The following is a 48,581-nucleotide window of genomic DNA, read 5'->3' on the forward strand; positions in this document are numbered from 1 at the left end:
GCCCCCCAACCCGGGGTGTTGTTGGTCGATACCCCTGGGGTTCCCCCCACCCACGCCGTCGTTCAGCGATGTTAGAACGGGGGCTGCGCCCCCGCCCCGCCGAGCGAAGCTCGTCGGGGCCCCACCCCTGCTCGCCGGGTCCCGTGCGCCGCCGCGAGCGGCTTCGCCGCTTCCGCTGCGTCGCCCCGGCGGGCTCGCTTTGCTCGCCTGTTCGCGAATCATGATCGGCCGTTCAGAGCTCCTCGATCTTCTCGATGCCGCCCTCGAGGATGCGCGCGGCCTCGCGGATGTTGGGGTGGTTCCGGGCGGCTTCACGGACGCTCGCGCTGCGCGCCTGGCGCTCGGCGGCCTCGGCCGCGGCGATCGACGCGGGGGGCGGCGCCGGGGCGCGCGCGTCCGGCGCGGCCTGCGGCGCGTCGGCGGGCACCGCGCCGACCGAGATCGCGAGCCGCGCGGGGCCGCCGAGGAAGCGCGCCAGCACCTCCTCCACCTCGGCGCGGCGACGCTCGACGCTCTTCGCGAGGAAGTCCGTCGGCATGACGATGGCGACCTCGCCGTCGCGGATGCCGCGGAGCGCCGCCTGCTTCAGCATCGGCGCGGCGACCGGGCTCACCTTCTCCACCTCGTCCACCGCCGCGCGCCAGCGCTCCGCGTCGGAGCCGTAGGCGGCCGAGGCTGCGGCCGGGCTCGCGGGGGCGGTCGCCGCCGGGGTGGGGGCCTCGGCGGGCGCCGTGACCGGGCCCGGCAAGGGCCGCCAGGCGGCGGGCTCGGACCCGGCGGCGCAGCCCGGCGTGCCGAAGCTCGCGAGCTCCCGCGGAGCGGCGCCGCCCGCACTTCCGGCCGCCGGCGGCGGCGGGAGCGGCGCGGGGCCGGCGCGCGGTGGCGGCGGCGCGCCGCGGGCGAGGGCCTCGAGCCGCGCCACGAGCTCCGACACCTGCGCGCCCGGGGCGAGGAACACGCCCGCGAGGAGGGCCACCTCGAGCGCGTAGCGCGGCTGCTCGGCGAGCTTCACGTCCACGACGGCGCGCTGGGCGAGATCGAACAGCCGCGTGAGCTGCGCCGCGTCCACGGCCGCGCCCTGGGCGCGGATCTCCGCGAGCTCGCCGTCCGGGAGGTCCATCGGCGCCGACGGGACGAGCTTCGCGACCACCACGTTCCGCAGGTGCCGCACGATCTCCTCGGCGACGCGCTTCATCTCGAGGCCGCGCGCGTGGAGCGCCTCGAGCTCGACGAGCATCGCGCCGCCGTCGCGCCGGACGAGCGCGCCGCAGATCCGAGAGACGGCCGCCGCGTCGACGGCGCCGAGCGCCTCGGCGACGGCTGCCTCGTCCGGCGTGTCGCCCGCCGCGGCGCGGACCTGGTCGAGCAGCGAGAGCGCGTCGCGCATCCCGCCCTCGGCCTGCCGCGCAACGAGCGCGAGCGCCGCGGGCGAGAGGCGCATCCCCTCCGCCTCGGCGACCTTCGCGAGCTGGTCGGCGATCTGCTGGAGCGTGAGCCGGCGGAAGTCGAACCGCTGGCAGCGGGAGAGGATCGTCTCCGGGACCTTGTGGACGTCGGTCGTGGCGAGCACGAACTTCACGTGCTCCGGCGGCTCCTCGAGCGTCTTCAGGAGCGCGTTGAACGCGCCCGTGGAGAGCATGTGGACCTCGTCCACCACGAAGACCTTGTAGCGGTCGCGCGCGGGCCGGTACTTCACCGCCTCGACGATGTCGCGGACGTTGTCGACGCCGTTGTTCGAGGCGGCGTCGATCTCCACCACGTCGACGGCGCGCCCCTCGGCGATCTCGACGCACGGCGTGCAGACGCCGCACGGATCGGCGGTCGGGCCCTTCTCGCAGTTGAGCGCCTTCGCGACCAGGCGGGCGGTCGTCGTCTTGCCCACGCCGCGCGGACCGGTGAACAGGAAGGCGTGCGCGAGCTGGCCGGTCTTGAGCGCGTTGGAGAGCGTCCGGACCACGTGCTGCTGGCCGGACATCTCCCCGAACTGCTGCGGGCGGTACTTGCGGGCGAGGACGAGGTAGTTCATTCGACCGCCGATCGAAACAAACGAGCCGGCCCACAATCCCCGGGCGCACGGAGGACCACCTACCGTTGCTCCCTTCCGGGCCTGGCGGGGTTTGGCAACCCCCACGTCGCCCGAGGATTCTGGGCCGGCTCAGCCGGCCTTGCCGCCGGTGCGGCCCCTTCATCTAACGAGAAGGGAGCTGCAGCGCTGGCGGAGAGGGTGGGATTTGAACCCACGGTACCGTTCCCGGTACACACGATTTCCAGTCGTGCACCTTCAGCCGCTCGGTCACCTCTCCGGATCTACTGGGGGATACTCGGTTCCCCCTTTGGCTTCGCCAGGGGGAACCTGCGCTCCCCCAGACCCCCTGCTCGCTCCGGTGCAGCCTCAGCCGGCTGCACCTGCGCTCGCTCAGGGGCTTCAATCTTCGCGTTACTCCGCGAGGAGGGAACCTGGAGTCCGTTCCTCGCTTGAACGACTCGCCTGCCGACGTCCGCCGTTCCCGGTGCGTGCTTCGACCGGTAACTGCATAGCCTGCGGGCAAAAGTGCGGAGAGCGAGGGATTCGAACCCCCGGTACCGTTGCCGGTACACCTGATTTCGAGTCAGGCGCCTTCGACCAGCTCGGCCAGCTCTCCGCCGGCGGATGTAACCGATCTCCGGCCGCGTGCCAAGCGGCAACCTACGTGGTCTGCCCGTTTCCGTTCGAGCGCCTGGCGCGGAAGAAGGTACGCAGGAGTTCGCCGGCCTCCTCGGCCATGAGGCCACGCTCCACCGGGAAGCGGTGGTTCAGGCGCGGATCGGCCGAGAGGTCCATCAAGGACCCGACGGCGCCGGCCTTGGGATCGCTCGCCCCGTAGACGAGCCGCTCGATGCGGCCGAGGACCATGGCACCCGCGCACATCGCGCAGGGCTCGAGGGTCACGTAGAGCGTGACGCCGGTCAGGCGCCAGCGCCCGAGGGTGCGGGCCGCCTCCTGGATGGCGAGGAGCTCCGCGTGCGCGGTCGGGTCGTGGGCCGCCTCGCGCGCGTTCGCGCCCCGGCCGACGATCCGCCCGTCGAGCACCGCGACCGCGCCGACCGGCACCTCGCCGCGCTCCGCCGCAGCGCGGGCGAGCGCGAGCGCCTCCTGCATGGCTTCCTCGGGCGTCACCCGCGGGAGGGTAACCCGGAGCGGCCGCGGGCGCGCGAACTACGGCGTGACCGGCGCGGCGCAGACGTGTCCGGCGCCGCAGAGCGCAGGCGCGGTGCAGTCGGCGTCCACCGCGCAGTGGCCCGCCGCGGTCGCGCACGTGTTCGTCGCCAGGTCGCAGCGCTGCCAGGTGATGTCGCAGTCCGCGTCGGCCCCGCACATGCCGGCGTCCGGCACGCACGCGTTCAGCGTCGGCGAGCCCGACGCCAGATCGCAGTGCTGCCACGTCGCGCAGTCCGCGTCGCCCCCGCACATGCCGGCGTCCGGCAGGCACAGGTTCAGCGTCGCCGACCCCGAGGCGAGGTCGCAGTGCTGCCACGTCGGGCAGTCCAGGTCGGAGCCGCAGGCGCCGAACCGGATCCCGCAGGTGTTCGTCGCGAGGTCGCAGGCCTGCCACAGCTTGCAGTCGAGGTCCTGCCCGCAGCGCCCCGGATCCGGGATGCACCGGTTCACGCCCGCGGGGCACCGCTGCCACGACGCGCAGTCCCCCTCGCCGCTGCAGCGCCCGGGGAGCGGCACGCACGCGTGCTCGGTGCAGCTGTTCCAGGAGCCACAGTCGGCGTTGCCCAGGCAGGCGCCGGCCGCGAGGGCGCACCGGCCGCTCGAGCAGGAGGCCCACGCCGCGCAGTCGCGCTCCACCCTGCAGAGGGCCCCCACGTCGCCGGCGTTCAGGTCCGCGACGCAGAGGTCGCCGGAGCAGTGCTGGCCGGCGAGGCAGTCGGGGTCGCGGCTGCAGCGGCCTCCCGGCTCGAGCTGGCAGGCGGCGAGGAGCAGGAGGGGGACGAGCGCGAGGAGTCGGCGGTTCATAGGGGCGATCTTCCTCGCTAGAACCGGCCCGACACGCCGACGCTGGCGCCGCCGTGCTCGGGGGAGAGCGTGGGCGCGAAGGTCCACATCGCGGTGCCGGTCGCCGCCGCGACGCCCCCCGCGACGAGCAGCACCTTCGTGGCGGCTCCGAGCCGATCGACGCGGTCGTATGCCGCCTGGTCGGACCAGCCGAGGGCCGCGCTGCGGTACTTCTCGTCGAGCACGTCCGCCTCTCGCTTGCCGAAGTAGGCGGTCACGGCGCTGGCCGCGACGAGCACCGCGGCAGTGCCGACGAGGCCCTTGCCCGCGGGCCGCATCCACGCGCCCGGCGGCGGGCCGGCCTCGGGCTTGAGCGCGAGCTGCGCGGTGGCCGCCGCCGAGGCCTTCATGGGCTTGGCGCGCGCCGGGGTCGGGCCGGCGGCGATGGCAGGCGCGCCGGAGAGGACGAGCGCCTCGAGGTCCAGGAGCGCCTTGGCGACCGGCTCGGCGTTGGAGACGAACGCGTCCACGCCGACACGGACCGGGCCGAAGGCCCTCCCCGTCCCGTCCACCGCCTGGAGCGAGAAGACGAGCACGCCGCCGGACTCGCGCGCGCTGCCGGTCACCACGACGCCCTCGCCCGCGAGACGGCCGAGACACTCGGGCGCGGGGCGGAGGCCGCAGATGCGGCCGACCGTGAGCTTCTTGGCCGCGACGAACGCGCGGGTCCGCCCGGGGAGGCGCAGGAAGGCGGACTCGACGAGCGCGCGCGCGTCGGCGGAGCCGTCGACGGGGTAAAGCTGCACGGGGACGCTCTGCGCCGCCGCGGGGACGCCGCAGACGAGCGCCAGCGCCGCCACGGCGGCGCGCACGCGCACCCGGTCTCGCTCCCGCATCGTGACCCCTCCCGTCCGCGAGCCGCACGGACGCGGGGACTGTACCAAACGGGCAGGCGGGCGAGCGACTTGCCGGCCGCTGGGACGGCGCGCCGCACCGCCCTTCTCCGCCGATGTGCGCGGGAGTGGTCCCCGGCGCCGGGCCGGCGTCAGCCGACGACCGGCAGCGCCCCCGGCTTCAGCTCGGGGTGGTCCGCGCAGGCGAGGCCGCAGGCGCGGCAGGTCTCCACCGCGCACTTGGGCGTGAGCCTCGAGCCCACGCCGCGGCGGAGCTCGCGGGCGAGGAAGGTCTTCGTGAGCCCCTGGTCGAGGAAGTCCCACGGCAGCCGCTCGTCCACGCCCGCCTCGCGGAGCACGAAGAAGTCGGGATCGTGCGGCCAGCGGCGGAGGGCCTTGCGCAGGTCGCCGCCCTCCTCGCGGTGGGCGAGCTCGAGGAGGTCCGCGCAGCGCCGGTCGCCGCGCGACATGAGCGTCTGGACGTAGGCCTCGCGCGGGCTGAAGAACTCGACGTCGATCCCCTTCGGCCGGAGCGTCTTCTCGAGCAGGCGCCGCTTCTCCTCCAGGCAGCCGCGCTCGTGCATGGGGAGCCACTGGAACGGCGTCCACGGCTTCGGCACGAACGGGTTCACCGAGAGCGAGATGCGCCCCATGCGCCCGCGCTTGCGGGCCCAGGGGAGCATCACCTCCTCGCGGATCCGGACCGCGATGCGCGCCATGCCGAGGACGTCGTCGTCCGTCTCGGTCGGCAGGCCGCACATGAAGTACATCTTCACGTGCTGCATGCCCTGCCCGAGGGCGTGCTCGGCGGCCTGCACGATCTGGTCGTCGGTGAAGTCCTTGTTGATGACGCGCCGCATCCGCTCGGTGCCCGCCTCGGGCGCGATCGTGATCGACCGCTCGCCGCCCGCCGCCATCCGCCCGGACAGCTCCGGCGTGATCGCGTCCACGCGGAGGGACGAGGGGCTGAAGGTCCCGCCGAGCTCGCCGATGTAGCAGGTGAGCGGGTCGAGCCCGGTGTAGTCGGACGTGTCGGGGCCGACGAGGCCGAGCCGGAGCCCGCGCTCGACGCCCTTGCGCGCCTCGGCGCGCAAGGTCTCGAAGTCCACCTCGCGGTAGGGGCGCTGGACGAACCCCGCCGCGCAGAAGCGGCAGCCCCACAGGCAGCCGCGCGCGACCTCGGTGAGGAACAGGTCGCCGAACTGCGCGTCGGGCGAGTCCACGACGCGCGAGGTGGGCTTGCCGCGCAGGTCCGGGACGTAGGCGCGCAGGACGCGCTCGGGGGCGCCGCCGCTCGGGGCGAAGCGCGTCACCCACGCACCCTGCGGAGCGCGGGTGTCGGAGTACGCCACGTCGTAGAGCGCCGGGACGTACGACCCGGCGAGCGCGGCGAGGCGCCGGAGCAGCGCGTCGCGCGGCAGACCGGCGGCGACCGCCTCGCGGGCGAGCGCGAGGAACGGCGGGACGAGCTCCTCGCCCTCACCGACGAGGAAGGCGTCGAAGAACGGCGCGACCGGCTCGGGGTTGATCTGGACGGCGATGCCCCCCGCGACCACCAGCGGGAACCCCTCCCCGCGGTCCTCGCTCCGCAGCGGCAGGCCGGATCGGTCGAGGATCTCGAGGACGTGGCCGTAGTCCTCCTCGAACGAGAGCGAGAAGGCCACGACGTCGAAGTCGCGGAGCGGCCGCCCGGACTCGACCGTGCGCGGCTCCTCCCCCGCCGCGTCCGGCAGGAACGCGCGCTCGCAGAGGGTCCGCGGATCGTCGTTCAGGAGGCGGTAGACGGCGTGGAGCCCGAGGTTCGCCATCCCGAGCCGGTAGGCGTTCGGGTAGACGAGGGCCACGCCGAGCTTCCCGCCCGGCTCCTTGCGGATCGCTCCCCGCTCCATCGGCGCGTGCACGTGTTCCAAGGCCGTCCTCTGTAAGGAGAGCACGGACGGGCCGCACCCTCAAACGGCCCAGGATCCCCCGCGAGCGGGCGAGCGCCGCCCCGGCGTGGGTCCGCGGCGCGGGCGCGAGGCGGGCGCCTTCGCGCGAGCTCGGCGGCTCTAGGGCACGGTCTTTCACGCTGCGTCATGGCGCGCAGGTGCCCCGGCGCCCGCTTGCCGGGCCGGGCGGCGCGGGGTACAGAGATCCGGTCCTCACCTCCCGCGGGAGCTCCGATGCGCGCTCGACCGATCCCCCTCCTCGCCGCGCTCGCGGCCGCCGCCGCGATCTCCGCCTGCGCCGCCCGCTCCCAGAGCCGCCCCGGCGCGGCCGCAGCCGGGGCGCCCGCCACGTCCACGGCGCCCGCCAACGCCGACGATCCGAAGGCCGTCCTGCCCGGCGTCGATCTGGAGGGGCTCTCGCCCGAGCAGCAGCGGGCGGTGGCCGAGTTCGCGCTCGACGAGTTCTGCTACTGCGGCTGCCCGCACACCGTGTCGAGCTGCCTCCACGAGCACGAGAGCTGCGCCCACGCGCCGCGGATGGCGAGCCAGGCCGTCCGGCTCGCGCGCGGCGGCGCCACCAAGGCGGACATCCTCCGCCAGGTGACCGCCTACTACGCGGCGTTCGACCGGCGCGCGAAGCTCACCGTCGCGGACTTCGGCCCGGCGCTCGGGGAGTCCGCCGCGCCCATCGCCCTGGTCGAGTTCTCCGACTTCACCTGCCCCTACTGCCGCGCGGTCCGCCCGCAGCTCGAGGCGTTCGTCGAGCGGCACGCCGGCCGCGTGAAGCTCTTCTACAAGCCGTACCCCATCGAGAGCCACCCCTACGCCGCCGAGGCGGCGCAGGCGGGCGAGTGGGCCCGCGAGAAGGGCCTGTTCTGGCCGATGCACGACCGGATCTTCGGGGCGGAGCACGCCCTCGACGTCGACGGCCTCGCCGATCAGGCCAGCGCGCTCGGCGGCGACGCGGAAGACCTGCGCGCGGCCATCGCCGACGGCCGCTACCGCGCGCGGATCGAGGCGTCGCAGGCGGAGGCGCGCGACGCCGGCCTGAGGGGCACGCCCACGGTCTTCATGAACGGCCGCCTCCTCACGGATCTGTCCGAGGAAGGGCTCGAGCAGTCCCTCCGCGACGAGGAGGAGTGGTTGCAGCACCGCGGCTGGGCGCACGACTAGCGGACCCGCTCATGCCCCTCGTCTTCGACCTCGACGCGCACGGCCGGCTCGTCGCGCACTCCGACGACACCCGCCGCGCCCTCGCCGACCGCGCCGGCCGGTTCCTGCTCCTGCCCGCGGCGCCGGATCTCCTGGTCGCGCGCCGCACGCCCGCCGCGGGCGGCCCCGCCGCGCAGCCGCGCTGCATCCTCGCGGGCGACCTCTCCGGCTTCCCAATCGGCGACTTCGTCGCCTTCATCCACCAGTCGCGCCTCTCGGGCGTCCTCACCGTCGCCTCGAGCGGCGCGGAGCGCTCGGTCGCGTTCAAGGACGGGGAGGTGCGCGGGGCGCAGTCGACCGCGCCGGGCGAGCGGATCGGCGAGGTCGCGGTGCGGCTCGGCTACGCCACCGAGGCCCAGATCGCGAAGGCGGCCGCGGGCGGCCGTCCGCTCGGGAAGGCGCTCGTCGAGCTCGGGTTCGTGTCCGCGAGCGATCTGTGGAAGTGCTTCCACGAGCAGGTGACCGAGGTCTTCCACGCGATCCTGCTCACGCCGTCCGGCACCTTCTTCCTCGTCGACGAGGACGACCCGGAGCGTCCGGGCGCCGCGCTGTCCGTGAACACGCAGTCGCTCCTCATGGACGGCATCCGGCGCATCGACGAGCTGAGCCTCTTCCGCGCGCGCATCCCGGGGCCCCACGCGTTCCTCCGGCGCCGCGAGCCGCGCCGGCCCATCACGCTGAAGCCGCTCGAGCAGACGCTCCTCGGGCTCGTGGACGGGCGGCGCACGGTCGGGGAGATCGCGACCGCCGCGCACGCGAGCGAGTTCGACGCGACGAAGATCCTCTACCACCTCGCCGAGGCCGGCTACGTGGAGACGGTCGCCGAGCCCGCGGCGAACGTCGACCCCGCGGCGCGCTTGGAGGCGCTCGCGGAGGGGATGAACGACCTCCTCCGCGCGACGGTGGCGGCGGTGCCCGCCTCGGGCCGCGCCGCGCTGCTCGAGTCGGTGCGGGGCTACCTCACCGACACCGCCGGCCCGTTCGCGCCGCTCTGGGCTCGCCTCGGGCCCGCCGCCGACGGCGCGCTCGAGGGCGAGGCCCTGCTCGGCAACCTGGGCGCGCTCCCCGCCGGCGTCGTCGCCGGGCTCGCGCCGGGCGGCGAGCGGACCACCCTCCTCCTCCACGCCCTCCGCGAGCTGCTCTTCTTCTACCTGTACCTCGCGGGCGAGCGGATCGACCGGGCCACCGACGACGCGCTCGGCGAGACCGTGAAGCGCAAGCTCTGGCAGCTCGAGGAGCTCGCGTGACCGAGACGCCGCTCGTCACCGCGGAGCTGCCCGGCTCGGGCGGCGCGCTCCGCCGGGCGCCCGAGGACTTCCGCGTCGACGAGGTCCCCGCCTACCTCCCGTCCGGCGCCGGCCCGCACCTCTACGTGCGCGTCGAGAAGCGCGGCCGCACCACCCGCGACGCACTCCGCGCGCTCGCGCGCGCGCTCGGCGTGCCGGAGCGGGACGCCGGCTACGCGGGGCTCAAGGACAAGGACGCGGTCACGACGCAGTGGCTGTCGTTCCCGGTGGCGCGCGACCCCGACCCGCGCGCGCTCGAGTCGGACGGGCTCCGCGTGCTCGAGGTGTCCCGCCACGCGAACAAGCTCCGGGCCGGGCACGTCCGCGCGAACCGCTTCCAGCTCGCGGTCCGCGGCGGCGACCTCGCGCGCGCGCAGGGAGCCGCGGCCGCGCTCGCGGCGCGGGGGCTCGCGAACTTCTTCGGGCCGCAGCGGTTCGGGACGGAGGGCCGGAACGCGGCGGTGGGCCGCGCCCTCCTCCTCGGCGACGGCTCGCCCGAGGCGCGCCGCGCCGCGCGCGATCGCTTCATGCGCCGGCTCTCGATCTCGGCCTACCAGGCCCTGCTCTTCAACCGCTGGCTCGCGGAGCGGATGGCGGACGGCCTGTTCGCGACCGCCATGGCGGGAGACGTCCTGAAGAAGCTCGACACCGGCGGGCTCTTCAACTGCGCCGACCCCGCGGTGGACGGCCCACGCGTCGAGCGCTTCGAGATCTCTCCCGCGGGGCCGATGTTCGGCCACAAGCTGCGGGCCGCCGAGGGCGAGGCGCTCCGGCGCGAGGAGCGGCTCCTCGCCGCGGAGGGCATCACGCTCCAGGACTTCGCGCGCGGCGGCGGCGAGGCGGAGGGGACGCGCCGGGCGGCGCGGCTGCGGGTCGACGTCTCCCTCGCGCCGCTCGACGACGGCTACCTCGCGACGTTCGAGCTGCCGAAGGGCTCCTACGCGACGGTGGTCATGCGCGAGCTCATGAAGGCGGAGGCCGAGCTGCCCGAGGCGGACGAGGACTGACGGCCGTCGCCGCCCGGGCCGTTCCCTGCCGCGCGGCGCGCGCCGGCGGCCTGCGGCGGGCGCTGCCGCCCGCGTGAGGCCCCGGCGCGCTACTCCAGCGCGACGATCCGGAACTCCGTGCGCCGGTTGCGCGCGCGGCCGGTCACGGTCTTGTTCGAGGCGATCGGCTTCGTCGGACCGTACCCGACCGCCTCGATGCGCTCGGGCGAGATGCCCTTCGAGATGAGGTAGTCGAGCACCGCCTCGGCGCGGCGCTGGCTGAGCCGCATGTTCGCGGCCTCGGTGCCGACCGCGTCGGTGTGGCCCTCGATCGAGATGCGCATCTTCGAGAAGTCGCGGAGCACCTGGACGACCTGGTTCAGGAGCGGAAACGAGTCGGGCAGCACGCGGAACTTCGCGGTCGCGAAGTGCACCTGCTGCTTGATGTCGATCTTCTCGCGCCGCACCTCGACGAGCGTGTACTTCTTCGGGCAGCCGTCGGGCGGCGGCCCGAACTGCGCGGGGCACTTGTCGAGCCGGTCCGCCAGCCCGTCGCCGTCCGCGTCCGCGTCGGGACAGCCGCCGTTCTCCTTCGTGCCGGCCTTCTGCGGGCACTTGTCCTCGGCGTCGGCGATCCCGTCGGAGTCGGAGTCGGGACAGCCGGCGAGCACCTTCAGGCCCGCGACGTCGGGGCACGCGTCGGCGGGGTCCGTGACGCCGTCGCCGTCGCGGTCCTTCACCGGGCAGCCGCGCGCCTCGATGGGGCCCGGCTCGAGGGGGCACGCGTCCGCCTTGTCGACGATGCCGTCGCCGTCGTTGTCGGCGTCGGGGCAGCCGTCCTCGTCCTGGAACCCGTCGCGATCCTCGGGATCGAGCGGGCAGCGGTCGATGTCGTCGGGCACCCCGTCGGAGTCCGAGTCCTTCGCCACGGGGCAGCCCTGCGACGCCTTCGGGCCGGGTTGCGCCGGGCACGCGTCGTCCGCGTCGAGCACGCCGTCTCCGTCCGCGTCGGGGCAGCCGCCCGTCTCCGGACGCCCGGGGAGCTCGGGGCAGCGGTCGTCGACGTCCGGCACGCCGTCCTTGTCCGTGTCGGTCTTCTCGATCCGGACCGCCGGCTTCTCGTCGCGCTTCGCGATCGTGACCTGCGTCGGGCCGCAGCCGCGGGAGAGCTCGAGCGCGCGCTTCACGCTCGCCTCGGAGGCGTCGAGGTGCTCGCGCGCGCGTGCGCCGTGGCCGGTCGCGGTCTCCCGCTCCGCGAACTCCACGTTCGCCTCGGCGAGCGCCAGGTCCCGCGGCGCGCACTGCAGCGCCCCGGAGGCGCGGGCCTTCGCGATGTCGGCGCGGGCGACCTCGGCGTCCGCGCGCAGCTTGCCGCCCGCCGCGCACCCGGTCGCGAGCGCCAGAACGAGCCCCGCCGCCACCCGGCGGCTCACAGCGACTCCTCCGACCGGTTGGTCGCCGCGGACGCCTTCTCGCGCGCCGCGCGCGCGAGGTCGCGCGCCCGCTCCGCGTAGTCCGCGGACACCTCGTACTGGGCGCGCCCGGCCGCCTCCCGCGCCTTGTGCAGGTAGGTCTCGGCCCCCGTGTACTCGTAGGTCGCAGTCTTCGGGGCGCCCGCGGCGCGGGCAGCCTCGACGGCGACGTCGGCGTCGATGAGGGAAGCGGTCGACTGCACCGGACCGCAGGCGCAGAGGCCTGCGAACGCCAGGACGGCGGGGAGGAGCCGCACGGGTGGAACCCCTTTCGCGAAGGCCGAGCGACGCTACCCGCGGGGGGCAGGCGAGTCAAGGAAGGGTCCCCCGGACCGCCGGCCTCCGGGCGCACGGGCGAGCCCGGCCGGGAGGCGCGGCCCTAACTTGCCGGCGAGGGAGGAGAACATGGGAATTCTGGCGTGGATCGTTTTCGGCTTCATCATCGGCCTGCTCGCGCGCGCGGTGGTCCCGGGCAAGCAGGGGATGGGCCTCGTGATGACGACGCTGCTCGGCATCGCGGGCTCGCTCATCGGCGGCATCGTCGCGTCGGCGCTCACGGGCGGCAACAGCACCGGGTTCCACCCGAGCGGCTTCATCGGAAGCCTCATCGGCGCGGTGGTGCTGCTCCTCATCGCCGGGTTCGCGACGCGCCCGCGCCGGCGCGTGGCGTAGCGGCGCTCGTGCGCGGCGCGTCCCCGAGGCGAGGGGGGCGCGCCGCGGAACGTTCACTTCGGGTCGGGTGAGCTGCAGTCGAGCACTGCGGGGAGCATGCAGTACCACGGGGTCCCGGCGAGCGACACCGAGCCCCCGAAGGCTTTGAAGTCCGTCGCTTGCGCGGGGAAGACCTGGCCCGAGCCCCACGCGATCCTGCTCGCGTCGGCGGGCGCGTCGATGACGACGAGTCCGCGGTACGAGACGATCGACCCCGAGGAGCTCGGATCGTAGCAGCCGAAGACCGTGGTGTCGGTGCTGGTCGTCCCGCAGGCCGTGGCGCCGAGCGGCCAGGGGCCGCTCGACGAGAGCATCACGAGCACCTGGTCGCCGCGGTTCGCGTAGACCCGGTTCCGCTCGAAGCGGAAGTCGCCAGCGGCCGGCGGCGGGGCGCCGATGAGCACGATCCCACCGCACTTTCGAGTGGTGCCCGTCGAGTTGACATAGGTCGGCGGACCCCAGACCGTGGCCGACGCGCCGATGCCGTTGCCGAAGATCGTCGAGTCGACGATGAACAGGCGCGTCGTGTTCATCGCCGCGATCCCGGTGTCGTCGTTGCGCAGCACCTTCACCGCGTTGAGCTCGAGGGCGGCGTCGTTGGTGGACGACCCGGCCTCGATGCCCATCCCCGCGTTCTCCTCGATGGTCACGCCGTCGAGCTTCAGGACGCCCTGCGTCAGGTGAGCGCCCCGGCCGCTCTGCCGGAGCGCCCCGCGGAGGAAGGTGGTCGTGACGGCAGGATTCGCCGCCTCGACGTGCAGCGCATCCGTCGCCATCCCCGCGATCACCACGTCGGCGGCGGTCACGCCGCACGTGTCCTTCACGCTCAGCCCACGCGCGAGCTTCTTCTGGTCGTCGGTCGCGGACGTCCCCCGCAGCGCGACCGATTGCAGATTCACCGGCGCGCTCGAGCCGTCGCACGCGAGCTCGAGGGCATCGACATCGCGCGTCGCGTCGCCCACGACGTTCTCGATCGCGAAGCCGGCGAGCGTCGCACCCGCGTGCATCCGCACCGCCGCAGTGGCCGCCGCGTCGTCGAGCAGGATCGCGTACTCCGCGCCCGAGCCGGAGGAGTCCGAGGTGAGGGTCACGCCGGCGGGGAGGTCGAGCGGCAGCACTTCGCCGGTGGCGCTGCCGAATGCGACGTGCTCGCCCGAGGCGCCGCCCTTGGCGATCACCGTGCCGCCGGCCGGGGCGGCGACGCCGATGGCCTCCGTCAGCGAGCGGAAGCGGCACTGAGCGGGCGTGTCTGCCCCCGTCGGTGCCGGGCCGCCTCCGTCGACGGAGCCCGGCGCGGCCACGACATACTGCGCCCCCGCGTTCGCCGGACACTCGCAGCTCGGGGCGCCGCTCTTCTCCCCGCACACGAGGCCCTCGGCGCACGTGGTCCGCGTCACCCACGCGCCGCACACGGGATCCCCCGTGGCGTCGCACTGCTGGATCTTGCCGGGTTCGCCCGGCGCCGTCGCCGCGGGCTGGAGGGGCTTGCAGCGGACCGCGTCCGGCGTGCAGAGCGCGCAGGAAGACGCGGCGGCGCGCTTGCTGCACCTCTGGTCGAGCCCGCAGCCCTGGCCTCCGGGACAGTCCTCGGTGGCCTGGCCGAGGCCGCGGCACGGCGCGCCCTCCACGTCGACCTGGCAGGCCGCGAGCGCGAGGAGGACGAGCGGGAGGAGGCGGCGCATCAGAACTTCTTCTCCACGAAGAACAGGGTGACGCTGGCCGCGGCGGCGCTGCCCGCCACGACGAACATCGTGTTGGCGCGGTGCGCGCGCGAGGTGGCGTCCGAGACGTGACCGGTCGCGACGGCCCCGTTCGCCTGGCTCATGCCGTCGATGGCGGACTCCGCCTGCCGCGCGGACCAGCCGAAGTAGCCGCCCGTCGCGGCGGCGGCCACCGCCGTGCCCGCCGCGATCCACGTGTAGATCCGCCGCTTCTCCCGCGGCTGCGCAGCTGCGGCGCTGGCACCCACGCCGAGGGACGGCCTGCGCGCGGCGGTCCGGGCGGCCTCGGGCCGCGCCGCCAGATCCGGCGCCGGGGTCGTCTTGGCGAGGGGCGGAGCGGGCTCGGCGGGCGAGACGGTCTTCGCCGCGGCGGGCGGCGGCGGCTGGGCGGGGCGGAGCTGCACGTCCACCACCTGGGCCGCGCCGGCGCTCATCGCGATCTCCTGCTCGAGCCGCTCGTGCCCGGCGAGCGCGAGCGCCACGTCGTAGCTGCCCGGCGGCAGCACGAGGTGGAAGGGGGTCACGCCGCGGACGCGGCCGTCGATGCGAACCTCGGCGCCGGGCGGGTCGGAGTACACGATGAGCGGCTGCGCCCCCGTCGCGGCGAGCCGCTCCTCGAGCTTCTTCACCGCGGCGCGCACCACGGCGCGGTCGTTCGCGTCGGGCGCCTCGCGCAGGTAGTCGTTGTAGCTGCGGATCGCGGCCGGCCACTCGCCGAGCCGCTCGCGGCACTGCGCGACGTTGTAGTGGATCGCCCCGGCGGGCTTCAGCCGGTACGCCTCCTCGAACTCCGCGATGGCCTCGCGATACTGCCGGGCGCGGTACAGCTCGGCGCCCTTGCGGAACCGAGCCTTCGCGTCGGCGACCTCGTCCGCGCGGCCGGCGGCCGGCGGGGCGAGCACCGCGAGCAGGAGCAGGATGGCGAGGAGGCGGCGGATCATTGGAAGGGGTCCGGCTTCAGGTCCTTGCCCTCGGCGGCGTAGGGATCCTTCACGTCACCCGGTGCCGGGCGAGCGCGCGCGCGGAGGCGGACGGGGACCGGCGCGGCGCCGCGCTCGGGCAGGAGCTCCGCCGCGGGGGTCACGGCGAGCGATCCTTGAACGCGCGCGCGGTCAGCGGAGTCCAGGGGAGCCGAGACGGTCGAGGGCGATGGCGGGGTAGAGGTCGCGGTCGCGGTCGGGGTCGGGGTCGAGGTCGCGATCGCGGTCGGGATCCCTCGCCTCCCCTCCCCCATCAGCCACCACCCTCCCGCCAGCGCGACGCCGAGCACCGCCACCACGCCTACCGCCGCGAGGGTCCTCGTCCGGCGGAGTCGTGGGGCGGGCGAGCGGACCTCCGCCCCGGTGAGGGCAAGGGTCCCGCCTCGCGAGCGGCTCGCGCCGCGAGGTCGGCCTGGGGGGCGGAGCGGGCCGTCGGACCGCGCGGTCCCGATCGCGTGCCGGAGGCTGCTCGCAGTCGCGAGCGCCCCGCGCAGCCGCGCGATCTCCGCGGCGAAGGCGGCCATCGTCGGGTGCCGGTCCTCCGGCCGCTTCGCGAGCGCGCGCAGGACGAGGGCATCGACCTCGGGCGGCACGGCCGAGTTGCGCCGGCTCGGCGGATCCGCGAGCTGGGTCTGCGCGGCGACGAGCGTCGCGATCTCGGTGGGCGCCTCGATGGGCAGCGCGCCGGTGAGCATCTCGAAGGCGAGCACGCCGACGGCGTACACGTCGGCGCGGTGATCCACCGCCCCGCCCGTCGCCTGCTCCGGCGCCATGTACTCCGGCGTGCCGATGATCGCGCCGGCACGCGTCAGCCGCTCGCAGCCGGGCGCCGCCGGCACGTGGGAGATGCCGAAGTCGAGCACCTTGACCTGCTCGTCGCTCGTGCCCGCGCGACGCACCACGAACACGTTCTCGGGCTTCACGTCGCGGTGGACCACCCCGCGGGCGTGCGCCGCGCCGAGCGCGCGGCAGACCTGCTCGAGGAGGGCGAGCGCGCGCTCGACGGGGAGCGGCCCTTCCTCGCGGAGGATCGCGCCGAGGCTCCGGCCGTCGAGCGCCTCCATCACGTAGTAGAGCGCGCCCTCGTCCTCGCCGCCGAAGTCGACGACATCGACCACGTTCTCCTGGCCGATGCGGCTCGCGGCGATCGCCTCGTTGCGGAAGCGTTCGGCGAGCTCCGGATCGCCGCCGAGATCCGCCCGCAGGACCTTCAGGGCGAACCGGCGCTGCAGCACCGTGTGCTCGCACAGGTAGACCGTCCCCATGCCCCCTTCGCCGAGGCGGGATAGCACGCGATATCGATTTCCGAGGACGCGCCCGAGCATCCGTTCCGGCGCCGCTCCGGACGGGTCGCGCTCCCGGGGTCCCTCTGGTGGGCGCGAGGCGGCCATGACGCGTTCACGGGTAGGGTATCATGGAAGCGGCGGGCCGGAAGTTCGGCGCCGGGGGAGCGGCCTTGTCCGAGATCGTCGTGATGAACGGGGTCTGCGCGGGGACCGTCTTCGTGCTCCCCGACATCCCGACCGTCCTCGGCCGCTCGCCCGAGTCGCACCTCCAGATCGGCGACCCCTGGATCTCGAGCATGCACGCCATGTTCGAGCGCCGCGGCGAGGAGGTCTGGGTGATCGACCTCGAGAGCCGCAACGGCACCTTCGTCGGCGAGGAGCGCGTCGGCGAGGCGCGGCTCGACGACGGCGCGGTGGTCCGCTTCGGGCGCACCGAGATCCGCTTCACGGCGCGGGCCGGCCGGGGGGCGCCGGCGCGCACTCCGCGCGAGGAGCGCATCCGTCCCGACGCGCAGCGCGACACCATCCGCTCGGAGGGGACGATCTCGGCTCGGGTGCTGGCGGCGCGCGAGCCCGTGGCCCACGAGCCCGCAGTCGACCCGCACACGCTCGCCGTGCGGCCGGTCGTCGTGCTCCGGATGTCGCTCCACGCCGTGCGCATCGCCTCCTCGCCCGACGTCGCGGGCCGGGTCCGCGCGGCCGTCGACGCCGCCGCGAGGGCGGCGCTGAACGAGGGCGCGATGGTCGGGAGGCTCGCGTCGGTCGGGGTGCTCGCGCTCTTCGGCGTGACCTCACCGCGGGCCGACGACGCCGCCCGCGCCGTGCAGGCGGCGCGCACCGCCCGCGGCGCGGTGCGCCGGCTCGGCGGCATCGACCTCCGCGCCGCCGTGGACGCGGGACCGCTGCTCGCCGGCAACGCCATGGGGCCGACCGGCGCGGACATCGCGGCGCTCGGCGCGGCGGCGGACCGCTGCGAGCGGCTCGCCGCCCTGGCGCTACCCGGCGAGATCCTGCTCGGCCCGGGCGCGGCGGGAGCCGCCGGCGAGGGCGTGACGCAGCGCGAGCTCGACGGCGCCGCCGTCGAGGTCGTGCGGGACGATTGAACGGGGGCTGCGCCCCCGCCCCGAAGACGGCTGAGCGACTGCCGTTCTTGCATTGTGTGCCGTTTCGGCAGTAGAAGGTCCTCTCCATGCCAGAGCTCACTCGTCCCGGCGCCGGGAGCGCCTGTCTCGTCGTGGCGCCCGTGGGTGCGCCGGGGCTCGTGGACGTCCTCGCGCACGCCGGCTTCACGGTGGTCGCGGCGACGTCCGAGCGCGACGCGCTCGACGCGCTCGAGCAGACGCCGTTCGCGGCGGTGTACGTCTCCCAGTCCCTCGGCCTCCCGGCCCTCGCGCGCGTGGTCGCCGCCGGCGGGCAGCGGCTCGGCGAGGCGCCGATCATCGTGCTCGGCAGCTCCGGGACGGTCCAGGAGGCGGTCGACGCCATGCAGCTCGGGGCCACGGACTACGTCGCCCCGCCGTTCGACCCCGACGCCGTGCTCCGGCGCCTCGGCCGCGCGCTCGAGCGCTCCGTGCCGCCGCGCCGCGAGCCGTTCCCCGCCGGGCTCCTCGGCGTCGTGGGCACCTCTGCGGCGATGCGGCGGCTGCACGACTCCATCGACAAAATCTCGCGCTACAAGAGCAACGTCCTCCTCCTCGGCGAGAGCGGCACTGGCAAGGAGATCATCGCGCGGGCGCTCCACGAGCGCGGCCCGCGCCGCCAGCACCTCTTCGTCCCCGTGAACTGCGCCACGCTCGGGCGCGACATCCTCGAGAACGAGCTCTTCGGGCACGAGCGAGGGGCGTTCACCGGCGCGAACGAGCGCAAGAAGGGGCTGTTCGAGCTCGCCGACGGCGGCACCTTCTTCCTCGACGAGATCGCCGAGATGGATCTCTCGACGCAGGCGAAGCTCCTGCGCGTCCTGGAGCGCAGCGAGTTCCGGCGCGTCGGCGGCACCGCCAAGGTGAAGGTGGATCTCTCCATCATCGCGGCGACGAACCGCGATCTCGAGGAGGCGATCGCCGCCGGCCGGTTCCGCGAGGACCTCTACTACCGCCTCAAGGTCGTGACGCTCGTGGTCCCGCCCCTGCGCGATCGGCGCGAGGACATCCCCCCGCTCGTGGACGCGTTCATCGCGGACTTCAACCGCCGCACGGGCGGGCGCATCGCGGGGGTCGACCCCGAGGCCCTCGAGTGGCTCGTCGGCTGCGACTGGCCGGGCAACGTCCGCGAGCTCCGGAACGCGGTCGAGGGCGCGTGCGTGCTCGCGCCCGGCGAGGTGGTGAAGCTCGCCGACCTGGCGGAGCGCGTCGAGCGCCGCGAGCGCCGCCCCGCGGCCCGCGCGCCCGCGCCCGCGCGCGCCGCCCCCGAGCCGGCCGCGGCCGTGCCGGGAGCCTCGACGGACGGGGCAGCGCCGGGTGGCGCGCCGCTCCCCATCGGCGGCACCATCGTGATCCCCATCGGCTGCACGCTCGCCGAGGCCGAGCGCCGCATCGTCCTCGCGAACCTCCGCCATTTCCGGACCCGCGCCCGCGCCGCGCGGGCGCTCGGCGTCGGCCTGCGCACGCTCTACACGAAGCTCGCCGCGTGGTCGAAAGACGGGGAGGATGCCGAAACGGCATGATCCCTGGGCGGCCGCCCCGGAGATCCGCCCGGAACCGGGCGGATCTCGCGGAGATCGGGGCTGGCGCGCTTCCTGCTCTCGTCGGGGGCGTGTCCTCGAGAGCGCCGCCCTCCGTCCTCGTGCTCGCCCGTCCCGGGCCGGAGAGCGACGACCTGTTCGCCGACCTCTCGCAGCGGGAGGACGTCTGCCTGCTGCGCGTCGCGACCGCGGCAGCGGCGAACGTGGCCATCGGGGAGCTCGCGGTCGCGCTCGTCATCGCGTGCCCGCAGATTCCGCCCCACGCGATCGACTCGGTCCTCGCCCAGCTCGACGCGCTCCGCCCGGGGACGCCGGTGCTCGCCATCCGCACGCGCCAGGCGCAGGAGCCGGCCGCGTGGGGCGAGCGGGGCGTGGCGGTGCTGCGCCTGCCGCTCCTCGCCGGCGTCCTGTCGCGGGCGGTGGACGTCGTCCTCGGCATGACGGGCAAGCTCTAGGAAGGAACGGCAAGAGAAGATGCAGCTCACGACGCGCGACGCTTCCCGCCTCCTCGGCGTCTCGGACTCGACGCTCCACCGCTGGCTCAAGAGCGGCGAGCTCCCCTCCACCCGCGTGAACGACCAGTACCGGCTGAACCGGATCGACCTCCTGGAGTTCGCCGCCGCGCGGAACCTGGCCATCTCCGCCGAGCTGCTCGCGGAGCTCGAGACGGAGGCGCCGGAGCTGCCGAGCCTCGCCGACGCGCTCCGGGCCGGCGGGGTCCACCGCGGCCTCTCCGGCACGGACAAGCCGGCCATCCTGCGGGAGGTCGTCGAGCGGCTGCCGCTCCCGCGCCCCGCCGATCGGGAGCTGCTCCACCGCGTCCTCCTGGCCCGCGAGGCGCTCGGCTCGACCGGCCTCGGCAACGGCATCGCGATCCCGCACGCCCGGAACCCCATCGTCCTCCGCATCGCGCGGCCGGAGGTGGCGATCTGCTACCTCGACACGCCCGTCGAGTTCGGGGCCATCGACGGCAAGCCCGTGCACACGCTCGTGACCCTCGTGACCCCGTCCACCCGCGTGCACCTGCACCTGCTCGCCGTCGTCGCCGCCGCGCTGCACGACCCCGCGGTGCTCGCGAGGCTCGAGGCGCGCGCCGGCGCCGAGGAGCTGCTCCCCGAGATCTCCCGGGTCGAGGCGGCCATCGCCGCGCAGCGCGCCGGGAGCGCCCGGTGAGCCTCTTCCTCGCCGCGCTCGTCGTCCTCGTGGCGGGTGGCGCCGCCGCGCTCGCCGCCTCCGCTCGCCCCACCGCCGCGCTCGCCATCGGCAGCGCGAGCGCCGCCGCGGGCTCCGCGATGGGGCTCCTCGCCGCCTTCCCCGCGCTCCGCGCGCCTCCGTCCGCCTGGGAGCTCGCCTGGGCGGTGCCGAACGGCGCGATCGCGCTCGGGCTCGATCCGCTCTCCGCGGTCTTCGCCGTCGCGGTGTTCGCGCTCGGCCTCGCCGCGGCCGTGTTCGGGGCGGGCTACATGCGCGCCCACCTCGCGCGGCGCTCGCTCGGCGCGTTCCTGTTCTTCTTCAACGTCCTCCTCGCCTCGATGGCGGTGCTCGTGGCCGCCCGCCAGGCGCTCCTGTTCATCGTCGCGTGGGAGACGATGACCGTCTCGTCGTTCCTGCTCGTCGGCCTCGAGCACGAGGCGGGGGCGGTGCGGATGGCGACGCGGACGTACCTCGTCGCGTCCCACCTCGGGGCCGCGTTCCTCTTCGGGCTGTTCCTCACGCTCGGTCACGCCGCCGGGTCGCTGAGGTTCGAGGCGTTCGAGGCCCTGCGCGCCGGCTCCGCGGTCCCGGCGACGCTGCTGTTCGTCTTCGCCCTCGTGGGCTTCGGCACCAAGGCCGGCCTCGTCCCGCTCCACGTGTGGCTGCCGGAGGCCCACCCGGCGGCGCCGAGCCACGTCTCCGCGCTCATGTCGGGCGTCCTCGTGAAGATGGGCGTCTACGGCATCCTGCGGGTGCTCACCTTCCTGCCTCCGGCGCCCGTCTCCCACGGCCTCGCGCTCGCCGCGGTCGGGCTGCTCGGCGCGGTCGCCGCGCTGCTCCTCGCCCTCGGGCAGCGCGACCTGAAGCGCATCCTGGCCTACTCCACGGTCGAGAACGTCGGGATCATCGCGTTGGGCCTCGGCGTGGGCCTCGTCGGCGCGGCGGGCCGGGCCCCCGCGGTCGCCGCGCTCGGGGTCGCCGGCGCGCTCCTCCACGTCTGGAACCACGCCCTGATGAAGGGGCTCGCCTTCATGGGCGCCGGCGCGGTGGTGCACGGCGCGGGCACCCGCGACGTGGAGCGGATGGGCGGCCTCCTCCGGCGCCTCCCGGTGAGCGCGGGGCTGCTCGTGTTCGCGGCCGTCGCGCTCGCGGCGCTCCCGCCGCTCAACGGCTTCGTCTCCGAGTGGCTGCTCTACCTGGGCCTCCTCGACGGCGGGCAGGGCTCTGCCGCCGGGACCGCCCTGCTCGCCTACCTGTCCCTCGCCGTGCTCGCGCTCGTCGGCGCGCTCGCTGCCATCGTGTTCACCCGGCTCGTCGGGGCGGCGCTGCTCGGCAGCCCGCGCAGCCCCGAGGCGGCGTCCGCCCACGAGGGCGGCCCGCTGCTCCTCGCGCCCCTCGCCGCCCTCGCCGCAGCGAACGCCGCCGTGGCGCTCTTCCCCGGCCAGGCGGTCGCGCTCCTCACCCCGGCGGCCGCGATCGTGCTCCGCGTCCCCGCGGCGGAGCTCGCGGCGAGGCTCGCCCCCGCGCTCTCCGCGCTCGCCGGGCCGCTCCGCGCGGGGCTCGCGCTCCTCCTCCTCTGTGGCGTCGCGCTCGCCCTCGCCTCGCGGCGGATGCTCGCCCGGCGCGACGTGCGCGCCGCCCAGACCTGGGGCTGCGGCTTCTCCGCCGAGAGCGCGCGCGTGCAGTACACAGCCGCCTCGCTCTCCGAGCTCGCGCTCGCGGCGATCGCGCCGCGCGCGCTCCGCCCCGTCGAGACCCCGGCGCGGCCGGAGGGCCTCTTCCCCCGCCGCGTCCGCTACGCCCAGGAGGCGGACGACCCCGCCCGCGCGCGCGTGTTCGAGCCGGCGTTCCGCGCGGTGGGCGAGTGGTTCGGGCGGCTGCGGCACTTCCAGCAGTCGCGGCTCAACCTGCAGCTCCTCTACACGGTCCTCACCGTCCTCGCCCTCTCGGCGCTCCTCCTCTTCCACCAGCGCGGCCCATGACGCTCGTCCCCGTCCTCGGCGCCATCGCCCTCCCCGCCGCGAGCGGGCTCGCCGCGGCCGCGCTGCGCGCGCGGCCGGCCGCGGGCCAGGCCCTCGCGTGCGCCGCGCTGTGCGCGGGGGCGGCCCTCGGCGTCGCGGCGGCGGGGACGGTGCTCCTCGGCGGGGAGCTCTCGGCGCCGGCGCTCGGGCTGCGCCTCGACGCGCTCTCGGCGATCTTCCTCTTGCCCATCTGCGCGGTCTCGGCGCTCGGGGCGGTGTACGGGCTCGGCTACTACCCGCAGGCCGAGCACGGCCCGCGCGCCGTGCGGCTGCAGCTCTTCTACGGGCTCGCCACGGGCGGGATGGTCCTCCTCGTCGTGGCGGGGCACGCCGTCGTGTTCCTCGTCGGCTGGGAGGTGATGGCGCTCTCCGGCTTCCTCCTCGTCCACACGGACCACGAGCGCGCGGAGGTGCAGCGCGCGGCGCTCGTGTACCTCGCGGCCACGCACGTCGGGACGCTCGCGCTCTTCGCGCTCTTCGCCCTCCTGCGGCAGGCGGCGGGGTCGTTCGACTTCGCGGCGATGCAGGGGCTGCCCGGTGCGGGCCGGCTCGCGGCGAGCGCCTTCGCGCTCGCGCTCCTCGGCTTCGGCGTGAAGGCCGGCCTCATGCCGCTCCACTTCTGGCTGCCGGGCGCGCACGCGGCGGCGCCGTCGCACGTCTCGGCGGTGATGTCCGGGGTGCTCATCAAGACCGGCATCTACGGGCTCCTGCGCGTGACGGGGCTCTTCGCCGCGCCGCCCGCGACGTGGGGGACGGCGCTCCTCCTGCTCGGCGGCGCCTCCGCCGTGCTGGGGGTCGCGTTCGCCCTCGCGCAGCACGATCTCAAGCGGCTCCTCGCGTACCACAGCGTCGAGAACATCGGGATCATCGCCCTCGGCACCGGGCTCGCGCTGCTCGGCCGGTCGCGCGGCGAGCCCGGCCTCGTGGTGCTCGGGCTCGGGGGCGCGACGCTCCACGTCGTGAACCACGCGCTGTTCAAGTCGCTCCTCTTCCTCGGCGCCGGCGCGGTCCAGCACGCGACGGGCACGCGCGAGCTCGACCTCCTCGGCGGGCTCGCGCGCCCGATGCGCGCGACCGCGGTGCTCTTCCTCGTCGGCGCGGCGGCGATCAGCGGGCTCCCGCCGCTCAACGGGTTCGTCTCGGAGTGGCTCGTCTACATGGGCTTCCTCTCCGCCCTGGAGCGCGGCGGGGGCGACCTCCTCGCCTTCGCGGCGCTGGGCGTGCCGGCGCTGGCGCTGGTCGGCGGGCTCGCCGCGGCGTGCTTCGTCAAGGTGGTGGGGGTGGTGTTCCTCGGCACCCCGCGCAGCGCGCACCCGCGCGCCGCGCACGAGGCGCCGCGGACGATGCTCGTGCCGATGGCGATCCTCGCCGCGGCCTGCGCCGCGATCGGCCTCGCCCCGGCCGCCGCGCTCCCGGCGCTGGTCCGCGCGGCGGCGGCCTGGTCGCGGCTCCCGCCCGAGCTCCTCGACGGCGCGGCGGCGCGCGCGGGCGCGGGCGCCTCGCGGGTGAGCGTCGCCGCGGCCGCGCTCCTCGTCGCGACGGCAGGCCTGGTCCTCCTCCGCCGTCGCCTCGGGGCGCCGCGCGCCCCCGACGTCGAGACCTGGGGCTGCGCCTTCTCTGGCCCGCTCCCGCGCGCGCAGTACACCGGCTCGTCCTTCGCCGAGCTGCTCGTCCGCCGCTTCTCGTGGGCGATCTTCCCGCGCGGCGCCGCGCCGCGCCTCGGCGGGGCGTTCCCGGCCCGCGCCGCGTTCCACACCGAGGTGCCGGACACGGTCCTCGATCTCGCGCTCGCCCCCGCCGCGCGCGGCTTCCGGTGGCTCGCCGCGCGGGCCCACCTCCTCTTCCTGCGCCGCATCCAGTTCCAGGTGCTGCTCGTCCTCGCGACGCTGCTCGCGATCCTCGCCTGGGGATTCGGCTGGTGAACACGCCCATGCTCCTCCTGCGCACCGTGCTGCACCTCGCCGCGCTCCTCGCGCTGCCCCCTCTCCTCCTCGGCGTCGTGAACCGCACGAAGTCGATCTTCGCGGGGCGCGTCGGACCTCCGCTGCTGCAGCCCTACCTCGATCTCGCGAAGCTCCTGCGCAAGGGCGCGGTCTACAGCCGGACCACGACCTGGGTGTTCCGCGCGGGCCCGATCGTCGGGCTCGCCGCCGTGGCGTCGGCCGGGCTCCTCCTCTCGATGGGCGGCGCGCCCGCGGCGCTCTCCTTCGCGGGGGACTTCGTCCTGTTCGCGTACCTGCTCGGCCTCGCGCGCTTCGCGACCGCCCTCGCGGCGCTCGACACCGGCTCCGCGTTCGAGGGGATGGGCGCCGCGCGCGAGGTCACGTTCGCGAGCCTCGCCGAGCCGGCCCTCTTCCTGTGCCTGCTCGTGCTGGCGCGCGCGACGGGCACCCTCTCGCTCTCCGGCATGCTCGGCCCGGCGCTCCCGGGGGCGTGGGGCTCCGCCGGCCCGGCGCTGCTCCTCGCCGCCATCGCGGTGTTCGTCATCGCCCTCGCCGAGAACTCGCGCATCCCGGTGGACGACCCGAACACGCACCTCGAGCTCACGATGATCCACGAGGTGATGGTGCTCGACCACGGCGGGCCCGACCTCGCCTTCATCCTGTACGGCGCGTCCCTGAAGCTCTTCCTCTTCGGGGCGATCCTCTCCCGCCTCGTCCTCGGCCGCGGCGACGGCGCGCTCGCCTCGGAGGCGCTGTTCTTCCTGGGCGTCCTCTGCTTCGCGGTGGGCGTCGGCGTCGTCGAGTCCGTGATGGCGCGGCTGCGCATCGTGCGCGTCCCGCAGCTCCTCGTGGGCGCGTCGGTCCTCTCCGTGTTCGCGCTCGTCCTCCTCCTCCGGTGACCGCGATGGCCTCGTTCGTCGATCTCGTCTTCGTCCTGGTCGTCGTCATCGACCTGTTCCTGCTCGCCTCGAGCCGCCTCGGCGCCGCGATCCGCACCGTCGCGATCCAGGGCGCGCTCCTCGCGGCGCTCCCGCTCCTCCTCGTCCGCGAGTCTCACAACCTCGGCCACGCGGTCCTCCTCGCCGGCGGCGCGCTCGCCATCAAGGGGTTCTTCATCCCCTGGCTGATGTTCCGGGCGATCCGCGAGGCGTCGATCCGCCGCGAGATGGAGCCCGTCATCGGCTTCGTCCCCTCGATGGTGCTCGGCGCGGTGGGCGTCGCGCTCGCCTTCGCGTTCTCGAGCCGGCTGCCGCTCCCCGACGCCGGCGCCCACGGCTTCCTCGTGCCGACCGCGCTCTCCACGGTCTGGACCGGGCTCCTCCTCGTCGTCACCCGCAAGAAGGCGGTGAGCCAGGTGCTCGGGTTCCTCGTCCTCGAGAACGGGGTCTACGTCTTCGGGCTGCTGCTCTCCGACGTCATGCCGGTCATGGTCGAGGCGGGCGTCCTCCTCGACCTCTTCGCGGCGGTGTTCGTGATGGGCATCGTCATGTTCCACATCAACCGCGAGTTCTCCTCGCTCGACACCGAGAAGCTCTCGGCGCTGAAGGATTAGGGCGCGCCATGCTCTTCGTCATCCTCGCCCCGCTCGCGCTCGCGCCCGTCGCGCTCCTCGTCCCCTCGAACCGCCGCCGGCCGCTGGTGCTCCTCGCGGGCGCGCTCCTTCACGCCGCCGGGGTGGCCGCCCTGTTCGCCTCGCCGCCGCCCGCCCGCGCCGGCGCGTGGCTCGCCTTCGACCCCATGGCGAAGGTGACGCTCCTCACGGTGACCGCCCTCTTCCTCGCCGCCGCCATCTACGCGCAGGGCTACCTCGCCCGGCGTGCCGACCGCGACAACCGGATCTTCGTGGGCGGTCTCCTGCTCCTCCTCGCCGCGATGACCGTCGTCGCGCTCTCGCACCACCTCGGCCTCTCGTGGGTCGCCATCGAGGCGACCACGCTGGCGAGCGCGCCGCTCATCTACTTCAACCACAACGCGCGCTCGCTCGAGGCGACCTGGAAGTACCTCCTCATCTGCTCGCTCGGCATCGCGCTCGCGCTGCTCGGCACGTTCTTCCTCGCGCTGTCCGGCGCCGGGGCCGGGGGACCCCGCTCGCTCCTCCTCGACGACCTCATCGCCGCGGGGCCGTCCCTGTCGCGGCCGTGGGTGCGCGCGGCCTTCGTCCTGCTCCTCGTCGGCTACGGGACGAAGATGGGCCTCGCGCCCCTCCACTCCTGGAAGCCCGACGCCTACGGCGAGGCGCCCGGGCTCCTCGGCGCCCTCCTCGCCGGCGGCCTCACGAACTTCGCGTTCCTCTCCATCGCCCGCGTCTTCCAGGTGACCCGCGCCGCGGGCGACGAGGCGTTCGCGCGCGACGCCCTCGTCGGCCTCGGCCTGCTCTCCATCGCGCTCGCCGCCGTGTTCGTCGTGGGGCAGCGCGACTTCAAGCGGATGCTCGCGTACTCGAGCGTCGAGCACATGGGCATCCTCGCCCTCGGCATCGGCCTCGGCGGCGGCGCGGCGGGCGGCGCGTTCTTCCACTCGATGAACAACGGCCTCACGAAGGGCGTCCTGTTCCTCTCTGCCGGCAACATCCACCGCGCGTTCGGGGCGAAGACCACCGACGAGGTCCGCGGCGCCGCGCGCCGGCTCCCGGTGTCGGGGCCGCTCTTCCTCGCCGGGTTCCTCGCCATCACCGGCTCGCCGCCCTTCTCCCCGTTCTTCAGCGAGTTCGCCATCCTGAACGGCGCCTTCGGGGCCGGCCGCTTCGTGGTCGGCGGGCTCTTCCTCGCGCTCCTCGCGGTCATCTTCATCGGCATGGCGACCACCGTCCTCGCGGTGGTGCAGGGCGACCCGGGGGATGCGCCGCGGGTGCCCGGGACGGACGACAGCTGGCTCACCGCCGCCCCGCCCTTCGCCCTCATGGTGCTCGTCCTCCTGCTCGGGCTCTTCCTGCCCCAGGGGCTCAGGGATCTCTTCGGTGCCGCGGCGCAGCTCGTCGGCGGCCGCTGGGACTGAACATGACCGGACCCATTCACGACGTCCGCCCCCGCGCGAGCGACCTCCTCGAGACCTGGAACGGCGAGGCGGTGGACGCCCGCGCCGTGCCCGTGCACCCCGTCTCGCGCTTCCGCGCGATCGTCCTCGAGGCCCTCGCGGGCGGCGGCCGGCTCGCCGCCCTCTTCGGGCGCCCCGCCGAGGGCCGCGTGCTCCTGACGGCCGTGCTCGCCGACGATCCCGAGGGTCGGCTCGCGCTCCTCTCCACGCTGGTCGACGGCGCCTACCCGGCGCTCTCGGCCGAGGTCCCCGCTGCGCAGGGGTTCGAGCGCGAGCTCGCGGAGCAGTACGGCGTCCGCCCCGAGGGGCACCCCTGGCTGAAGCCGCTCAGGTTCGAGCCGCCGCTGCGCCCGGTGCGCGACGCGTTCGGCCGGCGCGATCCTCGCGCGACGATCCCGGGCGAGTACCCGTTCTTCGCCGTGGAGGGCGAGGAGGTGCACGAGGTCGCGGTCGGCCCGGTGCACGCCGGGATCATCGAGCCCGGGCACTTCCGCTTCCAGTGCCACGGCGAGCAGGTGTTCCACCTCGAGATCGTGCTCGGCTACCAGCACCGCGGCGTCGAGCCGCTGCTCCAGGGCGGCCCCGACCGCCGCTCCCTCGCGCTCGCCGAGTCGATCGCCGGCGACACCTCGGTCGGCCACGGGCTCGCGTACGTCAAGGCGCTCGAGTCGCTCGCCGGGCGGCCCCCGCCCGCCCGGGCGATGGCGCTCCGCGGCGTGGCCCTCGAGCTCGAGCGGCTCGCGAACCACGTGGGCGATCTCGGCGCGCTCGCGGGGGACGTCGGCTTCCTCCCGACGGCCTCGTACTGCGGCGCGCTGCGGGCCGAGTTCCTGAACGCGACCGCGGAGCTCTGCGGGAACCGCTTCGGTCGCGGCCTGCTCGTCCCGGGCGGCGTGCGCCACGACCTCGGCGCCGCGGAGGCGCAGGCGATCGCCGCGCGGGTGCGCGGGGCCTGGGAGAAGTCGCGCCGCGCGGCCGGGCTCTTCTTCGAGTCGCCCTCGGTGCGCGCCCGGCTCGAGGGCACCGGCGCGGTGTCGCGCGAGACGGCCCTGGCCCTCGGGCTCGTGGGGCCGGCGGCGCGGGCGAGCGGCGTGGACCGCGACGTGCGGCGCGACCACGCGTTCGGCATCTTCCGGTTCGTCCACGTCCCGGTGGTCACCGCGGACACCGGGGACGTGTTCGCGCGCGCCTGGATCCGGCTCCTCGAGGGCGAGCGGAGCGCGGCGTTCGTCGCGAGCCAGCTCGAGAACCTCCCCGAGGGCGGCGCGCGCGATCCGCTCGGCCCGCTCGCGCCCGGGTCGCTGGTGGTCTCGATGGTGGAGGGCTGGCGCGGCGAGATCGCGCACGTCGCCGTGACGGACGAGGCCGGACGCCTCGCCCGCTACAAGGTGAAGGACCCCTCGTTCCACAACTGGTTCGGGCTCGCGATGGCGCTCCGGGACGGACAGATCTCGGACTTCCCGCTCTGCAACAAGAGCTTCAACCTCTCCTACGCGGGGCACGACCTGTGATCGACATCCTCAAGTTCAGGCTCGGCTACGGCCGCCAGACGGTCGCGTTCCCGGACGGCCCGCCGAAGTTCCCGGCGCGGTTCCGGGGGCGCCCCGCCGTCGATCCGTCCCGCTGCACCGACGGGTGCACCGCGTGCGCGGAGATCTGCCCGACCGAGGCGATCCTCGCGCCGGGGACGGCGTCGATGGCGGTGGACCTCGGCCGGTGCGTCTTCTGCGGCGACTGCGCCGCGGCTTGCCCGCCCGGGGCGATCCGCTTCACGGACGACCACCGGCTCGCCGCGCGCGCGCGCGAGGCGCTCGTCGTCCGCGGCGACGAGCCCGTGCTCGCGGCGGCGCTCGACGGCGAGATGCGCCGCGTCCTCGGCCGCTCGCTCAAGCTCCGGCAGGTGTCGGCCGCGGGCTGCAACGGCTGCGAGGCCGAGCTCAACGCGACCGGCAACATCCAGTTCGACCTGGGCCGCTTCGGCGTGCAGTTCGTCGCCTCGCCCCGCCACGCCGACGGGATCGTCGTGACCGGCCCGGTCTCCGAGAACATGCTGCTCGCGCTCCGGAAGACCTACGAGGCGGTCCCCGCCCCGCGGCTCGTCATCGCGGTCGGCGCCTGCGCCATCTCGGGCGGCGTGTTCCGGGAGAGCCCCGTGGTGAGCGGCGGCGCCGAGGCGGCGCTCGCTGGGATCCCGGTGGACCTCTTCGTCCCCGGCTGCCCGCCCCACCCGATCACGATCGTGGACGGGCTCCTGCGGCTCTTGGGGCGGCTGGGGTGAGGGAGAGTCAGGTCGCGACTCGGCTACACCCCCGAAAAGCAGCCACGCCACGCGATGATGGCCCGCCTCGCCGCCGCTGCCGTCGTCTCTTCAGAACGTGATGTCGATCGTGACGGTGTCCGTCGAGGCACCGCTCGGATACGCGACCAGGGTTGCGGTGAACGCGCCGTTCACGTCGTACTCCTGGGGCGACGTTCCCGGCTTCGCGGCGACGGCCTTGATGGTCAAGGAACCGGCGCCCATGTCCACGACCCCGGACCAACCCTTCGTTGCGAAGTACGTGACGGGCGCGACGGCTCCCTGCGGCAATCATGGAATACGCATCTGAGACACTCGCATCCGACTGCTCACGAGTGCCTGAGCCATCCCCTCGCATGAGGCCGAAGACTTCACGAACGTGGCCTGCTGGCGAACGAGTTCGTCGAACGTCTGCATCAGCGGTCGCGCGCGCTCTGCGCGCATGCCAGGCAGGCAGTCGAAGTGGAACAGCCCCTGGTTGGGAGTGGGTCCGCTCCTTCGAGGTGTTCGCCTTGATCCGCCGGTCTTCCCCGACTGCCTCCCCGGCGGCACCGAGCAGCGTGAGCAGCGCAGCGGCGATGGCGCCGACCAGGAGGATCCGGTCACGCCGCTCGGTTAGCCGATGCGCGTGTCGGTGAGCCCCATCCCGAAGCGCAGGTTCTTGAGGTGCCGCGCGCTCAAGCCGCGCCCGCCGCCTGCGAAGAGGAGCAGCCACCGCGCGCTCGTCGCTGTGGAACGACGCGCCGTGCTCGACGTCCTGCACGAGCCCCGCTTTGCGGAGCTCGCGCCCGCCGAGGTCTACGCGACGCTGCTCGACGAGGGCCGGTATCTCTGCTCGGAGCGCACCATGTACCGCGTCCTCGCTGAGAACGCGGAGGTCCGCGGGCGGCGGGACCAACTGCGGCAACCGAAGTACAAGGCGCCCGAGCTGCTCGCCATCGCCCCGAACCAGCTCTGGAGCTGGGACATCGCGAAGCTGCTCGGCCCGCGGATCATCCGCGAACCTGTGAACGCGAAGCATCCAGCGCGACCAGCTCACGGTCCACGCCGACCGTGGCACCTCTATGACCTCGAACCCGGTCGCGCTGATGCTCGCCGACCTGGGCGTCACGAAGAGCCACTCGCGGCCGCACGTCTCGAACGACAACCCGTTCTCCGAGTCGCAGTTCAAGACGATGAAACTCCGGCCCGACTTCCCGGAACGCTTCGGCGCCGTCGAGGACGGGCGTGCGCACTGCGCCGACTTCTTCGGCTGGTACAACACCGAGCACAGCCACGGCGGGCTCGGGCTGGTGACGCCGCACGACGTCCACCACGGCCTCGCGGCCGCCCGCCTCCACGAGGAGACGAAGTCGTGCACGCGGTAGGGGCGGATGGCCTGGTTGCGCATGAGCCCCGCACGATGATCTCAACCCTGCGGAACGTCTAGAACCGGCCCCATCCCATGACCGTGGGGATGAGGGGATCCGTCAGGGCTCAGATGCCTTCTGGAGCTGTCCGCCGTGGCTATGACAGACGTGACCCCTGGCGGGTTCCGTTGCCGCGCGAACGCAAGTTGAGTGCGAGACGCCCCATTATGGTAACGAGTGATACTGATAAGAGGGTCTGCGTCACGGCATACCGCGTGATGTGAACGGAGCCGATCGCGTACTCATGTCGTCCTTCTGGCTCGAGGAACATCCAGATCAGGGCCAGAGCCGCGGACACGACGGAGACGGTATTCAGAATCCGGCCGACTTTCTTCCATTGCACGCTCATTGATCGGTCCGTTCAGTGCGATCTTCCGGGGTGCTGCGACACCCGGGGTACGATCAGCGAAGCACTTCGACCCAGCGCCGAGACTTCCGCTTCGTAGCAGCGACCGATTGTTATCGCTGGCCCGTAACGCCCATGACTGCAACAACACACCTCACTGTATGAGTACGCCTCCCAAGTCGACTGGTAATACGGTCCGCAAATCACCCGTCGAGCCGGGCAATACGAGCCCGGAGACGGTCATCCCAGAACCGAACGAGTTGACCGGAGGATCGGCGGCTGGCGGACGGACCCACGCTGCTGCCAGCGGGTCGTTTCATGGGCTATAGTCCTTCGGGGGCCACCACGGGAATGACCTGCTGTGCGGCGCTTGCCCAGGCCCAGCCCGCGTAGCAGCGCTGAGATGTCCAGCTCAGACCATCATCGCTCCACTGCCAGCAGAAGTCGCTGGGCGCCTCGCGGAAGTACCCGTCCTGCCGCGGCATGATCGCGATTTCCGTGATTGCTGTCGCGTTCCCCTCCCCGAAATCGTAGCGCCACCACACCGGGTTCGTTGTCGTGGCCCTCGTCGTCGAGGTGGTGAATGCCGTGCTGGTGGAGTTATCCACGGCTTTTCCCGCATCCCAGGTGTTGTAGTGACCAGAGTCAGATGCCACCCCGGAACCGGTGAGATCAGGCCCTCCCGAGCGCAGTTCGATCTCGGCGAAACCCAAGTACTTCCCCGACGTACGAGTGCAAAGCAGGCGCCAGTACCGGTGAGAGTTCGGGGGCGGAGCGCTTGGATCGGTCGCCGTCGTCACCACCATTGCAGGCGATGCACTCCAATACCCCTCTGCGTTCAGGGCCCGCACTCGATAGTAGTACGTCGTGCTGCTCGCCAATCCCGAGTCTAAGTAGCTCAGCGCTGTCAGTCCAGCGGCGACCGAGGCCCACGGGCCGGCTTCGGTCGTGCCGCGATCGACCGCGTAGCGTCCAGCTCCTCCGCTCGGCTCGGTCCAGCTCACTGTCAGCGACGTCGTGAGCACATCTTCGAATGTCGGTCCTCCGGGCGCGTTCGGCGCGGTCGTCACGCTGCTCGCATCCGAGTAAGGACCATCGCCTTGGCTGTTCGTTCCGCGCACGCGATACCAGTACTCGGTGTTCGCCGCTCGGCCGCTGTCGATAAGCTGCGTTCCGTTCATACCGGTCGCGACCTCGCCCCACTCCCCCGGTCCGCCGCTCGCGTCCGGCGCCCGTTCCAGCTTGTAGCTCGTCGCGCCGGCAGCCGTCGCCCAGTTCACCTGAACGTCCGTCGCTGTGACGTTCGCGAACGTCGGCGTCCCAGGTACAAACGGCACCCCGACCGGACCGTTGCGACTCGCGAATGCAAGGTATTGCGCAACGACATCAGCATCGTGTTGCGCCCATTCGGGAGATACGAGAAGAGCCGGGAAGCTGCCCAGCGCCGATACACTCGCGGGGTTCGCATTCACCATCAACCCTTTCGCGACGTACCGTTGCGCCACGTCGTTGTAGTCCGCCGCACTAAACGACTGCAAGACGGATAGCTGGGCGGGATCGAGATTGTTGAGCCGGAGCCACAGGTTGAACTGCGCATCCTCCACACTCGCCTGATCGATCACGACATCTTGATAGCCGGACTCGTACAACGCCGTCGCGACGGCTGCCCTCAACTCTGCGTCCCTCGCCAGCGCCGTGGCCGCCTCCACCGCATATTGCGCCGCGGCGCTCAACTGTTGCTGCTCCCAGTACCTGCTGCCCCCATCGGCCGCCCCCTGAGAGCGATTGATCGCGGCTATGAGCGCACCGATGTACCCCGCTTCGGTTCCCATGTTCGCCAACCATGCGTTGGTGGCCTCGGCTACGGCTTTACTCACGCCTGGGGTCTCAATGAATGGCGACAACTGCGGGAACACAGGATCCGCGATAACCGTATAATTGTCGTCAGGCGGATCCCTTGCGAGCCTCGATCGCCACATTGCCATCCCAGTCATCGCCGCGGATTCCGTAGCGAACACCGTTTCCAGGGCGGGGAACCTGGATGCGCACCACCCGAACACAGCTGCGAGAGCCGTATCTGTCTCGGCCATGGCAGTGTATTCGTCTATCTCTTGCTGCGTCTTTTGGACCTTGGCCGCAATTATAATGTCGATGTCCGCGTTCTGGACACAGGGAGGGCATTCAAAACTGATATATGAAGAATATGGTTCGATCTGAGCGTTCAACACCTGATTATCGGCGGTGGCAACGAACGAAGCGGGCACGCAAAGGAACGGCTGGGTCGCTGCCGCCTCGAACCCATCGCTCCATACGACTACCCGAGCGTTTGTCCCACCGAATTCGCAGGTGTACCAGCATATCCCGAGATCCACCCTGTCCCCCGCATGCACGGGAAGCGTTAGTGACACCGGGGCTCCGGAGTCAAGGTGAATAGGTTCCATCACTATGGATGCCGCACTCGCGTGTCGCATGCCGAATATCGCGAGCGCTATAACAGCCATCCGCAGCAAGGGACAACGGTGAGCTGGGCGCGAGTGCGTGCGCCGCCGATCGGACGCTTTATTCACAATGTCTCCCAAGGCGACGCGAACAGCCGAGGCAGAAGCGTGGACGCACTGTAGGGCCGAGGTCGCACATTCACCTTCCGCAAAATGGGGCTGCGGCCTTTTGTGGCCTCCCTACGGGCCGTGCCGTCGCCGACGGCGTAGCCGGCGCGCTTGTGGGGTGTCCGTTCCTATCTGCCAGCTTTCATTAGCGGGACAGATTGTGGTGCACGCGCGTAGCTGGTCCAGAGCGCCGGCTCGATATTCCGGAGGCCGGCTCGATCCCGGTTGCGCGTACTCAGTCTCGGTTCAGGTACCGGAGGCTCTTCGCGCACCCATGGACGACGACGTCTACTTCGCGACCGACGACGTCGACTTCGCGACCGACGACGTCGTGCGTCGACGCTCGTCGCGCCGGCGGGGATGGAGCCCTCCCGCTATGTGGTCGATCCGTCCGTTGGGCGTGCCACGGACCATCTGAGGGTCGAGACGAGCTCCCGCTGACGGTGCGAACCGGCAGCGAGAGCCCGCTGGCGTGGGTGCCCGTTGAGCGCACGCGCGCGACCGTGCGCGGAGGCGCCGATCTACCCGTGCTGGACCGCCTCGGGCTCACGCCGCTCGAGGTTCGCGGGCGGCAGGAGCGCGAGCGGCTCGAGCGGCATCGCGATCCAGAGCGCGATGTACGCGAGCACGCCCCAGCCGCCGAACAGGATCGAGAGCAGGAACACCAGCCGGACGGCGGCGCAGGGCAGCCCGAAGCGGTTCGAGAGGCCGCGGGCCACGCCGGCGATGAGCCGGCCCTCGCGCGCCCGCGTCCAGTCGCGCACGGGCGGCCGCTCGACCATCCAGCTCGTGCAAGCGGCGCAGCGGGTCGCGCCGGGGGCGTTCTCGGTGCGGCAGTACGGGCAGAGCATCGTGTCGTGACCTCCGGCCCGATCGTACGCCGGCGCCCGGCTCCCTATTTCAGCGGGCGCCCGAACGAGCCCACCCAGAAGCTCCTCCCGTGCGGGAGGGGGACCGTGTGCTCGCGGCGGAGCGGCATGCCGTAGTGCTCGAAGAGCTGCTCGAGCTCCTCGGGCGGGACGAGCCGCTTGGCTCGACCGATGAGCTGGAGCGGCTTGGAGGGGGGCGGCGGGCCGTCCCCCCCGGGGAGCTCCACGACCGCCGTGCAGCCGCCGCCGTCCCCGAGCCACTCCGCCACGCGCCGGACGAGCACCTCCGGAAAGACGTACTCGAAGAGGAGCGGCACGTGCACGAGGTCGAACGCGCCGGGAGCCGCGCGGAACTTCTCCGCCTCGGCGCAGTAGAGCTCGAGCCGCGGGCCGAGGTGGAAGAAGCGCTGCCGCGCGATGCCGAGGTACTGCAGGTTCACGTCCACCCCGACGATCCGCGAGGTGACGGAGGGATCGACGTGGTCGAGGCCGTTGCCGGTCCCGCAGCCGAGCAAGAGGAGCCGTCCGGGTTGCGCGGCGAGGTAGGCCTCCTGGAAGACGGCCGCGAGCGGGGCGCGCTGATCGAGGCCCTCCGGCCCCATGTGCTGCTCGTAGTCGGCGGCCTGCACCACGGTCCACGGGTTCGGCGTGCTCATCTGCCCTACCCTAGCCCAAACGCCCCGCGGGAGCAGCGCGTCGGCTCGCCTTCGACGCGGCGCCCGCGCGAGCGCGCCTCGCCTCGCCCGCGGGATCGTGACCGCGCTCCGGCCAGGAGAGGTGCGCCGCGCGCGCACACGCGCGGCGCGTGCTAGCGTCCCCGAGCGTGCGCGTCAGGCCCCTCACCGACGCCGATCTCGATCGCTGCATCGACCTCTTCGAGGCGGTCGCGGCGGAGGGGCAGTGGCTCGCGACCGAGCCGCCCATCGACCACCGCGAGGTGCGCGCCCGCTGGCGCGCGCTCCTCGACAGCGGCGAGGGGACGCTGCTCGTCGCGGAGGAGGAGGGCGGCACCGAGCCGCTCGGGCTCGCGGCGATGGTGGGCCGCACCTCGCCCGAGCTCGGGATGCTCGTGGCAGCCGGCCACCGCCGCCGCGGCGTGGGCGACGCGCTCCTCGACGCGGCCGTGGGGTGGGCCCGCGAGGTCGGCGCGCGCGAGGTGGTGCTGCACGTGTTCCCGCACAACACCGGCGCGGTGGCGCTCTACCGCAAGCACGGCTTCGAGGAGCGGGGGGTGCTCCGGCGCGCCTACCCGCGCCGCAACCACGAGCGGTGGGACGCCATCCGGATGGTGAAGCCGCTCTGACCGGGCGGGATCACACGCGATGGCGCGGCTTCGCCGCCTCGAGCGCCAGGAACGCCGCGCCCGCCCGCGTCCGGCGGCCGAGCCACGGGTCGAGCGGACGGAGCGCCGCGGCGGCGAGGCCGAGCGGCGGGTGGTAGGCGGCGCCTCGGACCGCGCCGGGCTCCAGGCCCGCCCGGGCGACGAGCGCCGCGAGCGACGACTCGGTCCACAGGTGCGCGTCGCGCCACGGGCGAGCGCCGAGCCAGCCGCGGACGCGCCGCCAGGCACCCCACAGGCTGACCGCGCCGAGCTCGCCGAGGACGAGCCGGCCGCCGGGGCGCAGCACGCGCGCCATCTCGCGCAGCGCGGCGGAGGGCGACGGCACGAAGCAGAGCGCCGTCACCGACACGACGAGCTCGAAGCTCCGGTCGGCGAACGGGAGCGCGGCGGCGTCCCCCGCCGCGAGCGCGACGGCCGCGCCGGCGGCCCGGGCGTTCGCGCCTGCCCGCGCGAGGGCGGCGGGCGAGAGATCGACGCCGGTCGCCCGCGCCCCGCGCCGCGCCAGGGCGAGGGCGTACGCGCCGTCGCCGCACCCCACGTCGAGGATCCTCGCGCCCGCCACGCCGCCGCAGAGCTCCATCACCGCCGCCCGCTCGACGGCCTCGGTGGTCCTCCCGAGCAGGCTCCTCCGCCAGGCCTCGTAGGAGAGCGGCGTGGGCGCGGTCACGACCGGCCGGACCGCTCGACCCGGCGGCCCCGGGCCGCCCAGTCGAGGACGCCGTCGGACAGGCGAACCGCCTTGAGCCCCTTGCGACGGAGGAGCGTCACCGCCTCCACCGCGAGGACGCAGTACGGCCCGCGGCAGTAGGCGACGACCTCCTTGTCCCTCGGCAGCTCCGAGAGCCGCTTCGCGAGGTCCGGCAGCGGCACCGAGACCGCGCCGGCGATGTGGCCCGACTCGAACTCCTCCGGCGGCCGCACGTCGAGGAGCGTCACCTCCCCGGCGCGCACGCGGCGGCGGAGGGCCTCCTCGTCCAGCGCCTCCAGCTGGTCCCGCTCCGCGAGGAACTCCCGCCGGATCCGCTCGACCTCCGCGAGCCGCGCCTCGGCGACGCCGCGCAGCGCGAGGAGCAGCGCGGGCACGGTGGGATCCGAGACCCGGCAGGTGACGAACAGCCCCTCCTTCGTCGCCTCGACGAGGCCGGCCGCGCGCAGCACCTGGAGGTGCTGCGAGGTGTTCGCGAGGCTCATGTCCGTGAGCCGGGCGAGCGCGTCCACCGTCCGCGGCCCCTGGGCGAGCAGCTCCACGAGCTCGATCCGGTGCGGGCTGGCGAGCGCCTTGGAGACGCGCGCGAACTGCTCGTAGATGGCGGTCTTGAATCGCCGCCCGGAGGTCTCCACCGTCTTGCCGCGTCTCGTGCTCAAGCGAGATGTTGACTATGTGGCGGCGGGCGAGGCGTCAAGTGCGAGGCAGGGATGGCCCCCGCCCGCACCTCCGCCGGTGGGGCGCTCACCGCGGCGACCCGCGCCCCTCCAGCACGAGCCGCGCGCGGAGCTCGTGGAGCCCGCGCTCGAGCCCGACCGGGAACTGGTGCGGGTTCACGAACCGCTTCACGCCCGCGTGGAAGCGGCCGAGCTGCGCGACGGTGCGCGCGCGGAGCTCGGGGAGCGGCGGCGGGTCGTAGACCCGACGCCCGCGGCGGAACACCGGGACAAGGAGATCCTCGCCCGCGACGTCCGCCTCGATCTCGCGGCGGCGCAGCGGGTCGAGCGGATCGAGGATGACGGCCGGCGCGGGCAGCCCGATCCCCTCCTCGTAGATCGCGTCGGCGAGGAACTCCCCGCCGCGCAGGAAGCGGCGGACCTGCAGCACCCCGGGCACGTTCGTCTTCGCGGTCTGCTCCGAGACCTTCACGCGCGGGAGCCACGCGCCCTCCGGGCCGTCGCGCACCGCGCCGAGCTTGTACACGCCGCCGAGCGCGCCGTCGCCCATGCCGGTCACGAGGCGCGTGCCGACGCCCCACACGGTGATGGTGGCGCCCTGGTCCTTCAGGCTCTGGATGATGTTCTCGTCGAGCTCGTTCGAGGCGAGGATGACCGCCTTCGGGAAGCCGGCCTCGTCGAGCCGCTTGCGCGCCTGGATCGAGAGCCAGGCGAGATCCCCCGAGTCGAGCCGGATGCCGACCATCTCCTGCCCCTGCGTCCGCAGCCAGCGGCCGGCCTCGATGGCGTGGTCGATGCCGGAGAGGGAGCCGTAGGTGTCCACGAGGAACACGCAGTTCGCGGGCAGCGCGCGGGCGTAGGCCATGAACGCCTCGCGCTCGTCGCCGTGCAGCATGACCCAGCTGTGCGCGTGCGTGCCGCGCACCGGGATCCCGTAGAGGCGGCCCGCCAGCGTGTTGGAGGTGGAGGAGCAGCCGCCGAGGTAGGCGGCGCGGCTCGCGGAGAGGCCGCCGTCGATGCCTTGCGCGCGCCGCAGCCCGAACTCGAGCACCGGCTCGCCGCGCGCGGCGATGCACACGCGGGCGGCCTTGGTCGCGACGAGCGACTGGAAGTTCACCATCGCGAGGAGCGCGGTCTCGAGGATCATCGCCGGGATGATCGGGCCCGCCACGCGGAGCAGCGGCTCGTGCGGGAACACGACCGTCCCCTCCGGAACGGCGTCCACGTCGACGTCCACCTCGAGCCGACCGAGCGCCTCGAGGAAGCCGCGCTCGAAGAGCGGCTCGCCGTCCGCGCCGCGCTGGTCCGCGAGGAACGCGAGGTCGTCCGCGTCGAAGCGGAGGTGCTCCACGAAGTCGACGACGTGCTCGAGCCCCGCCGCCACGGTGAACCCGCCCGAGAACGGGTTCTTGCGGAAGGACAGGGTGAAGCACGCCTCCTTCCGCTCGAGGCCGCTCTTCCACGCCGCGTACGCCATCGTCAGCTCGTAGAAGTCGGTGAGCAGCGCGAGCGACGGGCGGTAGAGCTGCGAGGGGACGGGCATCGAGCCTCCGGGGTCACTATTTCTAGCGCGGAGCGCTCCCGCGGTCTGCGTCGTCGCGGCGCACCCCGGCGGAGCCCCGACACGCCGCTTGAAGGACGGCGAGCCGCGCGTATGAAAGCTGCTCACCCAACGACCGGCGGGACGCCAGGGCGCGTCCCCCGGCCCGAGGCTCGCGCCCGCTCCGCCGGCGGCCGCGCGCGGCTCAGGCGAGGATCCCCATGAACGACAACAGGCTCGGCGTCGTCGTCCCCTTCGAGATCGCCGCCGGCAGGACCGGCCGGCTCGTGTCGCTCCCGGAGCTCGAGCGCAAGGGCTTCGGGCCCGTGTCCCGCCTCCCGGTCTCGCTCCGCATCGTGCTCGAGTCGCTCGCGCGGAACGTGGACGGCGTGCGGGTCACCGAGGAGGACGTCCGCGCCCTCGCGCGCTGGCAGCCCCGGGCCGAGCGGACGCGCGAGATCCCGTTCCTCGTCGGGCGGGTGCTCCTCCAGGACTTCACCGGCGTGCCGCTCCTCGTGGACCTCGCCGCGATGCGCTCGGCCGTCGCGCGCCTCGGCAAGGATCCGCTCGCGGTCGAGCCGCTCGTCCCGGTGGACCTCGTCGTCGACCACTCCGTGCAGGTCGACGCGTTCGGCTCCGCCGACGCGCTCCGCTACAACATGGAGCTCGAGTTCGATCGCAACCTGCCGCGCTACGAGTTCCTGAAGTGGGGCACCCACGCGTTCGAGGAGCTGCGCATCGTCCCGCCCGGCATCGGCATCTGCCACCAGGTGAACCTCGAGTTCCTCGCCCGCGGGGTCCTCGAGCAGGGCGGGCTCTACTACCCGGACACGCTCGTCGGCACCGACTCGCACACGCCCATGGTGAACGGGCTCGGGCTCGTCGCGTGGGGCGTGGGCGGCATCGAGGCCGAGGCGGCGATGCTCGGTCAGCCGACCTACTTCCTCACCCCCGACGTCGTGGGCGTGCACCTCTCCGGCGCGCTGCGCGAGGGGGTGACGGGGACGGACCTCGTGCTGCGCGTGACCGAGATCCTGCGCAAGGCGAAGGTGGTCGGGAAGTTCGTCGAGTTCTTCGGCGAGGGCGCGGCGAGCCTGCCGGTCCCGGAGCGCGCCACCCTCTCCAACATGGCCCCGGAGTACGGCGCCACGGTGGGCTTCTTCCCGCCCGACGAGCGCTCGATCCGGTACCTCGAGCAGACCGGGCGCCCGAAGGAGACGGTGGACGCCTTCCGCGCCTACTACGTGGCGCAGGGGCTCCTGCGCATCCCGCGCGCCGGCGAGGTCGACTACAGCGAGGTCGTGGAGCTCGACCTCGCGAGCGTGGGCGCGGCCGTCGCCGGGCCGAAGCGGCCGCAGGACCGCATCGAGCTCGGCGCGCTGAAGCGCACGTTCCAGGAGCTGTTCACCCGCAAGGACGCGTCCGGCTACGGCAAGCCCGCGGAGGAGCTCCGCCAGCGCTACCGCTCGCCGAACGGATCCCCGCCGACCACCACGGGCGGCGGCCTACAGGATTCTGACAGCCTGCCGGACGGCGAGCGGAAGAACACGAGCACCCTCACCGAGTACGAGATGATCAACAACCGGCCCACGCCGGACACCCAGCCGAACCCGCCGCGGCGGGAGCTCCCCGGCACCGTCGAGATCGGCCACGGCGACGTCCTCATCGCCGCGATCACCTCCTGCACGAACACCTCGAACCCGGGCGTCATGCTGGCCGCCGGGCTCCTCGCGAAGAAGGCGGTGGAGCGCGGACTCTCCGTGCAGCCGCACGTGAAGACCTCGCTCGCCCCCGGCTCGCGCGTCGTCTCCCGCTACCTCGCCGAGACCGGGCTGCAGCCCTACCTCGACCGGCTCGGGTTCCAGGTCGTCGGCTACGGCTGCACCACCTGCATCGGGAACTCCGGTCCGCTGGACGAGCGGATCGAGAGGGTCGTCACCGACCACGACGTCGTGGCGGCGTCGGTGCTCTCCGGCAACCGCAACTTCGAGGCGCGGGTCCACCAGAGCGTCAAGGCGAACTTCCTCATGAGCCCCCCGCTCGTCGTCGCCTTCGCCCTCGCGGGCCGCGTCGACGTGGACCTCGAGCAGGAGCCGCTCGGCGTCGGGAAGGACGGCAGGCCGGTGTTCCTGCGCGAGCTCTGGCCGACTGCGGAGGAGATCGACGCGCTCCGGCCGGCCGCGGCGAACCCCGAGGAGTACCGGAAGAACTACTACGGCGGCTTCAACGAGAACGCGCGCTGGAACGCGCTCCCGGTGCGCGGCGGCAAGGGCTACGACTGGGACCCCGAGTCCACCTACATCCAGGAGCCGCCGTACTTCACGCCCTTCGCCGCGGCGCCGTCCGAGGCGAAGGACGTGCTCCACGCCCGCGCGCTCGCCATCTTCGGCGACTCGGTCACGACGGACCACATCAGCCCGGCGGGCTCGATCAAGCCGTCGTCGCCCGCGGGCACCTACCTGCAGGCGCTGGGCGTCTCGGTGCGCGACTTCAACAGCTACGGCGCGCGCCGCGGGAACCACCACGTGATGGTGCGCGGCACGTTCGCGAACGTGCGCATCAAGAACCTCATGGTGCCGGGGGTCGAGGGCGGGGTCACCGTCCACCAGCCCACCGGCCGCCGCCTCCCCATCCACGACGCCGCGCTCGAGTACGCGCGCGACGGCATCCCGCTCGCGATCGTCGCCGGCCTGGAGTACGGCACCGGCAGCTCGCGCGACTGGGCGGCGAAGGGGACGGCGCTCCTCGGGGTCCGCTTCGTCGTGGCGCGCTCCTTCGAGCGCATCCACCGCTCGAACCTCGTCGGCATGGGCGTCCTCCCCTGCCAGCTCCCGGAGGGCGTGTCGGCCCAGACGCTCGGGCTCGACGGCACGGAGACGTTCGACCTCGTCGGCGTGGCCGGGAGGCTCACCCCGCGCCAGCGGGCGACGCTCGTCGTGCACCGCAGGGACGGGCGCCGCGACGAGGTGGAGCTCGTCGTGCGGATCGACACGCCGATCGAGGCCGAGTACTACCGGCACGGCGGGATCATGCCGTACGTGCTCCGCCAGATCGTCTCGCGGTCCTGAGCGGCGCCTGTCGCTCGCCAGGGCGAGGGCGGTCGCCGGCGTGGCGGGGGCGAGCCCCGTGAGCCGATGTATGCGCGCCGCGTTCTTGCGCGGTCGCGAGGGGACGGCGTAGAAGCGGCGGGCATGACGCTCCACGTCGCCCTCGCCGTCTCGGCCCTCGCCGCCTCCGTCCTGCTCGTCGCCTCCTCCGCGCAGCGGGTGCTCCCGGTGATCGCGCTCGTCGCGGCCGCCGTCGAGACCGCGGTCGCGCTCGGCTACCTGCACATCTCGGTGAGCGGGCTGCCCCTCGGGCTCATCCTCGGGCTGGCGCTCGCGGTGCCGGGGCTCATCGGCTGGCTGCGCGCCACCGCCAAGAGCTCCGTCTCCGCCGCCGCGCTGGTCGCCTTCACCGGCGTGCTGCAGGTCATCGTCTACGTCGGGGCCCGGTTGTAGGGCGAAGCAGCGCGGGCTCGCTCCCCGCTGGGCCGCACCCGAGCGGTGACGCAAGCCTCAGCCCGCCGCGCGCGCGCCCTCGCCGCCGGTCCGCGGCGGCTCCGGCGCTTCCGGGTTCGCGGCCGTGCCCTGCGGGCCGGCGGCGTCCGGTCGGCGGGTGTCGCGCAGGAGCCCGGCGATCGTCGCGTGCAGCGTCGCGGGATCGACCGGCTTCGCGAGGTGCGCGTCGAAGCCCGCCGCGAGCGCGCGCTGCCGATCCTCGGGGCGGGCGAACGCGGTGAGCGCGGCGATCGCCACGCGCCGCTCGCCGCGCGCCTCCTCGAGGCGCCGCAGCTCGTGCACGAACGTGAAGCCGTCCTCTCCCGGCATGGCGATGTCCGACACGACGAGGTCCGGGCGCTCCCGGGCGACGGCGTCGAGCGCCTCGCGGACGGAGGCCGCGCCCTCCGGCCGCGCGCCCCACGAGGCGAGCAGCTGGAGCAGCACGTCCCGCGAGTCCGCCTCGTCGTCCACGACGAGCACCCGGGCGCCGCCCAGGTCGGGCCGGGCGCTCTCCGCCGCCGGCGCCACCGCGGGCGCGCGCGCGACCGGCGGCAGCACCACGCGGAAGGTGGCCCCGCGGCCGGGCCCGTCGCTCTCCGCCTCGATGGTCCCGCCGTGGAGCGCCACGAGCTGCCTCGTGATCGCGAGCCCGAGCCCGAGCCCGCCGTGGCGCCGCACCGACGCCCCCTCCGCGTGGACGAACGGATCGAACACGACCGGGAGGAAGTCGCGCGCCATTCCCACGCCGGTGTCCTTCACCTCCAGGAGGGCGCCCCCGCGCGACGCCGCGAGCCGCACGTCGACGCTGCCGCCCGGCTGAGTGAACTTCACCGCGTTCGACAGGAGGTTCCACGCGACCTGGCGCAGGCGCGCGGCGTCGCCGACGACGCGGGGCAGCTCCGGCCCTGCGGTGCGGGAGAGCGCGACGCCCTTTGCGCGCGCCGTCGCGCGGACCGCCTCGACCGCGTCGTCCACCACCCCGAGCAGATCGACGTCGGCGTGCCCGACCTCGATCTTCCCGGCCGCGATGCGCGACATGTCGAGCAGATCCGACACGAGCTGCGCGAGCGTGCGGCCGTTCCGCTCGATGACCGCGAGGCCGCGGGCGAGCCGCTCCGGATCGCCGCCCGCGTCGCGCAGGAGGCCGGACCAGCCGAGGATCGCGTTGAGCGGCGTGCGCAGCTCGTGCGAGAGCGTGGCGAGGAACTCGTCCTTCGAGCGGCTCGCGGCCTCGGCGTGGACCCGCGCGTCCTGCTCGCGCGCCAGCGCGCGGGCGAGCTCCTCGCGCGAGGCGGCGTGCGCCTCCTGCGCGCGGAGCTTCGCGAGCTCCATGCGGTCGATCGCGACCGCGTCCCGGAGCACCAGCACGACGAACAGCAGCGAGAGCACGACGACGAGGAGCGAGACGGCGAGCGCCCCCTCGCCCGAGGCGCCCGTCACCGCGAGGGCGAGCCCGCCGAGGAGCAGGGGGAGGAGCAGGACGTAGACGAGCAGCCGGCGCGCGAGCGCGCTCCCGGCGCCTGTAGACGCGAGGTTCGCGACGAAGCCGCGGTCCGGACGGGCGCACAGGAGGCCCACGTCGAGCGTCAAGAGCGCGATGGCGGACGGGAAGGCGATTCCGGTGACGGTGGCCTCGCGGTAGAGCAGCGAGACGTCGAAGGTGTGGCCGACGACGCCGAGGAGCGCGATGGCCATCGCGACGATGGCGAGCCCCTGCGCGAGCCACGCGGCGCGGCGGCGCGCGTCGAGGCCCACGAGGACCGCGCCCGCGAGCAGGAAGCTCGCGGCGGCGGGCGGACCGGGCCGGCCGGGGAGCGTGACCGCGGCGCTCAGGCCCAGGCCCGGCACGAGGACCCGGTCGATGTGGAGGTCGACGAGGGCGAGGTGCTCGACGAGGGTGGCGGCGCCCAGGGCCGCGACGAGGACGCCGATCACGCGAGAGGCGATCCGCGCCCAGCGCGCGCCGAGCCCCGCGAGCGAGAGCCCGAGGGCGGCCGCGATGATGCCCGCCGCCGTGTTCGGCTGGACCTCGATCCCCCGGGCGAGGGTGCGGAGCCACGGGACGCCCAGGGGATGGCTGACCAGGGCGCCCACCCCGATACCGCCCGCGAGCGCCGCCGCGACCTGCGAGATGCGGTGCATCCGGGCGACGACCTTGGGATCGAGCAGGGGGATGTCCTTAGGTGCGTCCATCGGAACCCTGGCGGGAAGCTAGGGTCGCTCCGAGATGGGCGCCATGTGTGCGAGCAGGCGGTCGCGCGCTCCCGTTGGGGGGCACAGGATCGTGGCGGCGCGGGCGGGGTGGGGCGAAGCCCCGCTCACAGCAACGCCGCCGCCAGGAGCGCGGCTGCGATGAGCAGGGCCATCCAGCCGACCGTCCAGGAGCGTCCGCTCTCGGGCACCGGGGCGACGAGGTCGTCCTCCACGTCGGTCGGCGAGATGGCGGGGCTCGCGAGGATCTCTCGCGCGCGGGGCAGATCGTGGGCCGGGACGAGGACGCGGATCGTCCGGCCGACGCCCGGCAGGAGCGCCGCGTCGGTCCCCTCGAGCACCGCGGCGGCGATCCCATCCGCCTCGAGCATCCCGCGGACGAGCTCCGCGTCGGTGAGGCTTCCGAACACCGCGACGGTCCGATACTCCGCTGAGTGCTGTTCCACTCCCCTTCCCCTCGTCGAATGCTCGCACTCGGCGCCGCGCCGGTCCAGTCGGCGCGCTGTCAGAGGGGTTCGCTACGGTCCGCCGGCCGTCCCGGATGGCCGGCATCCCGCAGCAGGAGGTCCTGGACCGATGGCCGTGAAGGTGATGGTGGCGCCCGCGATCGCGAAGGGCGAGCTCGAGAAGGGCGGCCCCGTCGCGAAGCGCGCCGCGCCCGCCGCCGCGAAGCCGAAGAGGCGCCGCTCGTCGGTCTACGACGCCGACGGCAACGAGGTGTTCATCACCCTCATGTGCCTCAAGTGCCACAAGATGCGGCCCCTCGCGCAGTTCGGGCTCCGCAAGATGGCGGACGGCGCGATTCGCAACCAGCCCTGGTGCAGGACCTGCCGCTCCGGCGCCGGCGCCGAGAAGCCCAGCCACGCCGTCGCCGCGGCGCTCCCCGAGCCCATCGTGCCCGACCTCGCGACCGAGGCGGCGGTCGGGGACGAGCCGCAGGCGTCGCGGAACGTGGCGGCGGAGGTCGCGGCGGCGCTCGCCGCCGGCCGTCGCTGAGCCTTCCTGCGGGCGCGCGTCCCGCTCGCGCGCGCCCGTCTCCCAGCCCAGCGCCGAGGTCAGCGACCGCTTGCGCTCGCCTGCGGCGGCTGGAGCGGTGTAGCTTGCGACAGCCGACCGCACCGGGACGGGCGAGGCCCTGTCGGAGCGAGTAGGCATCGAGGTGTGCGCCCGGGCGCGGGGAGCAGGGGGCCGGGTCGAAACTAGACTCGGCGGCTCCACGAGTTGTTCCCGATCCGGTTTGCCCTGGCCGAAATTCGCTGGGTAGGATTCGGCCCTCGGTTCAACGCGCTCTGTAGTTGCAGAACAAACCTCTACAAATGGCTGGGGTCGACAATGGCTGAGACGCTCAAGCGGAAGCTCAAGGAGAAGATCGAGGCATTCCGCCCGCGCACGCAGAAGCTGAACAAGGAGCTGGCGGAGATCGTCATCGACAAGGTCACGATCGGCCAGGCCATCGGCGGCGCCCGTGACGTGCGCTGCCTCGTGACGGACATCTCGTACCTGGACCCGCAGGAAGGCATCCGCTTCCGCGGCAAGACGATCCCGGAGACGTTCGACGCGCTGAAGGAGCACGTGGTCGCCGGCGCGGAGATGCCGACGGTCGAGAGCTTCTTCTCGTTCCTGCTCACCGGCGACATCCCCACGAAGGCCGAGGCCGCCGAGATCCAGGCGGACCTCAAGGCCCGCGAGGTGCTCCCGCAGTACGTCATCGACGTGCTCCGCGCGATGCCGCGCGACTCGCACCCGATGGCGATGTTCTCGGCCGGCATCGTGGCGATGCAGCGCGAGTCGGTGTTCGCGAAGCGCTACGGCGAGGGCAACCTCAAGAAGACCGAGATGTGGGACCCGATGTACGAGGACGCGATGACGCTCGTCGCGCGCCTCCCGGTCCTCGCGGCGTACATCTACCGCATGAAGTACAAGGGTGACACGCACATCCCGTCGGATCCGAAGCTCGACCTCGGCGGCAACTTCGCCCAGATGATCGGGCAGAAGAAGCCGTACGACGACGTCGCCCGCATGTACTTCATCCTCCACTCGGATCACGAGTCGGGGAACGTCTCCGCGCACACCGCGCACCTCGTGGCCTCGGCGCTGTCCGACGCGTACTACGCGTACTCGGCCGGCATCAACGGCCTCGCGGGCCCGCTCCACGGCCTCGCGAACCAGGAGGTGCTCGGCTGGATCCAGCAGACGATGAAGAAGCTGAACAACCAGGTGCCCTCGAAGGAGCAGCTGAAGCAGTTCCTCTGGGACACGCTGAACTCCGGCCAGGTCATCCCGGGCTACGGCCACGCGGTGCTCCGCAAGACGGATCCCCGCTACACGGCGCAGAACGAGTTCGCGAAGAAGCACCTGCCGAACGACCCCCTCTTCCAGCTCGTGAACATGATCTACGAGGTGGCGCCGGGCGTCCTGACGGAGCACGGGAAGACCAAGAACCCGTGGCCGAACGTCGACGCGCACTCGGGCGTGATCCAGTGGTACTACGGCGTCCGCGAGTGGGACTTCTACACGGTTCTCTTCGGCGTCGGCCGCGCGCTGGGCGTGCTCGCGAACCTCGTGTGGGACCGCGGCCTCGGCTACGCGATCGAGCGTCCGAAGTCGGTCACCACGGCCATGCTCGAGAAGTGGGCGGCCGAGGGCGGCCGGAAGGTCTAGCCGCCGGCTCGCAGTCTCGTGAAACACGAAGGGCCGCCTCGCGAGAGGCGGCCCTTTTCTTCGTGCCGGGGGGCGCAGCTACGCGCCCCCCGGACCCCCGGCTCGCTCCGGCGCCGCCGCATACCGCGGCGGCTGCGCGCGGGACCGATGCCCGGGGCCCCGCAGCCTCATCCGGCTGCGGCTGCGCTCGGGACGTATCCCGGGGACCCCGGTCTCAGACGGTCACGGCGCCGGGGCGGTGTGGACCGCGGGGACGACCGCGCCAGGCGCGGCGATCGCGCTGCCGCCGAGCGCCGAGTCGAGCGCGCCGCGGCGGACCTCGAAGGCGGGCCGGGCGGCCGCCACGAGCGAGCGGTGCTCGATCTTGTGGACCTCGAAGGGATCGAGCACCCGACCGCTCGCGTCCTCGAGCTGGTAGTGAAGGTGCGGCGCGAACGAGTGGCCGCTGTTGCCGGAGAGCGCGATCTGCTCGCCCTTCTTCACGCGGCGGCCGGCGATCATCTCCTTCGGCAGCACCTCGAGGTGCAGGAAGATCGCGTGGCGGCCGCTCGCCGGATCGAGGATGTCGAGGCAGTTCCCGTTTCCGCGGAAGTTCCAGTTGCGCCGCTGGATCACGCCCTCGAACGGCGCGAACACCGGCGACCCGACCGGCGCCTTGTAGTCGACGCCCTTGTGGCGGCGACCGTCACGCAGGAGCGAGGTGACCTGCTCGTACTCGCCGATGGGCGCGTCGACGATGTGCTCCTCGAGCTCGCTGCCGTCCTCCCGGTAGTAGCGGGCCCAGCGCGCCCCCTCGGCCTGGAAGCGGTAGACCGAGAACGCCTTCCCGAGCTTCTGGGAGACGTAGCGGACCGCCTCGACGACGGGCTCGGCGCTCGGCGGGAGGCCGGGAGCCGCCGGCGGGGACGGCGTGTAGAGGATCTCGAGCCGATCGCCCTTCCTGCCGTCGCGCGCGACCTGGAGGTCCCACACGAGCAGCCGGTTCACCACCTGCGTGAGCTGGTCGGCGATGGCCCGGTCCGCGGGAGGCAGGGCGCGCGCGATCGAC

General features: G+C 73.6%; 41 protein-coding genes, 3 tRNA genes, 1 other RNA gene and 1 pseudogene. 23 read left to right on the top strand and 23 right to left on the bottom strand.

Going from position 1 to position 48,581, the window contains the following annotated elements:
- Positions 1–232: 232 nt before the first annotated feature.
- The 8 genes from dnaX to MLV88_RS17230 form a co-directional block, all read right to left on the bottom strand.
- Positions 233–2,026, bottom strand: coding sequence for a DNA polymerase III subunit gamma/tau (dnaX, locus tag MLV88_RS17195; RefSeq protein WP_243338107.1), 1,794 nt, complete (start codon positions 2,024–2,026; stop codon positions 233–235).
- A gap of 28 nt (positions 2,027–2,054) precedes the next feature.
- An RNA gene (ffs, locus tag MLV88_RS17200) (signal recognition particle sRNA small type) lies at positions 2,055–2,148 on the bottom strand.
- A gap of 65 nt (positions 2,149–2,213) precedes the next feature.
- Positions 2,214–2,303: transfer RNA gene (locus MLV88_RS17205), tRNA-Ser, on the bottom strand.
- 251 nt (positions 2,304–2,554) lie between these two features.
- Positions 2,555–2,642 (bottom strand) — tRNA-Ser (locus MLV88_RS17210).
- 44 nt (positions 2,643–2,686) lie between these two features.
- Positions 2,687–3,139 carry a tRNA adenosine(34) deaminase TadA gene (gene tadA, locus MLV88_RS17215; RefSeq protein ID WP_242340563.1) on the bottom strand — a complete coding sequence of 151 codons (453 nt, stop codon included), beginning with the start codon at positions 3,137–3,139 and terminating at the stop codon, positions 2,687–2,689.
- A gap of 57 nt (positions 3,140–3,196) precedes the next feature.
- On the bottom strand, positions 3,197–4,003 hold the full coding sequence (locus MLV88_RS17220) for a hypothetical protein (protein ID WP_242340562.1): 807 nt from the start codon (positions 4,001–4,003) through the stop codon (positions 3,197–3,199).
- Between the two features lie 17 nt (positions 4,004–4,020).
- A complete protein-coding gene (locus tag MLV88_RS17225) occupies positions 4,021–4,878 on the bottom strand; it encodes a hypothetical protein (RefSeq protein ID WP_242340561.1) in 858 nt (285 codons plus the stop codon).
- 149 nt (positions 4,879–5,027) lie between these two features.
- Positions 5,028–6,776 (bottom strand): radical SAM protein, encoded by a 1,749-nt coding sequence (locus tag MLV88_RS17230; protein WP_242340565.1) that lies wholly within the window; start codon positions 6,774–6,776, stop codon positions 5,028–5,030.
- A 261-nt stretch (positions 6,777–7,037) separates the two neighbouring features.
- Here MLV88_RS17230 and MLV88_RS17235 point away from each other — a divergent pair, with 261 nt between their 5' ends.
- Genes MLV88_RS17235 through truD form a run of 3 tightly spaced genes read left to right on the top strand, consistent with a single transcriptional unit; the run spans position 7,038 to position 10,308 of the window.
- Positions 7,038–7,976 (top strand): DsbA family protein, encoded by a 939-nt coding sequence (locus MLV88_RS17235; protein ID WP_242340560.1) that lies wholly within the window; start codon positions 7,038–7,040, stop codon positions 7,974–7,976.
- Positions 7,977–7,987: 11 nt separating this feature from the next.
- Positions 7,988–9,262: a DUF4388 domain-containing protein gene (locus tag MLV88_RS17240; protein ID WP_242361613.1), complete on the top strand. Its 1,275-nt coding sequence runs from the start codon at positions 7,988–7,990 to the stop codon at positions 9,260–9,262.
- Positions 9,259–10,308: a tRNA pseudouridine(13) synthase TruD gene (gene truD / locus MLV88_RS17245; RefSeq protein WP_242340558.1), complete on the top strand. Its 1,050-nt coding sequence runs from the start codon at positions 9,259–9,261 to the stop codon at positions 10,306–10,308. The genes MLV88_RS17240 and truD overlap by 4 nt, the downstream gene beginning before the upstream one ends.
- 89 nt (positions 10,309–10,397) lie before the next feature.
- Here truD and MLV88_RS17250 read toward each other — a convergent pair whose 3' ends face one another.
- Both MLV88_RS17250 and MLV88_RS17255 read right to left on the bottom strand, forming a co-directional pair.
- Positions 10,398–11,720 (bottom strand): OmpA family protein, encoded by a 1,323-nt coding sequence (locus MLV88_RS17250; protein ID WP_242340557.1) that lies wholly within the window; start codon positions 11,718–11,720, stop codon positions 10,398–10,400.
- Positions 11,717–12,016, bottom strand: a complete 300-nt coding sequence (locus tag MLV88_RS17255) for a DUF4398 domain-containing protein (RefSeq protein WP_242340556.1) — start codon at positions 12,014–12,016, stop codon at positions 11,717–11,719. Before MLV88_RS17255 ends, MLV88_RS17250 begins: the two co-directional genes overlap by 4 nt.
- Positions 12,017–12,164: 148 nt before the next feature.
- On the opposite strand from MLV88_RS17255, the gene MLV88_RS17260 reads away from it, so the two are divergent.
- On the top strand, positions 12,165–12,431 hold the full coding sequence (locus MLV88_RS17260; RefSeq protein ID WP_242340555.1) for a GlsB/YeaQ/YmgE family stress response membrane protein: 267 nt from the start codon (positions 12,165–12,167) through the stop codon (positions 12,429–12,431).
- Between the two features lie 53 nt (positions 12,432–12,484).
- Here the strand turns inward: MLV88_RS17260 and MLV88_RS17265 are convergent, their stop codons facing one another.
- Genes MLV88_RS17265 through MLV88_RS17275 form a run of 3 tightly spaced genes read right to left on the bottom strand, consistent with a single transcriptional unit; the run spans position 12,485 to position 16,562 of the window.
- Entirely contained in the window at positions 12,485–14,152 is a 1,668-nt protein-coding gene (locus MLV88_RS17265) for a right-handed parallel beta-helix repeat-containing protein (RefSeq protein WP_242361611.1), read from the bottom strand.
- Complete coding sequence (locus MLV88_RS17270; RefSeq protein WP_242361609.1) at positions 14,152–15,132, bottom strand: PEGA domain-containing protein; 981 nt, start codon at positions 15,130–15,132, stop codon at positions 14,152–14,154. Before MLV88_RS17270 ends, MLV88_RS17265 begins: the two co-directional genes overlap by 1 nt.
- On the bottom strand, positions 15,129–16,562 hold the full coding sequence (locus MLV88_RS17275; protein ID WP_277957332.1) for a serine/threonine-protein kinase: 1,434 nt from the start codon (positions 16,560–16,562) through the stop codon (positions 15,129–15,131). The genes MLV88_RS17270 and MLV88_RS17275 overlap by 4 nt, the downstream gene beginning before the upstream one ends.
- Positions 16,563–16,585: 23 nt before the next feature.
- Between MLV88_RS17275 and MLV88_RS17280 the strand changes: the two genes are divergently transcribed.
- The 11 genes from MLV88_RS17280 (at position 16,586) to MLV88_RS17330 (ending at position 29,606) form a co-directional block, all read left to right on the top strand.
- Entirely contained in the window at positions 16,586–17,560 is a 975-nt protein-coding gene (locus tag MLV88_RS17280; RefSeq protein ID WP_242356258.1) for an FHA domain-containing protein, read from the top strand.
- An 86-nt stretch (positions 17,561–17,646) separates the two neighbouring features.
- Entirely contained in the window at positions 17,647–19,119 is a 1,473-nt protein-coding gene (locus MLV88_RS17285) for a sigma-54-dependent transcriptional regulator (RefSeq protein ID WP_242356260.1), read from the top strand.
- Positions 19,120–19,208: 89 nt separating this feature from the next.
- Complete coding sequence (locus tag MLV88_RS17290; RefSeq protein WP_242341525.1) at positions 19,209–19,592, top strand: hypothetical protein; 384 nt, start codon at positions 19,209–19,211, stop codon at positions 19,590–19,592.
- A gap of 19 nt (positions 19,593–19,611) precedes the next feature.
- Entirely contained in the window at positions 19,612–20,310 is a 699-nt protein-coding gene (locus MLV88_RS17295; protein WP_242341526.1) for a PTS sugar transporter subunit IIA, read from the top strand.
- Positions 20,307–22,313, top strand: a complete 2,007-nt coding sequence (locus MLV88_RS17300) for a proton-conducting transporter transmembrane domain-containing protein (protein WP_242341527.1) — start codon at positions 20,307–20,309, stop codon at positions 22,311–22,313. Before MLV88_RS17295 ends, MLV88_RS17300 begins: the two co-directional genes overlap by 4 nt.
- A complete protein-coding gene (locus tag MLV88_RS17305; RefSeq protein ID WP_243338112.1) occupies positions 22,310–24,274 on the top strand; it encodes a proton-conducting transporter transmembrane domain-containing protein in 1,965 nt (654 codons plus the stop codon). Before MLV88_RS17300 ends, MLV88_RS17305 begins: the two co-directional genes overlap by 4 nt.
- The gene (locus tag MLV88_RS17310) at positions 24,271–25,194 is read left to right on the top strand and encodes a respiratory chain complex I subunit 1 family protein (RefSeq protein ID WP_242341352.1); all 924 of its coding nucleotides are present in this window, start codon (positions 24,271–24,273) and stop codon (positions 25,192–25,194) included. The genes MLV88_RS17305 and MLV88_RS17310 overlap by 4 nt, the downstream gene beginning before the upstream one ends.
- A gap of 5 nt (positions 25,195–25,199) precedes the next feature.
- Positions 25,200–25,847, top strand: a complete 648-nt coding sequence (locus tag MLV88_RS17315; protein ID WP_242341353.1) for an NADH-quinone oxidoreductase subunit K — start codon at positions 25,200–25,202, stop codon at positions 25,845–25,847.
- A gap of 8 nt (positions 25,848–25,855) precedes the next feature.
- Positions 25,856–27,289, top strand: coding sequence for a proton-conducting transporter transmembrane domain-containing protein (locus tag MLV88_RS17320; protein WP_242341354.1), 1,434 nt, complete (start codon positions 25,856–25,858; stop codon positions 27,287–27,289).
- A gap of 2 nt (positions 27,290–27,291) precedes the next feature.
- Entirely contained in the window at positions 27,292–28,839 is a 1,548-nt protein-coding gene (locus tag MLV88_RS17325) for a hydrogenase large subunit (RefSeq protein ID WP_242341355.1), read from the top strand.
- Positions 28,836–29,606 (top strand): NADH-quinone oxidoreductase subunit B family protein, encoded by a 771-nt coding sequence (locus MLV88_RS17330; protein WP_242341356.1) that lies wholly within the window; start codon positions 28,836–28,838, stop codon positions 29,604–29,606. Before MLV88_RS17325 ends, MLV88_RS17330 begins: the two co-directional genes overlap by 4 nt.
- Before the next feature lie 90 nt (positions 29,607–29,696).
- Here MLV88_RS17330 and MLV88_RS17335 read toward each other — a convergent pair whose 3' ends face one another.
- Positions 29,697–29,834, bottom strand: coding sequence for a hypothetical protein (locus MLV88_RS17335; protein ID WP_242341357.1), 138 nt, complete (start codon positions 29,832–29,834; stop codon positions 29,697–29,699).
- A gap of 433 nt (positions 29,835–30,267) precedes the next feature.
- On the opposite strand from MLV88_RS17335, the pseudogene MLV88_RS17340 reads away from it, so the two are divergent.
- Positions 30,268–30,961 (top strand): annotated as a pseudogene (locus tag MLV88_RS17340) (transposase); the annotation flags it as partial.
- A gap of 741 nt (positions 30,962–31,702) precedes the next feature.
- Here MLV88_RS17340 and MLV88_RS17345 read toward each other — a convergent pair.
- On the bottom strand, positions 31,703–33,604 hold the full coding sequence (locus tag MLV88_RS17345; protein WP_242356059.1) for a fibronectin type III domain-containing protein: 1,902 nt from the start codon (positions 33,602–33,604) through the stop codon (positions 31,703–31,705).
- 548 nt (positions 33,605–34,152) lie between these two features.
- On the opposite strand from MLV88_RS17345, the gene MLV88_RS17350 reads away from it, so the two are divergent.
- Both MLV88_RS17350 and MLV88_RS17355 read left to right on the top strand, forming a co-directional pair.
- Positions 34,153–34,219, top strand: a tRNA-Ile gene (locus MLV88_RS17350).
- 40 nt (positions 34,220–34,259) lie between these two features.
- Positions 34,260–34,403: a hypothetical protein gene (locus MLV88_RS17355; RefSeq protein WP_242340928.1), complete on the top strand. Its 144-nt coding sequence runs from the start codon at positions 34,260–34,262 to the stop codon at positions 34,401–34,403.
- 103 nt (positions 34,404–34,506) lie between these two features.
- Here the strand turns inward: MLV88_RS17355 and MLV88_RS17360 are convergent, their stop codons facing one another.
- Together MLV88_RS17360 and MLV88_RS17365 are read right to left on the bottom strand one after the other, a co-directional pair.
- On the bottom strand, positions 34,507–34,836 hold the full coding sequence (locus MLV88_RS17360) for a PspC domain-containing protein (protein ID WP_242340927.1): 330 nt from the start codon (positions 34,834–34,836) through the stop codon (positions 34,507–34,509).
- Between the two features lie 44 nt (positions 34,837–34,880).
- The gene (locus tag MLV88_RS17365) at positions 34,881–35,510 is read right to left on the bottom strand and encodes a class I SAM-dependent methyltransferase (protein ID WP_242356057.1); all 630 of its coding nucleotides are present in this window, start codon (positions 35,508–35,510) and stop codon (positions 34,881–34,883) included.
- Positions 35,511–35,677: 167 nt separating this feature from the next.
- Here MLV88_RS17365 and MLV88_RS17370 point away from each other — a divergent pair, with 167 nt between their 5' ends.
- A complete protein-coding gene (locus tag MLV88_RS17370; protein WP_242340925.1) occupies positions 35,678–36,157 on the top strand; it encodes a GNAT family N-acetyltransferase in 480 nt (159 codons plus the stop codon).
- A gap of 10 nt (positions 36,158–36,167) precedes the next feature.
- Here the strand turns inward: MLV88_RS17370 and MLV88_RS17375 are convergent, their stop codons facing one another.
- The 3 genes from MLV88_RS17375 to MLV88_RS17385 all read right to left on the bottom strand — a co-directional run bounded on the left by MLV88_RS17375 (position 36,168) and on the right by MLV88_RS17385 (position 39,122).
- Entirely contained in the window at positions 36,168–36,863 is a 696-nt protein-coding gene (locus MLV88_RS17375) for a class I SAM-dependent methyltransferase (protein ID WP_308197071.1), read from the bottom strand.
- Positions 36,860–37,561 (bottom strand): ArsR/SmtB family transcription factor, encoded by a 702-nt coding sequence (locus tag MLV88_RS17380; RefSeq protein WP_242372445.1) that lies wholly within the window; start codon positions 37,559–37,561, stop codon positions 36,860–36,862. The genes MLV88_RS17375 and MLV88_RS17380 overlap by 4 nt, the downstream gene beginning before the upstream one ends.
- An 85-nt stretch (positions 37,562–37,646) precedes the next feature.
- Positions 37,647–39,122: a nicotinate phosphoribosyltransferase gene (locus MLV88_RS17385; protein ID WP_242340923.1), complete on the bottom strand. Its 1,476-nt coding sequence runs from the start codon at positions 39,120–39,122 to the stop codon at positions 37,647–37,649.
- 218 nt (positions 39,123–39,340) lie between these two features.
- Here MLV88_RS17385 and acnA point away from each other — a divergent pair, with 218 nt between their 5' ends.
- Together acnA and MLV88_RS17395 are read left to right on the top strand one after the other, a co-directional pair.
- Positions 39,341–42,187, top strand: coding sequence for an aconitate hydratase (acnA, locus tag MLV88_RS17390; RefSeq protein WP_243338113.1), 2,847 nt, complete (start codon positions 39,341–39,343; stop codon positions 42,185–42,187).
- A 123-nt stretch (positions 42,188–42,310) separates the two neighbouring features.
- A complete protein-coding gene (locus tag MLV88_RS17395; protein ID WP_242340921.1) occupies positions 42,311–42,619 on the top strand; it encodes a hypothetical protein in 309 nt (102 codons plus the stop codon).
- 57 nt (positions 42,620–42,676) lie between these two features.
- Here the strand turns inward: MLV88_RS17395 and MLV88_RS17400 are convergent, their stop codons facing one another.
- Entirely contained in the window at positions 42,677–44,854 is a 2,178-nt protein-coding gene (locus MLV88_RS17400) for an ATP-binding protein (protein ID WP_243338117.1), read from the bottom strand.
- Between the two features lie 125 nt (positions 44,855–44,979).
- Positions 44,980–45,318 carry a putative signal transducing protein gene (locus MLV88_RS17405; protein ID WP_242340919.1) on the bottom strand — a complete coding sequence of 113 codons (339 nt, stop codon included), beginning with the start codon at positions 45,316–45,318 and terminating at the stop codon, positions 44,980–44,982.
- 130 nt (positions 45,319–45,448) lie between these two features.
- Between MLV88_RS17405 and MLV88_RS17410 the strand changes: the two genes are divergently transcribed.
- Together MLV88_RS17410 and MLV88_RS17415 are read left to right on the top strand one after the other, a co-directional pair.
- A complete protein-coding gene (locus MLV88_RS17410) occupies positions 45,449–45,868 on the top strand; it encodes a hypothetical protein (protein ID WP_242340918.1) in 420 nt (139 codons plus the stop codon).
- 336 nt (positions 45,869–46,204) lie between these two features.
- Positions 46,205–47,533 (top strand): citrate (Si)-synthase, encoded by a 1,329-nt coding sequence (locus MLV88_RS17415; protein ID WP_242340917.1) that lies wholly within the window; start codon positions 46,205–46,207, stop codon positions 47,531–47,533.
- A gap of 222 nt (positions 47,534–47,755) precedes the next feature.
- Here MLV88_RS17415 and MLV88_RS17420 read toward each other — a convergent pair.
- On the bottom strand, positions 47,756–48,581 hold an 826-nt coding region (locus MLV88_RS17420; RefSeq protein ID WP_243338118.1), incomplete at its 5' end, for a M23 family metallopeptidase.

Origin of the sequence: Anaeromyxobacter soli (genome assembly GCF_022808855.1) — a bacterium.
In the GTDB taxonomy this organism is placed as follows: domain Bacteria; phylum Myxococcota; class Myxococcia; order Myxococcales; family Anaeromyxobacteraceae; genus Anaeromyxobacter; species Anaeromyxobacter soli.

Bases quoted from the DNA above. Each gene is read 5' to 3' on its own strand.
- MLV88_RS17365 (WP_242356057.1), bottom strand. From the start codon at position 35,510: ATGAGCACGCCGAACCCGTGGACCGTGGTGCAGGCCGCCGACTACGAG.
- MLV88_RS17285 (WP_242356260.1), top strand. From the start codon at position 17,647: ATGCCAGAGCTCACTCGTCCCGGCGCCGGGAGCGCCTGTCTCGTCGTG.
- acnA (WP_243338113.1), top strand. From the start codon at position 39,341: ATGAACGACAACAGGCTCGGCGTCGTCGTCCCCTTCGAGATCGCCGCC.
- MLV88_RS17415 (WP_242340917.1), top strand. From the start codon at position 46,205: ATGGCTGAGACGCTCAAGCGGAAGCTCAAGGAGAAGATCGAGGCATTC.
- MLV88_RS17235 (WP_242340560.1), top strand. From the start codon at position 7,038: ATGCGCGCTCGACCGATCCCCCTCCTCGCCGCGCTCGCGGCCGCCGCC.
- MLV88_RS17220 (WP_242340562.1), bottom strand. From the start codon at position 4,003: ATGAACCGCCGACTCCTCGCGCTCGTCCCCCTCCTGCTCCTCGCCGCC.
- MLV88_RS17410 (WP_242340918.1), top strand. From the start codon at position 45,449: ATGGCCGTGAAGGTGATGGTGGCGCCCGCGATCGCGAAGGGCGAGCTC.
- MLV88_RS17325 (WP_242341355.1), top strand. From the start codon at position 27,292: ATGACCGGACCCATTCACGACGTCCGCCCCCGCGCGAGCGACCTCCTC.
- tadA (WP_242340563.1), bottom strand. From the start codon at position 3,139: ATGCAGGAGGCGCTCGCGCTCGCCCGCGCTGCGGCGGAGCGCGGCGAG.
- MLV88_RS17360 (WP_242340927.1), bottom strand. From the start codon at position 34,836: ATGCTCTGCCCGTACTGCCGCACCGAGAACGCCCCCGGCGCGACCCGC.
- MLV88_RS17280 (WP_242356258.1), top strand. From the start codon at position 16,586: ATGGAAGCGGCGGGCCGGAAGTTCGGCGCCGGGGGAGCGGCCTTGTCC.
- MLV88_RS17395 (WP_242340921.1), top strand. From the start codon at position 42,311: ATGACGCTCCACGTCGCCCTCGCCGTCTCGGCCCTCGCCGCCTCCGTC.
- MLV88_RS17385 (WP_242340923.1), bottom strand. From the start codon at position 39,122: ATGCCCGTCCCCTCGCAGCTCTACCGCCCGTCGCTCGCGCTGCTCACC.
- MLV88_RS17265 (WP_242361611.1), bottom strand. From the start codon at position 14,152: ATGCGCCGCCTCCTCCCGCTCGTCCTCCTCGCGCTCGCGGCCTGCCAG.
- MLV88_RS17320 (WP_242341354.1), top strand. From the start codon at position 25,856: ATGCTCTTCGTCATCCTCGCCCCGCTCGCGCTCGCGCCCGTCGCGCTC.
- MLV88_RS17400 (WP_243338117.1), bottom strand. From the start codon at position 44,854: ATGGACGCACCTAAGGACATCCCCCTGCTCGATCCCAAGGTCGTCGCC.
- MLV88_RS17355 (WP_242340928.1), top strand. From the start codon at position 34,260: ATGGACGACGACGTCTACTTCGCGACCGACGACGTCGACTTCGCGACC.
- MLV88_RS17240 (WP_242361613.1), top strand. From the start codon at position 7,988: ATGCCCCTCGTCTTCGACCTCGACGCGCACGGCCGGCTCGTCGCGCAC.
- MLV88_RS17295 (WP_242341526.1), top strand. From the start codon at position 19,612: ATGCAGCTCACGACGCGCGACGCTTCCCGCCTCCTCGGCGTCTCGGAC.
- MLV88_RS17275 (WP_277957332.1), bottom strand. From the start codon at position 16,562: ATGGCCGCCTCGCGCCCACCAGAGGGACCCCGGGAGCGCGACCCGTCC.
- MLV88_RS17270 (WP_242361609.1), bottom strand. From the start codon at position 15,132: ATGATCCGCCGCCTCCTCGCCATCCTGCTCCTGCTCGCGGTGCTCGCC.
- MLV88_RS17305 (WP_243338112.1), top strand. From the start codon at position 22,310: ATGACGCTCGTCCCCGTCCTCGGCGCCATCGCCCTCCCCGCCGCGAGC.
- MLV88_RS17225 (WP_242340561.1), bottom strand. From the start codon at position 4,878: ATGCGGGAGCGAGACCGGGTGCGCGTGCGCGCCGCCGTGGCGGCGCTG.
- MLV88_RS17260 (WP_242340555.1), top strand. From the start codon at position 12,165: ATGGGAATTCTGGCGTGGATCGTTTTCGGCTTCATCATCGGCCTGCTC.
- MLV88_RS17315 (WP_242341353.1), top strand. From the start codon at position 25,200: ATGGCCTCGTTCGTCGATCTCGTCTTCGTCCTGGTCGTCGTCATCGAC.
- dnaX (WP_243338107.1), bottom strand. From the start codon at position 2,026: ATGAACTACCTCGTCCTCGCCCGCAAGTACCGCCCGCAGCAGTTCGGG.